The organism is Acanthopleuribacter pedis, assembly GCF_017377855.1.
Classification (GTDB): Bacteria; Acidobacteriota; Holophagae; order Acanthopleuribacterales; family Acanthopleuribacteraceae; genus Acanthopleuribacter; species Acanthopleuribacter pedis.
On the sequence record NZ_JAFREP010000034.1, the window covers coordinates 57,672 to 105,247 of the forward strand.

General features: G+C 57.3%; 34 protein-coding genes (1 of these 34 only partly in view). 21 read left to right on the forward strand and 13 right to left on the reverse strand.

Annotated features, from left to right (window positions below):
- From J3U88_RS27935 to J3U88_RS27950, 4 genes are all read right to left on the reverse strand, one after another.
- Positions 1 to 98, reverse strand: partial view of a phospholipase effector Tle1 domain-containing protein gene (locus J3U88_RS27935; RefSeq protein ID WP_207862306.1) — the start only. 13,048 nt of this gene lie to the left of the window's left edge; the window shows 98 of its 13,146 coding nt (coding positions 1-98); it begins with the start codon at positions 96 to 98; its stop codon lies off the left edge, out of view.
- A 420-nt stretch (positions 99 to 518) separates the two neighbouring features.
- Positions 519 to 4,889 (reverse strand): two-component regulator propeller domain-containing protein, encoded by a 4,371-nt coding sequence (locus J3U88_RS27940; protein ID WP_207862307.1) that lies wholly within the window; start codon positions 4,887 to 4,889, stop codon positions 519 to 521.
- 164 nt (positions 4,890 to 5,053) lie between these two features.
- The gene (locus J3U88_RS27945) at positions 5,054 to 6,304 is read right to left on the reverse strand and encodes a hypothetical protein (protein WP_207862308.1); all 1,251 of its coding nucleotides are present in this window, start codon (positions 6,302 to 6,304) and stop codon (positions 5,054 to 5,056) included.
- A gap of 233 nt (positions 6,305 to 6,537) precedes the next feature.
- The gene (locus J3U88_RS27950) at positions 6,538 to 9,594 is read right to left on the reverse strand and encodes an HzsA-related protein (protein WP_207862309.1); all 3,057 of its coding nucleotides are present in this window, start codon (positions 9,592 to 9,594) and stop codon (positions 6,538 to 6,540) included.
- 448 nt (positions 9,595 to 10,042) lie between these two features.
- On the opposite strand from J3U88_RS27950, the gene J3U88_RS27955 reads away from it, so the two are divergent.
- The 3 genes from J3U88_RS27955 to J3U88_RS27965 all read left to right on the forward strand — a co-directional run bounded on the left by J3U88_RS27955 (position 10,043) and on the right by J3U88_RS27965 (position 13,859).
- Entirely contained in the window at positions 10,043 to 10,414 is a 372-nt protein-coding gene (locus J3U88_RS27955; RefSeq protein WP_207862310.1) for a DM13 domain-containing protein, read from the forward strand.
- A gap of 386 nt (positions 10,415 to 10,800) precedes the next feature.
- Entirely contained in the window at positions 10,801 to 12,633 is a 1,833-nt protein-coding gene (locus tag J3U88_RS27960) for a cytochrome-c peroxidase (RefSeq protein WP_207862311.1), read from the forward strand.
- A gap of 368 nt (positions 12,634 to 13,001) precedes the next feature.
- Positions 13,002 to 13,859, forward strand: coding sequence for an alpha/beta hydrolase family protein (locus J3U88_RS27965; RefSeq protein ID WP_207862312.1), 858 nt, complete (start codon positions 13,002 to 13,004; stop codon positions 13,857 to 13,859).
- A 160-nt stretch (positions 13,860 to 14,019) separates the two neighbouring features.
- Here J3U88_RS27965 and J3U88_RS27970 read toward each other — a convergent pair whose 3' ends face one another.
- Both J3U88_RS27970 and J3U88_RS27975 read right to left on the reverse strand, forming a co-directional pair.
- A complete protein-coding gene (locus tag J3U88_RS27970; protein WP_207862313.1) occupies positions 14,020 to 14,346 on the reverse strand; it encodes a hypothetical protein in 327 nt (108 codons plus the stop codon).
- A gap of 83 nt (positions 14,347 to 14,429) precedes the next feature.
- Positions 14,430 to 14,810 (reverse strand): hypothetical protein, encoded by a 381-nt coding sequence (locus tag J3U88_RS27975; protein WP_207862314.1) that lies wholly within the window; start codon positions 14,808 to 14,810, stop codon positions 14,430 to 14,432.
- 82 nt (positions 14,811 to 14,892) lie between these two features.
- Between J3U88_RS27975 and J3U88_RS27980 the strand changes: the two genes are divergently transcribed.
- The 6 genes from J3U88_RS27980 to J3U88_RS28005 all read left to right on the forward strand — a co-directional run bounded on the left by J3U88_RS27980 (position 14,893) and on the right by J3U88_RS28005 (position 23,365).
- On the forward strand, positions 14,893 to 15,657 hold the full coding sequence (locus J3U88_RS27980; protein ID WP_207862315.1) for a ParA family protein: 765 nt from the start codon (positions 14,893 to 14,895) through the stop codon (positions 15,655 to 15,657).
- A 190-nt stretch (positions 15,658 to 15,847) separates the two neighbouring features.
- Entirely contained in the window at positions 15,848 to 17,143 is a 1,296-nt protein-coding gene (locus J3U88_RS27985) for a glycosyltransferase family 4 protein (RefSeq protein WP_207862316.1), read from the forward strand.
- A 122-nt stretch (positions 17,144 to 17,265) separates the two neighbouring features.
- Positions 17,266 to 18,507 carry an aspartate aminotransferase type Ic gene (locus J3U88_RS27990; protein ID WP_207862317.1) on the forward strand — a complete coding sequence of 414 codons (1,242 nt, stop codon included), beginning with the start codon at positions 17,266 to 17,268 and terminating at the stop codon, positions 18,505 to 18,507.
- A 333-nt stretch (positions 18,508 to 18,840) separates the two neighbouring features.
- Positions 18,841 to 19,755, forward strand: a complete 915-nt coding sequence (locus J3U88_RS27995; RefSeq protein WP_207862318.1) for an SPFH domain-containing protein — start codon at positions 18,841 to 18,843, stop codon at positions 19,753 to 19,755.
- Positions 19,756 to 20,097: 342 nt separating this feature from the next.
- Positions 20,098 to 21,111 (forward strand): NADPH-dependent aldehyde reductase Ahr, encoded by a 1,014-nt coding sequence (gene ahr, locus J3U88_RS35100; protein ID WP_207862319.1) that lies wholly within the window; start codon positions 20,098 to 20,100, stop codon positions 21,109 to 21,111.
- A gap of 769 nt (positions 21,112 to 21,880) precedes the next feature.
- Positions 21,881 to 23,365, forward strand: a complete 1,485-nt coding sequence (locus tag J3U88_RS28005; RefSeq protein ID WP_207862320.1) for an alpha-amylase C-terminal beta-sheet domain-containing protein — start codon at positions 21,881 to 21,883, stop codon at positions 23,363 to 23,365.
- 65 nt (positions 23,366 to 23,430) lie between these two features.
- Here the strand turns inward: J3U88_RS28005 and J3U88_RS28010 are convergent, their stop codons facing one another.
- Together J3U88_RS28010 and J3U88_RS28015 are read right to left on the reverse strand one after the other, a co-directional pair.
- Complete coding sequence (locus J3U88_RS28010) at positions 23,431 to 24,177, reverse strand: biotin--[acetyl-CoA-carboxylase] ligase (protein WP_207862321.1); 747 nt, start codon at positions 24,175 to 24,177, stop codon at positions 23,431 to 23,433.
- 1 nt (position 24,178) lies between these two features.
- The gene (locus tag J3U88_RS28015; protein ID WP_207862322.1) at positions 24,179 to 24,439 is read right to left on the reverse strand and encodes a hypothetical protein; all 261 of its coding nucleotides are present in this window, start codon (positions 24,437 to 24,439) and stop codon (positions 24,179 to 24,181) included.
- A gap of 378 nt (positions 24,440 to 24,817) precedes the next feature.
- Here J3U88_RS28015 and dnaB point away from each other — a divergent pair, with 378 nt between their 5' ends.
- Entirely contained in the window at positions 24,818 to 26,236 is a 1,419-nt protein-coding gene (gene dnaB, locus J3U88_RS28020; protein WP_207862323.1) for a replicative DNA helicase, read from the forward strand.
- A 274-nt stretch (positions 26,237 to 26,510) separates the two neighbouring features.
- Here the strand turns inward: dnaB and J3U88_RS28025 are convergent, their stop codons facing one another.
- Both J3U88_RS28025 and J3U88_RS28030 read right to left on the reverse strand, forming a co-directional pair.
- The gene (locus tag J3U88_RS28025) at positions 26,511 to 26,930 is read right to left on the reverse strand and encodes a secondary thiamine-phosphate synthase enzyme YjbQ (protein WP_207862324.1); all 420 of its coding nucleotides are present in this window, start codon (positions 26,928 to 26,930) and stop codon (positions 26,511 to 26,513) included.
- Positions 26,931 to 27,036: 106 nt separating this feature from the next.
- A complete protein-coding gene (locus J3U88_RS28030; protein WP_207862325.1) occupies positions 27,037 to 27,648 on the reverse strand; it encodes a hypothetical protein in 612 nt (203 codons plus the stop codon).
- A 1,013-nt stretch (positions 27,649 to 28,661) separates the two neighbouring features.
- Between J3U88_RS28030 and J3U88_RS28035 the strand changes: the two genes are divergently transcribed.
- The gene (locus J3U88_RS28035; protein ID WP_207862326.1) at positions 28,662 to 29,678 is read left to right on the forward strand and encodes a hypothetical protein; all 1,017 of its coding nucleotides are present in this window, start codon (positions 28,662 to 28,664) and stop codon (positions 29,676 to 29,678) included.
- 265 nt (positions 29,679 to 29,943) lie between these two features.
- Here the strand turns inward: J3U88_RS28035 and J3U88_RS28040 are convergent, their stop codons facing one another.
- A complete protein-coding gene (locus tag J3U88_RS28040; RefSeq protein WP_207862327.1) occupies positions 29,944 to 31,323 on the reverse strand; it encodes a hypothetical protein in 1,380 nt (459 codons plus the stop codon).
- Positions 31,324 to 31,583: 260 nt separating this feature from the next.
- On the opposite strand from J3U88_RS28040, the gene J3U88_RS28045 reads away from it, so the two are divergent.
- The 9 genes from J3U88_RS28045 (at position 31,584) to J3U88_RS28085 (ending at position 43,228) form a co-directional block, all read left to right on the forward strand.
- The gene (locus tag J3U88_RS28045; RefSeq protein WP_207862328.1) at positions 31,584 to 32,540 is read left to right on the forward strand and encodes an SAM-dependent methyltransferase; all 957 of its coding nucleotides are present in this window, start codon (positions 31,584 to 31,586) and stop codon (positions 32,538 to 32,540) included.
- Positions 32,541 to 32,768: 228 nt separating this feature from the next.
- On the forward strand, positions 32,769 to 33,338 hold the full coding sequence (locus J3U88_RS28050) for a glutathione S-transferase family protein (protein WP_207862329.1): 570 nt from the start codon (positions 32,769 to 32,771) through the stop codon (positions 33,336 to 33,338).
- A gap of 491 nt (positions 33,339 to 33,829) precedes the next feature.
- Positions 33,830 to 34,012, forward strand: a complete 183-nt coding sequence (locus J3U88_RS28055) for a hypothetical protein (RefSeq protein WP_207862330.1) — start codon at positions 33,830 to 33,832, stop codon at positions 34,010 to 34,012.
- Between the two features lie 24 nt (positions 34,013 to 34,036).
- A complete protein-coding gene (locus J3U88_RS28060) occupies positions 34,037 to 34,477 on the forward strand; it encodes an SPOR domain-containing protein (RefSeq protein WP_207862331.1) in 441 nt (146 codons plus the stop codon).
- A 129-nt stretch (positions 34,478 to 34,606) separates the two neighbouring features.
- On the forward strand, positions 34,607 to 37,375 hold the full coding sequence (locus J3U88_RS28065; RefSeq protein ID WP_207862332.1) for a GNAT family N-acetyltransferase: 2,769 nt from the start codon (positions 34,607 to 34,609) through the stop codon (positions 37,373 to 37,375).
- A gap of 165 nt (positions 37,376 to 37,540) precedes the next feature.
- Positions 37,541 to 37,777, forward strand: coding sequence for a phosphopantetheine-binding protein (locus J3U88_RS28070; protein WP_207862333.1), 237 nt, complete (start codon positions 37,541 to 37,543; stop codon positions 37,775 to 37,777).
- Between the two features lie 3 nt (positions 37,778 to 37,780).
- Entirely contained in the window at positions 37,781 to 38,719 is a 939-nt protein-coding gene (locus tag J3U88_RS28075; RefSeq protein ID WP_207862334.1) for a phytanoyl-CoA dioxygenase family protein, read from the forward strand.
- Positions 38,720 to 38,865: 146 nt separating this feature from the next.
- Positions 38,866 to 40,485, forward strand: coding sequence for a class I adenylate-forming enzyme family protein (locus J3U88_RS28080; RefSeq protein ID WP_207862335.1), 1,620 nt, complete (start codon positions 38,866 to 38,868; stop codon positions 40,483 to 40,485).
- 388 nt (positions 40,486 to 40,873) lie between these two features.
- Positions 40,874 to 43,228, forward strand: coding sequence for a hypothetical protein (locus J3U88_RS28085; protein ID WP_207862336.1), 2,355 nt, complete (start codon positions 40,874 to 40,876; stop codon positions 43,226 to 43,228).
- Between the two features lie 100 nt (positions 43,229 to 43,328).
- Here the strand turns inward: J3U88_RS28085 and J3U88_RS28090 are convergent, their stop codons facing one another.
- Both J3U88_RS28090 and J3U88_RS28095 read right to left on the reverse strand, forming a co-directional pair.
- Positions 43,329 to 45,233 carry a two-component system response regulator gene (locus tag J3U88_RS28090; RefSeq protein WP_207862337.1) on the reverse strand — a complete coding sequence of 635 codons (1,905 nt, stop codon included), beginning with the start codon at positions 45,231 to 45,233 and terminating at the stop codon, positions 43,329 to 43,331.
- Positions 45,234 to 45,795: 562 nt separating this feature from the next.
- The gene (locus tag J3U88_RS28095; RefSeq protein ID WP_207862338.1) at positions 45,796 to 46,179 is read right to left on the reverse strand and encodes a DUF423 domain-containing protein; all 384 of its coding nucleotides are present in this window, start codon (positions 46,177 to 46,179) and stop codon (positions 45,796 to 45,798) included.
- Positions 46,180 to 46,394: 215 nt separating this feature from the next.
- On the opposite strand from J3U88_RS28095, the gene hemF reads away from it, so the two are divergent.
- Complete coding sequence (gene hemF / locus J3U88_RS28100; RefSeq protein ID WP_207862339.1) at positions 46,395 to 47,321, forward strand: oxygen-dependent coproporphyrinogen oxidase; 927 nt, start codon at positions 46,395 to 46,397, stop codon at positions 47,319 to 47,321.
- Positions 47,322 to 47,576: the final 255 nt, after the last annotated feature.

Below are 47,576 nucleotides of genomic sequence, written 5' to 3' on the forward strand. Positions count from 1 at the left end.
GTCATTTCGGGCAAGGGGTCAATCGTGAGCGCGGGCGGGGTCTGTGCGAACAGGGGAATCAGACACCACAAGGACAGTGCATACAAAATCCGAATCATAGGAATCACCTTTTCAAAACTGCATAAAAAAGAAAAACAACAGGGGTCGGCGAGGTTCTCGAAATCTAGCCCACATTTCTCACCCGAAGTTCTGCTCCGGCGTTGAAATAGCTGCGATTACTTAGGTTACTTGGTTGCACCGTTGTTTCACAACGGTGGGACAGCCTCGACGTAGCGCTGCTACGCCGAATGGCCGGCCCCGCTGCGTTTGCCCTCGGTTGTAACCTGTGTACTCACAGCGATTTCAAAGCCTCGCGACGAATCCTCGTGCGAAATGCGGGTCGGTTTCTCCGGCTGTGCTAATAGAAACGACAGAATACGACAGCAACATGGCTTCCGGCGGATGGAAAACCTTCCTATTCCGACCCTCACTTATTCACGCGCAATTTGTGCCTAAAAGTAGGGAAATTTTATGGCCGGTTAGGTGGGGGGAACCCGGATTTCAATGCGTGTTCCCTGTTCTCCGCTTTGGATGGAACAGGTCCCGCCAAGCCGTTCCGCGCGCATGTGCATGTTGCGCAAGCCGTGTCCCGCGCGCTGGGTTGTCGCATCGAAGCCGCTTCCGTTATCCGCGATGCACAGGACAAACCGACCCTCGGAGGCACCCAGAGCGATGGTGACCTGATCGGCGTCGGCGTATTTGACCAAATTGTTCAGCGCTTCCTTGAAAATCAAGTAAAGGTTGCGGCGGACCTCCGGTGAAACACCCGTGTTGTGCCAGGCATCGTCGACCGTCATCTCGAAGGGGATGTCCGGGAGCAGTTGGGCCGCCGTTTCACGGAGTTTGACCACCAGGTGGCGACTGGAATCATTGCGGGCGTCGATGGACCACACCAAATCACTGAAACTCTGCACCACGGAACGCGACAGTTCGGCAATGCGCCCGGCTTTTTTGTGGACCTTGGTCCCCAGTCCGGGCACTTGGCCGATCCATTCGGCGGCCATGGTAAGCCGGGTCAGGATGGCGCCGATGTCGTCGTGCAGGTCGCTGGCGATTTGGGTGCGCAGCCGTTGCACCGCCGCGTGGTTGCCCGCCAGTTTGAGGTGGAGCAGTGCCCGTGCCAGCAGTTCCTCGCGCGAAAAGGGTTTGCCCAGGTAATCGTTTGCGCCGAGCCGGAACCCGATGACCATGTCTTCTACCTGGTTTTTGGCGGTCAGGAAAATGATGGGCAGGCGCGCCGCCGAGTAGGATTCGCGGATGCGGCGACAGACGTCGAACCCGGAAAGACCGGGCATCATGACGTCGAGCAAGACCAAATCGACGGATTTCTCTTCCAAAAGACGCAGGGCGGCCTTGCCGTGGTCGGCCGTAACCACCTCGCAGGTGAACGGGGCGAGGTAGTTGATGACCACCTGTTGGTTAACCGGCTCGTCGTCAACCACCAATACCGTGAAGGGTCGGGTTTCTTCGAAAGCGGGTGGGGTCGTTAGCGGTTCCGCCGCCGGTGCCGCCGCGATTTGGTCGGGCAGGCGTTGGGCGCCAAGCCCGGCCGTGGGGATCGGTGGTGGCTGATGCCGTTCGACGGTCGCCGCTTCTTCCGGCACGGTGCGCGGCAAGGTGAACCAAAAAGTACTGCCCTGGCCGAGGGCTGAATCGACGCCGAGTTCGCCGCCGTGGGACGCCACCAGCCGCCGCGTAATCGCCAGACCCAACCCGGTGCCGCCGTACAAACGCGTGATGGAACCGTCCGCTTGTTGGAAGGACTCGAAAATCTGTTGTTGTTTGTTCGGCGCGATGCCGATGCCGGTGTCGGTAACCATGACGCGCCAACCATCGGGTTGTTCTTGCGCGTGGACCCGTACTGAACCCTGTTCGGTGAACTTGACCGCGTTGCCGATGAGGTTCGTCAAAATCTGTTGTAAGCGGTTTTCATCGGCCGGGATCGGCGCCGAATCGGGATCGATTTCGTTGAGGAGCTCGAGCTGTTTTCCTCCGGCCAAGGGTTTGGTTAGGGTGAACACTACATCGACCAAGGCATGCAAATGGACCTGTTGGTAGTGGAGTTGAAGGCCGACGTGTTCCATGCGTGAAAAATCCAGCAGGTCGTTAACCAAGGTGAGCAGGCGTTTGCCGCCCGCGCGAATCATCCGCAGGTTGTGGTCGACCTCGGCGGGCAACTCGCCGAGGCGCCCGTCCAACAGTGAATCGGCCAGTCCGGTGATGCCGTGCAGCGGGGTACGCAGTTCATGGGAGGTGTTGGCGAGGAATTCGTCCTTGAGCCGATCCAGTCGACGCAGCCGGAGCACCGCTTCTTTTTCCAAGGCTAGGCGATGCTGCGTCCAGCGCACGTAACCCCATAACGCCAGTATTACCAACAGGATGTAGAGGGTGTAAGCCCAAGTACTTTTCCAGGGGGGGGCGGCGATGTGCAGCGTGAGCACCTGTTCGCGCTCATGCCACAGGCCGTCGTTGTTGGCGGCTTTGACGTGGAGTCGGTAACTGCCGGGGTCGAGGTTGGTGTAGGTGATATCGCTTTTTCGGCCCAGGTCGCGCCACGATTTGTCGAACCCGTCCATTTTGACGGCAAAGCGGTTGTGGGTCGGGTTGGTATACTCCAGCGCAGCGAACTCGAAGCTGAACACCGGCTCGCGGTAGGTGAGTCGCAGTTGGTCGGTGAGGTTGATGTGTTGGTCGAGGCCGAAGCCCGCGCCGATGACCTGGGTTGTGTTGAAAATTTTGAAGTCGGTTAGCGCCACCTCGGCCGGGTAAGGGTTGGCACGGATATGTTTGGGGAAAAAACGGTTAATGCCGTTGGTACCGCCGAAGTAAAGCCGTCCCTTGGGATCGACCAACCCGGTGGAAACGGCGCGATTGAGCAAGCCGTCGCCGACGTCGAAGTTGAGGAAGCGGTGTTGCCGTGGGTCGAACCGGGCCAAACCCCCGTTGGTACCCAGCCACAGGTAACCTTGCCGGTCTTCCTCAATGGCGTACACTTCTTGTCCCGGCAACCCGTGTTTCGGCGTGAAGTGGCGAAAGTCGTTGCTTTCCGGCTGGTAAAGGCTGAGCCCGTCGGCGGTTCCGAGCCAGACCCGGCCGTCGCTGCAGACCTTAATCCGGTGGATGATGTCGTGGCGCAAACTCCGCGGCCGCTGGGGATCGCGTTGAAAGAAGGAACGGTTTCCGGTTTGGCCGTGCAAGCGCAGCACGCCCTCTTGCATGAACGCCAGCCATAGATAGCCGTCGGGGTCCTCGGCCATGGCGCGCACCGAACCGCGCCCTGTCGAAAACGGTTGGTCGGGGGTGTCCTGAATACGGAAAAAACGGTTGCTGTCGCGGTCGTAATAACTGACCCCGGCGCCGTTGGTTCCGCACCAAATAAAACCGCGCGAATCGACCAACAGTTCCATGATGGCGAAGGCGCGCGGGAGCGGATCGTCCGGGCCGTAGTTTTTGTGACGGGTAAAACGGTCGGTTTCGGAATCCCAGGTCATTAAGCCGGCGAAGGTGGTCCCGAACCAGGGGCGACCCTCGGCATCCACGGTTATGGAAAAGACCTCGGGGGTGGGGAAACCGTCGGCCGCTTCCGGTGTGTAGAGGTAGCTGTGCCATTGGTTGCTGGGTTCGTGGAAGCGTTGCAAGCCGGTGAACGCCAAACTGATCCACAGGTTGTCGGCATTGTCCCAGGCCATGGGGCCGACATTGTTTTGGTGCAGGGCGTTGCGCGAGCCCGGCCGCGCGCGAATGGCGCCGAAACGGGCGGTGGCCGGATTGATTTTGGCCACGTTGTCGCGGGTTCCTACCCACAGAATTTGGGAGCGGTCGACGAACAACGAGCGGATCCTGCCCGCCGGCAGGCTGTTGGCGTCGGTGGCGGTGTGTTGGAAGGCGGTGAACTGATGGTCGACCGCGTTGTAGTGAACCAGCCCACTGCTGCCGGTCCCGACCCAGTAGCGGCGATCACCGGCCTCGGCGATGTAGGTGATTTCGGCCTCGGGCAGACCGGGATTGTTGCCGATCCGCCGCGGGACGACCTGAAAACGCGCGCTGTCGGGATCGTAGCGGTGCAACCCACCCAGGGTTGTGACCCAGACCTGCTTGTGGCGATCAACCAAGATCGCGTTAATGTCGAGATGACGCAGGCCGCCTTGCTCCGGCAGGGCCGCGAAGTTCCGCCACCTACCGTCAGGAGCGCGGTGGAAGATGCCGCGGTTGCTCAGGCCGACCCAGAGACCGCCGTCCTGGTCCTGTTGCACCGCTTTGATGCGTTGGCGAATTTGGGGAGCGAGCGGGAGTTTGACCGGGGTGAAGGCGCGGGTTTGCGGGGCGAAGTGGAACAGGCCCGCGTCGCTTCCCACCCACAAACCGCCATGTGCCGCCTCCGCCAGACTAAAGATACGGTTGATGCGTTTGGTGTGGGTCGCGCGCGGGTCACCCGCTTGGATGAGCCGTTCAAAGTGGTCGAAAGCCGGCAGGTACTGGTGTAAGCCGCCTTTACTGCCCACCCATAGGCGGCCTTGCGCGTCCAGGAGCAGGCAGGAAATTTCGTTGAGGACCAGCGAACCGGGGTCGTCGCCGTCGTGGCGATAGTGTTTGTAACGCAAGCCGTCATAGCGGCTTAAGCCGCCCATGTGGCCGAACCATAAAAAACCGGTTCGGTCTTGAATGATGGCCGCAATGTCGGGTAGTGGTTCCGGGTAAACCAACCGTTGGACCAGGGGTTTGCGGTCGGGGGAAACCTTAGCCGCCGTGGGCTGCGCCACCGCGGCAAGCGTCCACGCGAAGGCACACCAGAGCACAAACAGCACGTGGTGGATGGGGAGGTGGGAGTGCGGTGGAGCGGGTTGATTCATGCGTATTGAACCATTGGACGGTGGGAAGAAAAAGAAAGACGCGGGACCGGCCGCGCACCGGCCCAGTATGCCGCCCGTGTGGGATGGCTGCAAGCAAAGAGTGGTGCGTCAGGGGCGGCGCGCTTTCGTAGCGATGTGCGGCGGAGCCTGGTTTGGGAAGCCTTTTAGAAGCGGGTGGTGTAGATCTCGGAAATGACCTCGAACCCCTCGTCGCTCAGTTCTTCGATGCTTGAGTCGCGCTCACTCCAGCCCGCGCGGATTTTTAAGCGGTAGAAGCGTTGGAACGGCAGCTCCAGCTCGAGCGAAAACTTTTGCAGGTCGTCATCCCTTCTGAACCCGTCTTGGGAACGCGGATTGTCATAGGTGTTTTTACCCACTTCCAGCACCGGCCCCAGTTGAATTTTGTTGCGGAAGATGTAGCCGCCGCCCGCGTAGATGCGGCGGTTCACAAAGTAGTTGAACTGGTCGAAGATCGAAAAAATGGGGTTTTGTTGGCCGCCGCCGCGCACGTACCACTGACGCGTGAGCTTTTGTTCCATGTAGGCCGCGTAGATGAACACCTCGTCGTTCACCTGGGAGGATTTGGGGAAATCCAGTTCTTCCATGCCGAGGGAGACGTTGTAGTGGAAGCGGCGTTTAAACTCGTTGCGCAACCCGGCGTTGATTCGGGTGAAGGTACTGTCTTCCAGCGGGGATTGGTCGTTGTCAAAATCGAAGGTTTTGTGGGCGATGGTCAGGTTGGGCCAGAAATTGGGGTTGGGTTTGTAGAAGTAGGCCACCTCGTGGCGCATTTCCGAGCGAATCAAATCGTCCAAACCCTCGATGTCGGCGTCTTTGATATCGAGATCGTGCCAGCGCGTTTGGTAGCGGATGGTGTGGCGTGGCTTGAGCTCGTGGTTAATCAGGATTTGGGCTTCGTTGTTTTCGATGAAGGGGCGTTGGTCTGTTTCGGTGTTGAGGCGCGAGTTTTCGCGGTTGTACTGAGCGCCCAGCTCGAGGTAGGTGCGGCGAAACAGGCCGTACATGGTGCTTTTAAAGTTGTACTCCGAGCCGCGCAGGTTGTCGATGTCGGTGTAGTACTGGTATTTGTAGGCCACGCGGTTGGCCCACACCCAACGCGGCGAAAGGCGTAGGTAACTCTGCAGGCCGACCTCGGGTGTAATCGAAAAATCCGATTCTTCCCGGGTTTCGTCGGTGGAAAATACGTTTGAATCGTAGCCCACTTTGTTGAGCCCGATAATCGGGGTCAGTGAGAAATCACCGAACTTCCAGCGGGTGTTTTTGATGCGGTCTTTGACGATCTCGCTCCGGTTAAAGGCTTCCGATTCAAACCGACGCCGGTCGGTTTCTTGGGCCTGCAGGGTCGCCCAACTCAAACAAACGGCGACCGCGGCCGTCAGAAGAAAACGAAACATGGTCATCTCTCCGTTTCGGATGAAGCGCCCTTTTTCGGGCGGCGGTTTCCCACGCGATTCGCGCGGGTTGCCCACGTCATCCATGCGTAACGCGCTGTATGTGTTTTATATGGGCATCTTAGCCGAAAGCGGCATAACTTGAAACCTAAGAGGCGCGATAAATCCCGCCCGCGCCTCGGCGGGGGGATTCATCGCGCCTCGGCGCGGGCGCGAAAATGCGATGGGAATGCGGGTTAGCGCCTTTGGTCGTTGCCGAACGCAACCAGGTCCAGTACCTCAATCGCGCCGTTGTTGTTTTGGTCGTAACGGTTGTCGGTGAGGGGATCGCGGCGCCACAGTTCCAACGGGAACAGGTTCACCCAACTCGAGGTTACCTGGAAGCGTCGTTTCACGGTGGTGATGTTGCCGGCTTGGTCCCTGGCCGTTACGGTCAGGTTTCCGCTGGCTAGTTCCAGCAGGGGTTGCTGTAACCGGAGCGTCCAGATATGGTCGCCGCTTTGAACGAACTGATCCGCCAGATCCGTGCCCGCCGGGATGCCGTTCACCGCAAAGTCCGCCGTTACCGTGAAGCCGCCGTCCGCCAAGCCGGAATAGTAGTCAAAGGCGCCGAACCGAATTTGGGTGAGTGGCTCGAATTGGGCGCCCGCGCGCGGTTGGCTCACGGTTAAGGTGGGGCGCAGGTCGTCGAGGAACCAGCCGAGGTTGGTGCGGTTGCCCTCGGTGCCCGGCGGTGCATTGGCGGGACAACCCAGGTCGATCCAGGTGGCGAACATCATTTTTTCGTCCTCGCTGAGGGCCGGGATTGGTTCGTTGGTGATCGGGTGACGCGCGTTGGGCGGCGGCATGATGGTGCCGGTAAAATCCAAGTCGGCGTGGTTGGGATGGGCGCCCTCGGGCAAGGTTGCCGCGTTGCCCGGGACGCTTTCGGTGGGGTGATCCTCGTTGGTCCAGCCGTCGAGGCGTTCACCGAAAATCTTCCATACCAACAGGCTACGACGACTTTGGAACTTGCGGATGTAACGCGAGGCGTTGGTTTGTCGCCAGGTCCCGTTGGTGATCACCGGCGGAATGCCGTAGGTCGCGCCGCTGTCGCGGGCCAGGCGGTTGTAGGTGTTCTCCTGACGGTCGACGATGGTTTCGTCGTCGAGTACCAATGAGGCCGGCGCGCCGTCGCCGGTGTGGCAGGGAGCGCAGGAGCGCATCAAGATGGGTTTGATGTCGCGGTAGTACTCCACATCGACCGCCCCGGTTTGATGGGTGGTCAGCGCGGGCTCGCCCGCTGCCGTTTTGGTCAGAACCGGGGTTTGTTGGACCAAATCGATCACATTGTAGGTGGGTTGGGCCGCGGCCGTTAGGTTGAAGTCGGTGGGTTGTTCCGCGTGGGCGTGGCAACCACCGCAATCAACACGGGCCTCGCCTGGCCGCGACTGGTGCCAGGTTTGGCTCATGTTGAGCACCATGCGGTTGCGGTCCAAGGTTTGGAAGGTGTAGGGGACGTCCGCCGGGATTTTGGCCAAAAAGCTGGTGTCCGGGTTGCCGTCACCATCCAGCAGGGGATTGCCTTGGCCGTCTTCCTTGCGCAGCGGGATTTCGCCGAGGATGCGCAGCCGTTCGTTGGCGTGGTTGGTGAAGTTGTACTGGCCGCCGCAGCAACCGCCGTCGGGTCCGTAGCTGCGGTGGCTGGTGGGTTCCATCGAAAGGATGCGCACCGCCCAGATGTCGGCGTTGGTGTACAGCCCGGCGTCCGCGCCTTGCGAGGTCCAGTTGGGGCTGGCGCCGTTTTGGCTGGTATTGAAGGGATCCAGGCCGTTGAAGCGTGCGTCACCGCGACCGGGCGTGGTGTTGCGGTTGTAGAAGCCGGCGGTACCGACGATGCCGAAGGGCGTGCCCGCCGGCAGTTCTTCGTATTCACCGCCCTCGTTGGGCAGCCAGGGTTTGCGTGCTGGTTTGTCGATGCCGTAAATCGCGCGGTAGGGAACCACCGGTTTGGGCCACATTTCGTTGTAGTTAGGATCGTTTTTGATTTGCACCAAGTCCAGGTGGCTGTCGGCGGTTTCGTTGTTGGGCAAAAGGTAAAGGCCGCCGTCGTAGTAGGGCACGCGGGTGGGGCGGTTGAGGTCGTTGGCCGGGCCCGGTGTCCAGACCAGCAGCACGCCGTCCGGCGCCGCCGAGGGATGGGTCACCTTGCCGACCCGCATGCTGTCGGGGTTTTCCAGGTCTTCCAGGCCCGCCGCTGAATCGCGGCTATGGGTAAAAGGCGTCAGTGTTTCCAGGCCCGCCGGTGAGAAGGGGTAGCGTTTGATGTAGGGGTTGCCGTTGCCGTGTCGACCGGAGAGAATCGGCGGATTGCTGGGGTCGCTTGCATCGGGGGAACCAAAGGCGGGTACCACGCCGGGGTTGGCGGGGAAGGCCAACAGCGTGCCGAACCCATTGTTGTTGAGGTTGTAGTAGTCAATGACCGCGATGCGACCGTCGCTAAGCTGGGTTTGGAAGTGGAACACCTGGGGCGCCGTCATCGCGCTTTTGAGCGGTTCCCAGTTGCGACCGTCGGGCCAGATTGACCACAGACCCCAAATTCGTTGGTCGCGCAGGCCTTGCGCCTCGTAGGAGGAGAACATCACGCGGCCGTCCATCAGCACCGTGGGGTGCAATGCCGAACCCAGGTTGAGGTGGCCCACCTGTTCCACGTTGTGCCCGTCGTCGTCCATCACGTACAACTGCATGCAGGTTTGCGTGTAACTTTTGTTGGGCAGGAAACCGTTGCGGTTGGTGGTGAACATGATGCGGCCGTCGGGCAGGGGACAGGGCGAGAGGTTGAGGATGCCGTAACCCAGGTAGTTGGTGCCGTCGCCGTCGCCGAGCGGGTTGGTCGCCCAGTTGCCCGCTGCCTGGTTAGGGGTCCATTCACCGAAGGTGAGGCGGGTGATTTCGCGGGTGGCCAGATCCATTTTGTACAGGTCGGCCCCTTGGCGCGGCAGGCGTTTGCGCTGGGTGTTCAGTTGATTGCTGGAAAGGTCGGGAAAAAAGGCGTAGTACACCGTTTTTGCGTCGAAGGACAAAACGTGGTCGAGCACGGCGCCGTTGCCCGCGTCAATCAGTACTTCCTCGCTGCCGTCGGCTCGGCGCAGCATCAAATCCATGCCCGCTTCCATGCGGGCCGGGTGGAAGACCTCCGGCCATACCGTGTTTTCCGCATCGCCTTTGCGTGGCGCGCGTAGGTACAAAATATCGTAATCCACCTGGGCCGCGAGTGGCGCGGTGAGCAGGAGGCAGATCGTTGCTCGGAGCAAAGTCAGGCGTGTCCGGGAAACGTTCCTGGACACAGGGGGCGTGACAAACATGGTGAACCTCTTTTCTACATATATATAAGGGAGGGGAATTTAAGTACGGGATTGATGGTCGGTGACCGACCGGGACGGGCGTGGTTTTGCGGCTGATAAGTGTCCTGGCAAAACGGGAAATTACAGTCTAATATGCCGGATTTAAGCGAAGCGCGATGTGGGGTGACTCACGTGCTTGTGAAAGGTACCGCTTTTTGGCGTCTGAAGAAGGTCATTCGAACGGCAGCTTAAGTAAGTCTGTAAAAAAAAGACGAAATCCCGCTTTTCTGGATGAAATACTGGTCGTCTTGTGTTTCTCCCTTAGACGGCGACGGCGGGTGACTGCAGGCTCCCGGCTTCAAGGCCGTTGATTCTTCCGGTATTCTTGACCGCGTGCCGCGCGGCGTTGGAGGTTCAGTTGGTACACGTTTTGATGATGAGCATGTTGCTTTTTGGTGACCCGGTTTCCGGGAGCCTGCAGACCAAAGAAAAAGCCGTAACCGGTACCTTTGAAATAAAAACCGTGGGGGATCGCCAGGTGGTCGCCTTCGGTGGTAACTTCAAAACCAAAAATGGTCCCGATTTAAAAGTGGTGCTGTCTCCTTTGCCTTTTAGCCGGGTTTCCGGCAAAACCGCCATGACCGGCGCCCTGGTACTCGGTAAGTTAAAAGCCACCAAAGGCAGTCAACAATACATGGTCCCCGCCGGCGTCGATCTAAGCAAATACCAAAGCGTGCTGATCCACTGCGAGAAGTACAGCGTGTTGTGGGGTGGGGCGCCCATCCGTTAACCCAAACGAATCAAAAAAATGTATCTAAAAAAGGAGTACCGGGAGTACTCCTTTTTTAGTTTTGGCGGGTGACCGGCGCGGATTGCTGCTCCGCGGCCAAGGTTACAAACTGTTACAAACAAGGGGTTAAGCGGGAAAGCGGTGGTTTTTGGACGGCGCCGAGACCCGCGCGGCTTGGGCAACTATTTAGTTTTGGGAACTTTGAGACGATCTTACAGGTAAAGTCTGAAAGACGACTTTTTGTGTGTTGCCTGTCACGCTGTGCTCGAAGGCGCCGGCTCTCCTTGGTGTCGCCATATTTTCACCACAATTCAACCGTAGTTTGTGTTGCAGATCACCGCCCCGGAAGCTTGCCCGGGTGCCTGTCACGTTGAGGAGACCGTCCCATGAATCATTTTTTCCGTTTCTCCATTTTTTTTGCTTGCATTACCGCGCCACTCTGGGCCCAACCCGGCGGTGGAGGCGGCGGCCCGCTTGAGCCGTTACCCGCGCCACCCGTTCCCGTTGAAAACCCCATCACCACCGCCAAGACCAATCTCGGCAAAATCCTGTTCTGGGATGAGCAATTGTCCTCAACCAATACGGTCGCTTGCGGCACCTGCCACCAACCTCGTTTCGGCGGTTCCGACCCCCGTTCGCAAAACAGCGTTGCGCTGGCCACGAATCCCGGCTTCGACGGTTTGTTCGGCACCGACGACGACGTCATCGCCTCACCCGGTGTGCCCGTTAACTTCGCCGACGGCACCTATGGGTGGTCGTCTTCCTTTGAAATGTTGGAGCAGGTGACCAGCCGTAAATCGCCACCCGCCACCGACGCCGCCTACAGTCCCGAGCTGTTTTGGGACGGCCGCGCCGGCACGACCCTGCTTGATCCCGATACCGGCAATGTGGTGATTGCCGACGGCGCCGCCTTGGAAAATCAAGCCTTGGGACCGCCGCTCAGCGACGCCGAAATGGCGCACACCACCCGCGATTGGGACGAGATCACCACCAAGCTGGCAAGCGCCCAACCCTTGGTGCTATCGCCCGGCATTCCGAGCGACCTCGCCGATTGGATCAATGGCCGCGGCTATCCCGAGTTGTTCTCCGAGGCGTTTGGTGATGACGGCATCACCGCGGTCCGTGTCGCCATGGCGATTGCCACCTACGAACGGACCACCTTTTCCGACCAAACGCCCCACGATCAGGACCTGCGTAACGAAATCAACCTGCCCCAGCAAGAACGCCAGGGCCGTCAGGTGTTTATCCAACGCGGTTGCGCGACCTGTCACGGCGGTGCTACCTTCTCCGACAACAACTACCACTACATTGGTGTGCGCCCCAACGACGAGGACAACGGCCGTTTTGATGTGACCGGCAACAACGGTGATCGCGGTCGCTTTCGCACCCCGGCCCTGCGCAACATCGCCCTGCGCGCACCTTACTTCCACGACGGCAGCGCGGCGACCTTGGCCGAGGTTGTCGAATTCTACGACCGCGGCGGTGACTTCGACGCGCCCAACAAAAACAACCGCATCGTACCGCTTAATATGAGCGACGACGAAAAAGAAGCGCTGGTGGCCTTTATGCAAAACAGCTTGACCGACGCCCGCGCCGCCAACGAAACCGCGCCTTTTGACCGTCCCACCCTGTTCATCGAATCCGACCGAAAACCCGTGATTCAAGACAGCGGCGTCGCCGGTAGCGGTGATTTCGTGCCCCGCATCCACGCCATCGAACCGCCTTTGGCCGGTAACCCCAGCTTCACCATCGGTCTGGACCAATCCTTGGGTGGCGCCGCCGCTGTGCTCGTCATCGACGACACGCCGCCCGCCTCCGGCAGCATTCCCGCCGACGCCGCGTTTCTGCGCCGGGAAGTTACCTTGCAGGGCAGTGGTTCCGGGATGGGTTTCGGTTCCGTCAGCACCGCGGTGCCCAATGACCGACTGACGGTCGGCAACACCTATTACGCGCGCTGGTACGTCACCGACGCCGGCGCGGCCAACAGTCTGGCCGAAAGCGAAATCGCGGCCTTCACCGTGTTTGGTGAAGCGGTCCACAACGGCTGCCCCGCCGATCTCAACATCGACCGCTCGATCAACGTGCTCGACATGGTTACCTTGATCAACGACATGGGTGCCTGTGAAGGCAGCTGTATCTCCGATCTGGACGGCAACGGCACGGTGGAAGAAGCCGATTTCAACATGTCCCTCGACGATTGGTTGACCTGCGATCTGTAATCTTTAACCTAAGAAACGCGATAACTCGCGGTGATTTTAGCTAAACCTCTGGGCTGCAACGGTCTGTGAAAATGCTCACCGCACCCAGTGGGTGCGCTTCCGCTTTTCCCAAACCATTTCGCTCCAGATCTTTAGCCAAAATCACCGCGAGTTATCGCGCTTCTTAGGTTTAACCCACCTATTAATCCTCGCAACGCGCGGTGTCGGAAGCTTCCGGCGCCGCGTTTTTTTGTGCGGGCCCAAGTGAAGCTGACTTGGGTGTCATTTTTTTTGCGTTTCACGGTAGGTTCGTGGAATGGCGTTCTGTTATACTGAGTCCGCATTCAATTTTTTACATAAGCCCTGAGCCGGCTTGTTGTGGAGGACCCATGTCGCTTTTTGAGCAGTGCGCCATTAAAACCGAGGACGACTTTCCCCTGGTCGCCCGTTTCTTTGAGCCGGAACAAGCCGCCGTGGGCACCATCGTCATCGCGCCCGCCATGGGGGTCGGGCAGAAGTTTTATCAAGACTTCGCCGAATGGCTTCAGGGCCAAAATTACCGCGTGGTGACCTTTGATTACCGCGGCATTGGTTTCTCGCGTTACGGTTCCCTGCGCGGCTTAAAGGCCGATATTTTTACCTGGGCCCAAAAAGATTGCGGCGCGGTTTTGGCCGAAATTAAGCGCCGCGGCTACGAGGACCCGCTGACGTGGATCGGCCACAGCCTCGGTGGTCAAATTCTCCCGCTGGTGCCCAACCACGAGATGGTGCGCAAAATGGTCACCGTGGCCACCGGCAGTGGCTACTGGCGTGAAAATTCGCCGAGTCTCAAGCGCATGGTTTGGTGGCTTTGGTACTTCTTGGTTCCGCTGTCTCTGCCCTTGTTCGGCTATTTCCCCGGCAAGCGTTTTCGCAAGGTCGGCGATTTGCCGAAAGGCGTGATGGCGCAGTGGCGCCGTTGGTGTATGAACCGCGAATATTCGGTGGGTGTTGAGGGCGACGCCGTTCGCGACCTGTATGCGTCCGTGCAGCAGCCGATCACCTCGCTTTCCTTTGAGGACGACCAATACATGTCGCTGCGCAATACCGAGTCAATTCACAGCTTTTACCGCGGTTCCGATTTATGCCTGAAACGCTTGAGCCCCAAGGATACCGACGGCCAAGCCATCGGTCATTTCGGGTTCTTTCGCGCCAAATTCAAAGAAAGCCTGTGGCGCGCGCACCTGTTACCTGAATTGCAGGTTTGACCCGTCCTTTTCCCATACAATCCTTGCCACCGGACAAATCACCCCGGGTGGAAACGGACGAAAACCGTTGTCACCCGGGCGTTTGTTCCCATCACACGGATCACACCGACGAAAAAGTCGGGGCGGTATGGCAAACCCAAAGGTGAAGCAGGGATGCGGGTTAGCCGGCCACCATTTTGACCAAACCGGAGAAGAAACCGGTTTTTTTGGCGGGTTCGGCCGTGATGTGCTTGCGGATTTCGCGAATGAGGAACTCGCGAGCACCGTTTTCGTTTTTGTTCAAATTGTACTTGGGGGCGCGCTCGCGCAAAAACTCTTCAACCGTGGCCAAGGTTTCCAGGCTGTTGGGCGAGGTGCCGATGCCTGCCAGGGCCTTGACGATCAATTTTTTGTTTTGTGGGGAATGCTCCAGTTTGACGATGGCGAGGGGCTTGTTGGCGATAAGATACTGTACTTCACGCAACGTCAGCGTTTTCTTTGAACTCATAGGGAACCAACCTCCGTGTGGCTTATGTGTTTGACATCCTTGTCAAAAAGACCTCTTGTCTTGCTAAAAACTATCGGGTCCGGTCATGAAAAAGTTGACACCGTGATGGTGAAAAAAGGTCGTCGAGGGGCAAGCCAAACCGCGAAATGCGCGGCCGGTGCCTGTTTACGGCGTTTCAAAAAAAACGAAAAATGCGACAAAGGGGCGGTCGAAAAAATGGGAACGACCCTTTGCGGCGAACCTCGATGTAAAATTTTCAGTTGTTTCTTGTTGTGTTGGTTTTCATGGAGGGCGCTATATATGGTAGTGTCATGTTCTGAAATGTCGATTTCAAAATCTACACTCAAGCGTCCTTGTCTTGGTTCACGGTGTTTTTGCCCGCCTCTTCCCGGGGCATCCACCCGATTCGCCCGGCCGGCATAGGTTTGACCCGCTTGACGAGATGCGGCATGAATTCGTAACATGCGGTAACACCGCGCGGGGTCTCGCGCGCTGAGATGCCAAGTAGGTTTGGCACGCGGACGGCTTCGGTGAGGAGACAGATACATGCGACGAGTGGTTTTTAATCAGAAAGGTGGCGTTGGCAAGTCCAGTATCACCGCGAATTTGGCCGCGATTTATGCCTACCACGGCAAACGCACGCTGGTGGTTGACCTGGATCAACAGTGCAACGCCAGCCATTACCTTTTGGGCAAGGAACGGGCGACCCGACCCGACAACGCGGCCGGTTTTTTTGAGCAGTTTTTGAGTTTTCGCCTGCTGTTGAAAAATCCCGAGGATTTTGTCGTTCAATCCGATTTCGAAAACCTGTCGGTGCTTCCCGCTTCGCCCGAGTTGGGTGACCTGCAAAGTCGCTTGGAACAGAAACACAAGATTTTTAAGTTTCGCGACGCCCTGCGCCGTCTCAATGAGCACTTCGACGTGATTTTGATCGATACCCCGCCCGCGCTTAACTTCTACACCCTGTCGGCGCTTATTGCCGCGGAGCGTTGCCTCATTCCCTTCGATTGCGATCAATTTAGCCGTGAAGCCATTTATACCTTACTCAACAGCGTGGAGGAAATTCGCGTCGATCACAACGAACGGCTTAAGGTGGAAGGCATTGTCGTGAATCAGTTCCAACCGCGCGCCAACCTTCCCAAGCGGATGATTGAGGAAATGGAGGCCGAAAAGCTGCCCGTCCTCAAAACCAAACTTTCGAGCTCGATCAAAATGCGCGAAAGCCACGAATCGGGGGTGCCCCTGATTCACATGGCGCCGAACCACAAGCTGACCCAGGAGTTTTTACAGCTTTACAAAGAGTTGGGTTGAGTTCCGCCGACGGCGCCTTCATCTTGGACGGACGCCGGTGCGCCCGCGCCCGCCCTTGAGGCGCTTTGACGGTTTTTCTCCCGGGGATCGGGAACAATGTGTTGGTAGCCGCGTACTTCCTTAAGTCGCAACGCGGTTTTTTGGGTAAACTCAGACATCAACGTCGTTGCAATGATCCAAGGGAGGAGCCATGAAGGTCGCCTATCTCGCCGCCGGTGCCGCCGGTATGTACTGCGGGAGTTGTATTCGCGATAACACGCTGGCCCGGGAATTGAAAAAACAAGGCGTTGATTTGGTGTTGGTGCCGACCTACACCCCGATGCGGACCGATGAAAAAAGCGAGGCAGAGGCGCGGGTTTTCTTTGGCGGTATCAATGTGTACCTTCAGGCCAAATCGTCCCTGTTCCGCCGCACCCCCTGGGCGCTGGACCGCCTTTTGGATCGACCGGGTTTATTGAATTGGGTGTCGCGTTTTAGTTCCTCTACGAGTGCCAAGGATTTGGGCGACCTGACCGTGTCCATGTTGGAAGGCGAGCAAGGACCCCTGTACAAAGAACTGCAAAAATTGGTGGTTTGGCTACGCGATGATTTCAAGCCGGACTTGGTTCACCTGACCAACTCCATGTTGGCCGGCATCGGCGTCGGCATCCGTAAAGCGCTGGATGTGCCCGTGATCTGCTCGCTCCAAGGCGAGGAAATTTTTCTCGACGCCCTGATTGAACCCTACCGCGCCCGCGCCATGAAAGCGTTGCGGGCCCAGGTGGCCCAGCTCGATAGGTTGGTGGCCACCTGTGACGCCTACCGCGACGAAATGAGCGCGTACCTGCAGGTGGCGCCTGCCCAAATTGCCGTGGCCCGGTTGGGGATTGGTTTGGACGATTTTGCGCCCCGTTCCTGGGACGGCTTCGACGCCTCGAAAAGCCGGACCCTCGGTTTTTTTGCGCGGCAGTGCCCGGAAAAGGGGTTGGATCAGTTGCTCCACGCCTTTCAAATCTTGGCGCCGCAATTTCCCAACCTGCGCCTGCGCGTGGCCGGTTATCTCGGCGAGGGTGACCGCGCCTACGTGGAAGAACTCAAAAAGGAAAGTGCCGACCTCGCGCACCGCATCGAATGGTTGGAGGAATTGGACCGCGCCGAAAAAATTGCCTTCCTGCAATCACTCGATGTGTTTTCCGTGCCCGCGCCTTACCGCGATCCCAAGGGGCTCACCATTCTCGAGGCCATGGCCTGCGGTGTTCCGGTCGTGCAGCCCAACCACGGCGCCTACGTGGAAATCATTGAACACACCAACGGCGGCCGCTTGTTTCCCCCCAACAAAGTCGATGCCTTGGCCGCGGTGATCGCTTCCTACCTGCGCGATCCCAAGGTCATGCGGCGCGATGGTTTGGCCGGGGCCGAGGCCGTCGTCAACCACTACAGCGACCGCGCCATGGCCGACCAAACCCACCAGATCTACCGCCGCATTTTGGGGGCGCGCCGGGACTGACGCAAACAAACCCCGGCACCGGCGAAGTTGGGGCTTGTCCGGCCCGCTGAGTGTGTTATTTTGTCGCGATATGTTCGATTCTCCACGGTGGAACGCCCCCGTTATGGATACAGGAAGGTACGATGACAACCAACAACATAAGCGACCTCCAAGCCCGGTTTGATGCACTTAAGGCCCAAAACCTCAACCTCGATATGACCCGCGGCAAGCCCGCGCCCGAGCAATTGGATCTGGCCAACGCCATGCTGACCATCGTGGATGCCGACAGCGCCCGTTCCGAGGCCGGTACCGATTGCCGTAACTACGGGGTTGTCGACGGCCTGCCCGCCGCCAAGGCGTTTTTCGGCGAATTCCTCGAGGCCCCGGCCGAGCAGGTTTTTATCGGCGGTAATGCCAGCTTGACCCTGATGCACAACACCGTCATGCGCGCCATGTTGTTTGGCGTGCCGGGAAGCCCCCGTCCCTGGTGTAAAGAACCCGTGGTGCGCTGGCTGTGCCCCGTTCCCGGCTATGATCGCCATTTCAACATCTGCCGCGAGATGGGTATGGAAATGATCAGCGTACCCATGAACGACGAGGGGCCCGACATGGATCGCGTCGCGGCCCTGGCTGCCTCCGATGAAACCATCAAAGGGATTTGGTGTGTGCCCAAGTACAGCAACCCGACCGGTATCACTTACAGCGACGCCGTCGTCGACCGTTTGGCGTCGATGAAAACCGCGGCACCGGACTTCCGCATTTTGTGGGACAACGCCTACGCGCACCACCCGCTTTACGCTGAAAACGACAGCGTCAAAAACATCCTCACCGCCTGTGACGCCGCCGGCAACCCGGATCGGGTTTACCATTTCGGTTCCACCTCCAAAATAACCTTCGCCGGTTCCGGGGTGAGCGCGGTGGCGACCAGTCCCGCCAACCATGCCGATTTGATCAAACACGTCAAAATGGAAACCATCGGCCACGACAAATTGAACCAACTGCGCCACCTTCGCTTCCTCAAGGACATGGACGGCCTAAAGCAGCACATGCAGAAACACGCCGACATCATGCGCCCCAAGTTTGAAAAGGTGGTTGCCATTCTCGAGCGCGATCTCGCCGACACGCCGGGTGTACGATGGACCACCCCGCGCGGTGGGTACTTCATCACCCTGGAAACCGCGCCGGGAACCGCAAAACGCGTGGTGGAACTGGCCGCATCACTGGGCGTGAAACTGACGCCCGCCGGGGCAACGCACCCCAACGGCCACGATCCCGAGGACCGAACCATCCGCATCGCACCGTCGCTGCCCTCGCTGCCCGCGATTGAACAGGCCACCACCGTGATGGCCCTGTGTGTGAAGTTGGCCACCGCCGAAAAGGGTTAACCCGGTTCCCAAACCCAATTGAAACAGCAAAAAAACCAGATCAAGCCCTGTGCCTGATCTGGTTTTTTCTTTTTTGGGTTGCCCCTTTTTGGGTATCGCTTGCGCATGCTTTACCAAGATTTACCGGTCGATAGCGGAACTTAGCTTCTTTGCCTCACACTTACCGAGTTAGGGGGAAAGTCCTTTAGATCCTCGTGTTTCGGCCACTAAAAAGTGCGATACTGCTGAGGAGATCCCCTTTTCATCAACAGGGTTTTGCAATCCGGGTCGGGCAAACGGCCGGGTTTCAAACCGTTCCGACCGGCATTTCGGTGTTACCCCAAGGAGAAAAAAATGAAACAGCGAGTCTGGCTGCTGTCCTGCGCCTTTTTTGTGATGCTCACCGCGATTGGATGTGGCCACCCCGTCCAGGTTCCGCCCGCCCACGTGGGCAAACTCAAAACGCCGGGCGGCCTACAGGACGACCTGATCCGTCCATCCAAGTTTCGGCTCAATTTTTTATGCGTGACCTGTGACGACTTGGTTATTGCCGAGTCCTCCGATTACGGCGCACGCGAGGGTATGAAAATTTTCATGCCTTCCGACAAGCTGAATTTGGACGTGGAAGTACGCGGTACCTTTTCCATTTCCGACGATCCCGAGAACATGAAGAAAATTTTTGACCGTGTTCCCGCGGAGGCGACCGACGATCACCGCGTCACCATGATTTCGCTGGCCAAGGTGTACCAGATCTACGCGCAGCCGATTTTGCGCGAAACCGTGCGGTCGATTATGACGCGTTACACCATCGAAGAGATTATGAGCAACCGCGAAAAAATTTCAGAAGAGCTGACCGCCGCGGTGAAGGGCAAACTCGACAACACCCCGATCACCGTGATTTATTTCGGCCTCGCCGACATCCAGCCGCCCAAGGTGATTGTTGCCGCGCAGGAAGCCGCCAAGGAGCGCGAGATCGCCATCCAAAAAGCGGAGGCCGATAAGTTGGTCAAACTCAAGGAGGCCGAGGCCGCCTTGGAAGTTGCCGTCAAGCAGCAGCAGGTTGATTTGAAAGAGGCGGAAACCCAGGTGTTGGTTAACAAAAAATTGGCCGAGGGTGTGACGCAAGCATTTGTTGCGCAGCGTTCGCTCAAGGTGCTCGACCGCATGGCCGCCAACCCGAACACCGTCTTTTTTATGCCGATGGAAGCGATGAGCAATCCCGCCATGATTTTGGGCCCGGTTCAGAAAGGGCTCAAGGATCGCAAGTAACGCTTGGGCCTTGTGCAGGTTGGCGCCAAAGGGTGCCAACCTGATAGCGGTTTCTCAAGACGGGCGGTCTAGGTTCTTTCGGCGCTGTGCCGCGGCTCGGATGTGACGGACCGTCTTTTTGAGTCCAGGGTTGCTGTCATGGTTTAAGCTGTGTTCTTGTTGGGTTTTGCGCGGTATGTGTGGTTTTTTGGTCGGCTCCGGCGCTATAATAGCGGCGGATTTCACCAAGGCGATAGTCGGCGTATTCCCGGATCACCCCAAAGGTGTTGTCTTTAAAATTTAGACCGGGTGGTCTGTGGTTTTCGAGGTCGCTTTGGATCAATTTGCATTCAGAGGTATGATGTGACGACCATTAACGCGTATGCCGTCAAAGAACAAGGCGGCAAGCTCGAGCCCTTCCAATACGAACTCGGACCGCTTGCCGGGGATCAAGTCGACATCAAGGTGACGTCTTGCGGGATTTGCCATTCCGATCTTTCCATGATGGAAAACGATTGGGGTATGACCGCTTACCCCTTTGTGCCCGGCCACGAAATCGTGGGCACCATTGAGGCTGTCGGGGGCCAGGTCAAAAACCTGGTGGTCGGTCAGACCGTGGGGTTGGGTTGGTTCAGCGGGAGCTGTATGCACTGCCGCACCTGTATGTCGGGTAACCACAACCTGTGCCCCCAAACCGAGGCGACCATTGTCGGGCGGCACGGTGGTTTTGCCGACCGGGTGCGTTGCAAAGAAGAGTGGGCCCTGCCCCTGCCGGACGGCGTGGATTCAGCCGCTGCCGGGCCGCTGTTTTGCGGCGGCATTACCGTGTTCAGCCCCATCGTGGAATTTGATGTGAAACCCACGGACCGGGTTGCCGTCATCGGCATCGGCGGCTTGGGTCACCTCGCGCTGCAGTTTTTAAACAAATGGGGCTGTGAGGTAACCGCGTTCAGTTCGAATCCCGATAAAACCGAGCAGCTTAAAGCCTTGGGCGCGCACAAGGTGGTTAACTCCCGCGATCCCGAGCAGTTGGCGGCCTTGGCCGGCACCTTTGACTTCGTCATGAATACCACCAACGTCAATCTTGAGTGGGGGGCCTACATCGAAGCTTTGGCGCCCAAGGGTCGTCTCCACACCGTCGGTGCCGTACCCGATCCGATTGAGGTTCCCGCCTTTTCGCTGATTGGCAAGCAGCGCTCCGTTTCCGGTTCGCCCTTGGGCAGCCCGGCCACACTCGCCAAAATGCTGGATTTCTGTGCCCGGCACGACATCAAAGCCATGGTGGAACATTTCCCCATGAGTCAGGCCAATGAGGCCATGGACCACCTAAAGGCCGGTAAAGCGCGCTACCGGATTGTGTTGAACAACGAGGCCTAGCCCGCATTACTCACAAGGAATTCTGCTACGGGGCAAGCCATGTGATTACGAGGGGGCGGCCTTCCGCATTACTCGGTCGAGCCGCCTTCGCCGTAGCTCTGCTACGCCGAATGGTCGGACCCCTGCGCCGTCTCTCGGTCGTAACCTTCGTCCTCACAAGGCTTTCTGCTTCTCGCGACGAATCCTTGTGAGAAATGCGGGCTAGCCGCGCCTCACTCCTGGAGATTTACCAGAACCAAGCGCCGGCACCGGGATACCTTTCCCCGGTGCCGGTTTTTGCGTTGGGGGTGTGGTTGTCGTTGCCAAAAAATGTGCTTCTCGGAACTTTGGTTGACCTTGCTCACCTTCGCATGAGTCGATTGAAAAAACGCGGAAATTTTATTGACTTGCTCAAGGCGTTCTGTTCGAATATTCGTTGATCTTGCCTCTTTCGACCGTTGCCTTTTGTTGCCGCTATTTCGGCCGAGCAACTGGTTTTCAATTCATGCATTTTGTTCAAAAAACGCAACCCGACTTGAATTGCTCTCCAAGCATCGGGATTGTGCTTTCTCGGGTTTGGAACCGGATTTGATCCCAAACTCGTTTGCCAAGCTAAGTGCCATCGCTATTGATTTCGTCAGGATCATCTTTCCACCGCACCACGCGGTGACTGCCTGAACGGTGGTTTGGCCGGGGTTCACATATAGAGCATTGCTGCCGCGGGGTTTTCCCCTGCTCCATTTGGTTGGTCCCCTCCTCGCCCGTTGCAGGCCCACTTGAGGAGAGAAAAATGATCAAAAATCTGAAATCGCTTCTATTGTCCTTCCTCCTTTCTGTTTCTGCTTTTGCCGGCTCACCCGACGTCATGCTTCAGGGTTTCCACTGGACCTCACAGGCTACCAATTGGTGGCAAACCCTGGAGGGTCTGTCCGGGCAAATTGAAGCAGACGGCTACACCATGATTTGGCTGCCACCTTCTTCCGATGCCGCTTCCAAAGAAGGCTACCTGCCCCGTGAATTAAACAACTACAACTCGTTTTACGGTTCCCAGGCCCAACTGCAAAGCTTGTTAAACGCCCTGAACGGCCGCGGCGTCGCACCCATTGCCGACATCGTGGTCAACCATCGCGTCGGTTGTACCGGCTGGGCTGATTTCTGTAATCCGGCCTGGCCGAGCTGGTACATTGCCCAAAACGATGAGTGGAACGGCGGCAAAAGCGGCAACTCGGACACCGGTGAAGCCTATTGCTGCGCCCGCGATCTCGACCACAACCTGCCCCAGCTTCAAAACGACATTGTCGCTTGGTTAAACCAATTAAAAGGCATGGGTTACAAAGGTTGGCGTTATGATTTGGTCAAAGGATTCGCCCCTTGGGCCGTCAAGCTTTACAACGACCGCACCAATCCCGAGATCTCCATCGGCGAGTTTTTCGACGGCGACACCAATGCCGTACACAACTGGGTTAACGCCGCGCAAAACAGCACTGCTTTCGATTTCCCATTGCGTTTTCAACTGATCGACGCCTTTAACAACAACAACTACGGTTCTTTGCGTTTTGCCGGCTTGATTAGCCGTGACTCGAGCAAATCCGTGACCTTCATCGAGAACCACGACACCGAGGAACAGCGCGGTGGTGCGTATGTTCAGCCCTTCCCGCGTTTCCACCTCGAAGCCGGTTACGCCTTTATCCTGACCCACCCCGGCATTCCCTGTGTTTTCTGGACGCACCAGTATCCGTTTGGTGGTTTTCCCGACCTCAGCGATAAAATCCGTGAGTTGATCCAGATCCGCAAGAATCAAGGAATTACCTCTACCAGCAGCGTCAATGTTGTCGCCGCCGACGGCAGTAAATACGCCGCTTACATCGACAACAAAGTGGCCGTCAAAGTTGGCTGGGGTGATTGGTCGCCCGGTGCCGGCTGGGATTTGGCTTCCTCTGGTCAGAACTACGCCGTTTGGGTTCAAGGCGGCGGTGACGGTGGCGACGGTGGCGACGGCGGCGATGGAACCGGTACCACTACCACCATTCGCGTGCATTACGATGTCGGTTTCGGCAACAATATCGCCATTCGCGGCGATTCCGCGCCCCTGAGCTGGGGCAGCGGTGTGGATGCGAATTGGTCGTCAGGTAACGTTTGGGTTTGGAGCACCGATGCCTTTGCCAACGGCGAAACCTTCGCGTTCAAAGCCCTGATTAACGACAGTCGCTGGCAGTCCGGCGGCAACGTGGTCGGCCAAGGCGGCCAAACCATTAACGTCTACCCGAACTTCTAAATCAAAAAAAGGAAAGCACGGTCCCAGGCGGCCGTGCTTTTTGCATCCCTATTCATTAAAGAGACTTAGAGCGGGGTCAGCGCGAAGTCGTCGCAGTTCTGGGCGATTTGATGGAGCTGATGGTAATCGTCGCGGACTTTGAGATTGCCCTCAAGATTGAGGCCCTCATAGGTGCCCGAGAGGGTGCGCCCGTTGGCCGTGAGCGTGACACGGGTGCCGAGCGGAAATCCGCAGCGCTGCTGCCAGGCCGCGGTGAGCAATGCCGGCTGGGCTAACTTTTCGAATTGGAGCGGCAGCGTGAAAAAAAGTTGCCGCACAAGCTGTTCCGCTTGGGGCGGATCCGGCAGTTCATCCAGGGCCGCGTAGCCCTTGGGGAGGTTCTCCATACCCGCGTGGCGCTTGAGGTTCACGCCGATGCCGATCACCACCGCCACCTGTTTGCCGACCCAGCGCGATTCACACAAGATGCCCGCCAACTTGCGGCCGTCCAGCAGCAAATCGTTGGGCCATTTGAGGGTCCAGCTTGCACCGGGGGCCAGATCGCACAACACCTCATGGAGCGCGACCGCCGCGAAAATGGGATAACAAAATTGATCGGGCCGTGCCGGCGCGGGCGAACAACCCATCGAAAGCGCCAAGCCATGGCCTGGTGGCGACAGCCAGGAGCGGCCGCGACTGCCGCGCCCGCCTGTTTGGTGGGTCGTCCACAGCAGGCAGGCCGGTTGGTGTTGCAGCATGGTGAAGGCGTCGTCGTTGGTGGACGTCGCTTGGTCCAGGTGGATCAGTTGTTGGGGTGACCAGTCGAAAAACATCTTATCTCTTTCGGACGATTTCGTCGATGTCCTCGAGCAGCTCTTCCAAATCGGCGCCGGTCATGTCAGAGAATTCCTCAATGCTGAAATCCATATCGTCATAGACGAAATCGGCGCGCGAGCTATAGCCGTACAGCAGATCTTCGAGATCGCGGTGCGCGCGCATCAGCTTGCCAAGGTTGTCTTTACCGGAGACGCGCCGTTTCTTTTTGCTGCCGTCGCCTTTGGTACTGCCGCCGTAAATTTTCGGTTTTCTTGCCATGGTTGCCTCCCTCGGGATGTCGCCGGCTGAGCCGCGAAAACCACCACCTGCACCCTGATTTTCAGGGACTTAGGGCGTTGAACAAGGTGTTGGGTGGTGTGATTACCCTGTCATCATACCGCTAACCGCAAGGTGCGGCAAGGTTTGCTCACGTGATGGAAAAGCCGTTTTAAATGAATTGGTTGGCGCGTTGAAAACCGACTGTTGCGGCCCGCGCGCTTCTTCTCGGTGTGGTGCACCGCCGCTACTTGAAGTCGGGCGGGGGAGAGGGTAGGATAAGGCTCCACGCGCGGCTTTCCCTCGATGTTGCCGAGCTTCCACTTTTGGGAGCAGATCGGCCGGGTTCCGTTGTGGATGACGGGATGGTGGCGAAGGCAGATGGAACAGAAAAAAGAGTGGAAAAAGAAACGCGACAAAGACAAACCGGCGATTGAACTCAAGGGCATGCCGCACCACGATGAAGCCGAGCGGGTTTTATTGGGTGCCATGCTGCTGGAAGCAGACAACATCGCGCCCGTGCTCGACGTGGTTACGCCCGAAGATTTTTACCGTCGCCACCACTTCTTGGTGTTCCAGGCTTTGGTTTTGCTGTTCGAGCGCGACGACGAGATCGACCCCGTTTTGGTGGCCGACGAACTGATTAAACGCGACGAACTGGAAGACGCCGGCGGTTACGAATACCTGGATGAACTGACCCACGGGATTCCGCGCACCACCAACATCGAGCACTACGCCAACATCGTCAAAGAAAAAGCGATGCTGCGCAAGCTGGCCCACTTCGGCCAGAAACTGACCGAAATCTCGGTGTCGGGCGAGATGGACGCCATGGCCGCCATCGGCGTCGCCGAGAACTCACTGCAAGAGTTCCGCGAGGGCAAGGTCGACCACGGCTTCCGCGATTTCGGGGCGCTGATCAACGAAACCTACGAAACCATGCGCGAACGGGCCGCCCAAGACGGCGAGCTGGTTGGTTTGCGCACCGGTTTCATGGATTGGGACCGCATGACCGCGGGTTTGCAGAAGGGCGACTTAATCATTGTGGCCGCCCGTCCGGCGATGGGTAAAACCTCGTTCGTATTGAACGTGGCACTGAACTCGGCCGTAAAAGACGGCAAAAACATCGCGCTTTTTTCACTGGAGATGCCGGGCGCCCAGTTGGTGATGCGTTTAATCGGTAGTGAAGCACGGGTGAGTATTTCCTCGTTGCGGACCGGTAAATTGATGGAAGAAGAGTGGAACCGCGTCGCCTTGGCTGTTGCCGAACTGAGCAACGCCAACATTTTCATTGAGGACTCGGGTGAATCAACCGTTGCCCAGATGCGCGCCCAGCTCAAACGGCTCAACCAAGAGCACGGCGTGGATTTGGTGGTGATTGATTACCTGCAGTTGATGTCGGGTTCGACACTGCAACAACAGCAAAGCCGTGTTCAAGAGGTTTCGGCGATTTCGCGGGGTTTGAAAATCATGGCCAAGGAAATCGACGCGCCGGTGATCGCGCTGTCCCAGCTTTCCCGCGCGGCCGAGCAGCGTTCGGATCACCGTCCCCAGCTTTCCGACTTGCGTGAATCGGGTTCGATTGAGCAGGATGCCGACATGGTATGTTTCCTGTTCCGTGAGGATTACTACAAGGAAAAAGAGCAGACCCAAGACGACAAGGACCCGGACGAGCAGGAGTTCGGCATCGCGGAACTGATCATCGCCAAGCACCGTAACGGCGCCACGGGTTCGGTCAACCTGGCCTTCTTCAAAAAATACACCCGCTTCGAAAACTACAGCGAAGACATGGAATTTGTTTAAAGGTTTGAATGGCTTGCGTATGAAGTTAATGAAGGTTGCTCATGTGTTGGGTTCGCACCGATTCAAATCGTCAATCAGCACGACCCATTTGCCCGGGCCCTTTTTGAGAATGACCAAGTGGTTCGTTGCTTATTGCTGCAGTTGGCGGATCTCTTGGGTGAGGCATTGGTAGCTGACGTGATGATTCCGGCGATCATGGTACAGGAAAACCTCGGTTCGCACTAAAGTGTCTCGAGAAATGAATAAGTGAATGAATGATTTGGGGATGTTGAGCTTACTCGCCGTTGAGCGTAATCACGCAGGTTCGGCTGCTGCCGTAGTCGCGGTGTTCGTTTAAGTAGATGCCTTGCCAGGTGCCGAGGTTGAGTTTGCCCGCCGAGATCGGGATCGACAGCGCGTTGCCGAGCAGGCTGGATTTGAGGTGGGCGGGCATGTCGTCCGGGCCTTCGTAGGTATGCTCGTAGTAGGGTGCGTTTTCCGGCGCTAACTTATTAAAATGGCGCTCCATGTCGCGGCGCACGCTGGGGTCCGCGTTTTCGTTAATTGTCAGTGAGGCCGAGGTGTGTTTGATAAAGATATGGGCCAGGCCGATGCGGAACTTGGCCAACTCCGGGACCGCCGCCGTGATCTCGTTCGTGACCAAATGGAAACCCCGTGGTTTGGCGCCTAGGGTGATCTCTTTTTGGAACCACATGGTTCGGCCTCCTCGACTCGCATGTTGGGCCCACTCTAACAAATAGAAAAGGCCCGCATCGAAAAAATCGCGCGGGCCTCACGTGGGTTGGTTCAATCGGGTGCGGTTATTGGGCGACCGCCGCCTTCAGGGCCGCGACCTGATGTTCTTCCATGGTGCTTAACTTGGTTAATTCCAACATGCTGCCTTTTTCCACGCTGGCCGTTTCCCAAATGCCGGAGCGGAAACACTTTTCCGCTTCTTTGAACGAGGTTTCCGGGGTTTTGGTCAGCAGCTTGAGGAAGGCTTGCACGCGGTCCGGTCCGTCGGCCAAATCGACCTTGGGCAGACCGTCCGCCATCTCTTGGAACCGCGTTTTCTGTTTGGGCAAAAAGGCCTGGCGCGCGGTGCCGCGACGGGTGGTCAACTCGCCGATCAGCGCTTTAATCAAATCTTGTTGCTTTTCGTCGTTTTCAACCTTGAGGTGGTAATCCAGCGCACCGCGTAAGGCGCCCAAGGTGTAAGCGCGTCGACCGCGGTCGAGTGTGGCCAGCAACGCGGCGATGGGAAGAATGGTTTCACCCGCCAACGCTTGGCGTAACTCGCGCAAATCGTTGGGCAAACCCATGTCGTCCAAGCCGCTGAACTGGACCTGGCCCTCCTTGGGCGGTTCCGCGCTTTCGCCTTCCTCCAGCATGATGTTGTCAAATGCGCTGTCCAGATCGTCGAGAAAACCCACGTGATCCCCCTGTGGTGTGATAAATGTGGTGTGGCGCCCCGTTTCGGGTCCCGGTTATCTTTACAAAACAAAAACGCGTGACACTAAGATTCAACCCAAGGCAGGTTCCCGACTTGGGTCCGGCCTGTTGCATCAACCGAACCCAAATCAACCCATCGAAACCTGGGTATCTTCGTCGGTTGTGCGCGGTTGAAACGGCGTCAACAAATGGTTAACGGTCAGTGATTCTAGGTTTCTCCGAATTGGTAAAGACCGCGCGCCTCGGGCGGGGTCTGAAACACCTGGTGACGGGGTCACCCTTCCGTTCGGAAAACCTGGTGTGGGGAAAAACCGGCGCCGATACAAGATTGAAAAAGAAACATCCGCTCAAAACCGAACCATGTTTTATCGACGAAAAAACAATAGATGGCTCTAAAGATGGATCACTGTTTTAACCAAGGTTCCGCGGGGGATTGTTGGGGCAACAGCGCGTTTTCTTTTCAATCGCGGTTTGATCGAGCACCAGGTACGTTATAGAACTTCATCTTATAGGCTGAAACTTGCTTTGCCAAACGCAAATGGCCGATTGTCGGCGCCGGCCGGGCGTGTCTTGTTCGCCTCTGCTTGAGAAAAGAAAAGCCAACGTTGTGACAATCTTGTACAAGCATTTGATAAATAAAGGGTTGGTGCTGTATTATTTTTTGTGGGGCACGGCCTTCTCGCGGGTCTGGTTCTTTCAGGTTTTTGAGCCTTTGTGATCAAGACCTCATCGTAAGAAGGCGTCCGTTTCGCTGGAATTGTTGGCTAAGCAAGCTATGACGTGGCGCGGCAAGATGGGCCCCAAGGGGTTTATCCTTTGCGCGTTGACAGAAGAATGTGGCGCGTCACTTTCCCGTCCTTTATAATGCTTTCATCCTTGTGCGGTTTCCCCGGAATGCGGATGAAATCGCAACTGTATGTCTTTAAACCCGTATTTTTGATTGTTATGGCTTTATGAACCCCGTGCTTGGGGGCGTGAGCAGTGGGAGATGCCGTTGGCTTCGCACATTTTTCTATTGATTTTCATGGTGAGTCCCTTGACCGAGGTCAAGTTGGAGAACCGTGGCCGTTACTTGGGATACTTGGGACCCAGCCGCGTGTATTTAAATCAAGACGGTACCTACATGGCCGCGACCCAGTATCACCTCTGGCATTGGGATCGTGAAGGCAAGGTCATTAACATCCTTGGCGACAAGGGCGAAGGGCCCGGCGAGTTTGTGAATTTGGGTGAAGCGCTCTGGACGGGTGAGCACTACTGGCTGGTAGACGCATCTTTGATTCGCTCCAGTGTCTTTTCCGCCACAGGTGATTACTTGGCGAAATCACCGGTTTTTTTCCGGCAGTTTGTACGGGTTAAAGATCGTTTGCTGGCGGTTGACCTGTCCCGCTTCCGCGGTCGCTCCGATACCTATCCGCCGGTTTTGGTCGAGGTCGACTACCGCATTGAACCCGGTGGCGATTTGATTGTTGAGAAATCGCCGCACGCTTGGCGCAAAGCTACCGAGGCGCAGGGCAAACTCCAGAATAATTTCAAATTACTGTGGGTTGCCCATCGCGACGGGCGTTACCTGGTGATGGATCAACTGGAACCCCGTATTCAAATTTACGATGCCCAAACGATGGAAGCTGAGCGTGAGATCCCCGACGGCAAACCCTTCGAGGCCAAGTTCATTCCCCTGTTGTTGCGCGATTTTGTACCCCATCCCGACCGATGGCCGCCTACGCGGTTGAGTTTTCGCGATATGCGCGATTGGTTTAACGCTTGGTCACGGATTACCTGGTTCGGCGAGTTGGGTGCCGATTTTGCCGTGGCCTACACGGTGCCCAATGGCGACAAACTCGAGTCGCCCCTTCAGTATGTGGTTCGTGTCGGGCCCAACGGCCGTATGATCGGTGAGCCGGTTGTTTACGATGGTTACTTCATGGGCATCCACGACGGCAAAGCCACGGTCTTTTTTGATAACGAGGAAAACCAAGAATTCGTCTATACGATTCGGACCTACGACCTCTAGCTAGGGCCCTTTGTACGGGGTTGTGCCGGTCGGGCACGGCCTGGTTTAAAAGGTCTCCAGATTTGGGGCCGGTGCGTGCGGGTTGCCTGCTGGGCGAAACCCTGCCCGCCCTTGGATAGGCGGGAATGCCTCTTTCCTCGGCGGCTTTCCCGCCTGGCGCCTGATTTCCGTCGTAATCCTGTCTGTCGCCACCTTGTTGGTGGCAAAAGCCCGCGAGAAATGCGGGCTTTGCCTGTCGCCTGGCACGGCTTGGGGGCTTCCTGGCTTAATTTCTCTCCGCGGCGTGGTCGCCCCAACCTCGGTTCCATTTCCAGCCCAAGCTAATCACCGTCTCATCCGCGTTGCGCCACCCGACCGGGAGTAAAAACTGGTTGTCACTGTATTCAAGCGTGAGCAAGAGGCCGGGGTAAAGCAGGGCGTTGAGCGCGTAATCCGTTTTCCGCCAGTCCCACCATACGCTGGGCGCCGGATAGATGCGCGCGTTGCCGGCGTAGTCGTTGGTGATCTCGGAGTACCTGAATGCCGGGCGCAGCCAGGGGAGGATGGGTTTGCCGGCGACCGCACCGAGCAAGGGGAGTTCAATGGTGTAGGCCGCTTCGATTTCGAACCCGTCACGGGGTAGGGAAGCCTGCTCTTGGTCGACGTATTGTGCAAAGGCGGTGAATTGTCCCCAATAGACCCAGAGGTTTACGCCGAACTCTTCTTTTTTGCGGCCTTCAATGGGCAAGCCGCCCGCAAAGGCCGGGCCCAGTTCCTCCGCCACCCCGTTGAGGAGGTCGAGGTCGCCGCCGTAAAAGGAGCCGGTCATATCCACCGTGTCGCGCAGGTCGCGGTTGTAGGCAAACGCCATGAGGTTGACCACGTTCCCCGCGGCGACATCGCCGAATTTGAGGCCGAGCGCGATGCCCGTTTCGGGTTCATCAAAATCGTAGTCCTCCAGGTCCGCGTCGTAAAAAATCGGGAAACCGGAACCTAACTCGGGTTGTGGGTTGGCGCCGTTGGCGGGGTTGCCCGCGTCCGTGCCGTTGTCGCCGGCGAGGGCGTTGGTATCGCGGAAAAATACCGGATTACCGACCGTGAACGAACCCTTGACATAAAAGTGGTTGCCGATTTGGGCGCCCAGCTCAATGCCCGCATCCTCAAAGCGGTTGAAGGCGGTGGAGAGCACCCCGTAACCCTCGCTACGGCGGTCGTTTTGCCGTTCGAATTTGGCCATTTTTCCGAATTTCAGGTACCAGCCCGAGGCGCTTTGGGCCTGATCCTCCGCCACAAAATCACCGTAGAGGAACCAGGCTTCGTCAATATCGATTTTGTTGTCATCCGTGGTGGGGTTGCGGTCGTATTTATCGATGGTATCCAGCTTGAACTTAGCTTGGGCACGGGCGGACCACGCCTGGTGGATGGTCAAGCTAATCCGTGAAATCTCCCCATGGCTGCCGGGATCCGGGGTGTTGAGCGAGCCACGTTCGGCGCCGGGCGGTAGAAAATCATCGGGGAACGGGAAGGCAATGGGCAACGAAAGTTCGTCGCTATCGCGATAGTTGGCGCGGGTTTCCAGGGTAAAGGTGCCGCCGGACTGGGCGAGTAGCGGGGCGAGCAACCCAAAGCAAACAAGGATCATCGAAGAAAAACGGACGAAAGCCATGACAACTCCTCGGCGAGATACGAGATGAAAGAGAGGGGATCAGTTCATTATATACAGAGCCCGCCGGCCGTGAGCCGGGAATCGCGCCGGCGAGGTTGATTCGCCCTTGGATTCTATTGAAAAACTTTGAACGCGTTCAGGAAAATCCTTGCCTTTTGGTGAATGGGAACTTAGATTACCTATGTGAGCTTTTGAACGAGTTCAATATCTTAAAAAGCCTTTAAAGCCAATGATAACGATCCCTTGTGACTGGAGGTCCTATGTCTGTATCCTGCCTTTCTCCCGCCGCCAAGCCACCGGCTCCGCCGGTGTCTTCTGACCCTTATTTCGAATCCTCGGGACCGGGGCCGATCATCCAAAGCGGTGGCTCGAAACAGCATATTCAGCAGTATTACGAAGCATCGGGTCTGGATTACCGGTATTGGAGTCCCGGTTTTAACATGCATTTCGGTTACTACGAACGCGGCGCCAATCCTTTTCAACTGGAAAACATGCTGGCAACGATGAACCGTCGTGTTTTAAAGCTTTTGGGTCTTAACAGCGGGCGTGTCTTGGACTGTGGCTGTGGTGCCGGGGCGACCGCCAACCAACTCGCCCGCGAACACCAAGCGCTGCACATTACCGGCGTTAGTTTGGTTGCCGAGCAAATCACCCGTGCGCAAATCGCGAGTCAGCGGGTGCCACAAGCCCAACGGCCCCGTTTCGTGAACGCCGATTTCACCGATTTGCCCTTTGACGACGCCTCCTTCGAGGGGGCCTGGAACCTAGAAAGCGCTTGCCACGCGCCCGGGCCCGGGAAAGAAGCCTTGGTCAAGGAGGTCTACCGGGTGCTCAAGCCCGGCGCGAGCTGGGTTGTGGTCGACGGTTTCCTCAAACGCCGGCCCAAATGGCGTCTGCCCCGATGGATCCTCGGAAAAGTCCACGATTATTGGGCCTTGGAAACTTTTGCTGAGCGTGACGCCTTTGTCGCGGCGCTCGAAGCGGCCGGATTCGAGGCTATCGAGGTGATCGATTGGTCCTGGAGGGTCGCGCCCTCGGCCCTTCACATCCCACGGGTGACGGCTCATTTTTTTGCGAGCGAATACCACAAAAATAAAGCCAAGAAACTCGGTCACCACCGTTTGGCCAATGCCTTGGCACCCATGTTTGGTTTGGCCCTGGGCCTGACCCGATCTGTTTTTGGTTACTATGCCGTTCGCGCCAAAAAGCCGAGTTAGCGGCGTGAGCGGTGCCGTGCCGCCGCGGTTCGGCGGTTCGCTGTTATTTCCCTGCTGCATGGTCGGTGCGCTGACGAAACCTTGAAAAGCAGGAAGCTCGCCTGGATAACGCCGCTGCAGCCCCAAAACCGCCCAAATCGAAAAGTCTGCTAAGCAAACCCGTCCAAGGCTTGTTAAGATCCAGTTACCATCTATCGGTTCTTAAAGTTTGCAGATCAGGAGTGTTCGATGTCGGATTGCACCTTGTACGGAAGTTATACCTCGCCCTTTGTACGCCACTGTCGCATTGTGTTGTTGGAAACCGGCCGGCCCTTTGAATTCGAAGAAACCAACTACGACCAAAGCTATGCGAATTCACCGACCAAACGCGTGCCGTTCCTGCGCGACGGTGACCTGCACTATTATGATTCGAGCGCGATCCTGCACCACCTGCGCGACAAGGCGGGTCAAAAGTTCCTGCCGACCCCGGCAGACACCGAACTCTATGCCCTGGCGAACACGGTGCTCGATACGGCCGTTAACATTTTTTTATTGGAGCGGGACGGCATCAGCGAATACCAATCTGATTACATCCAACGCCAAAAAGACCGCGTCCAATCGGGATTGAAAGCCCTTGATGGGACCGATCTTTCTTTTGATGGAACCCCGGGGGATCCCATTTTGCGAATCGCCTGTCTTTTAGCCTGGGCGGAATACCGCAAGCGCTTCACCTTCAGCCAGTTTGGGAATTTGGCCGTGATGATGGACGAGGTCGGCGCACTCGACGCCTTCCAGCAAACGGCGCCCCCGCCACAATAAAACCTAGCGTGCGTCCGGTGATTGCGTGGTTTCGGATCTTCGAACGCCGCGTCGGGTTAGCCCGTGTTTTTCAAAAGGGCTAGCCCGCTTCGATGGTGTGAATAAAGGGGTATTCGCCTACCATCTAAAAGTGGTCCTGTCGGTCAGCACAAACCCTCTTTATTGGGTCGTGCGAAAAGATCCCCTTCATGTTGGTCAAGGAACCCTGGTTCGGCAAGATGATCGTTCGGTTGTTCGGGTCGCCCGCGCGCTTGGCCTTGGTGGACTTTGCCGACGGAACCATCGTGGCCCGCGCTCCAGTACATATTTGGTGGCCCTCAAAAGCGCCCATTTTTGTGCGTGAATGGTGACCTGGCGCGCACTTCGCCACCCGGGACTAATTAGTCTTCAAGTTTTCTTTAGGCACTTCCGATTTGCTTATTACGCGTTCGGTATTAAAATAACGTTACCGAAAACGGGTCCCGCAATCTAACTTCGTGAGGCACGCCCCTATGAAATGGTTTTCTCTGTTCCGTGATGCAGATCCTGCTCCTCAAGACCGTTTTGTCGTCTACCATGTCGGCCCCAAACCCGGTTTCTGGCAGCGATTGCTTAACGGCCTAGGGATTCCCACGCCGGCACCTCAACCGGTGCTTGTGCCCGTGAAGCCGCAACGCGAGCGTCAACCCAATTAACAGAGCCTTTGTGAGGACGGTGTTATGCGTCGTTTCGTTTGCCTGCTTGTACTGATCACCCCGCTGCTTTTCGCCGGTGATCCCGCGCCAAAACCTGCCAAAACCAAGCCCGCTGAAAAAGTCGCGTCACAGAAAAAAGCCGACCAACCCAAGGCGCAAACAGGTGGTGGCGGGTACGTCGTCCAAATTGACGGCGGCGGTTTGGTCCGCAACCCCGATCTGACACCCGATGTCCAGGAAGCTTTGGCCGAAATGATCAACACCAGCAGCGAAGGTTTGGTTCAAGAAAGCCTCGCCGACGGCACCGTGGTTGTCGACCTCGAGGGTCGTTTTCAATCCGCCATGGTCGCCACCATTAACAAAGACGGCAAAGCCGTGGGCCATTGTTTTTCCAAGGATCCCAAACACAAGTGCGGCCAACACACCCAACCGAAAGCAGACAAGGACCCCGTCAAAGAAAAATAGGTCTGTTCCATCCCTCGGAACCTCCCGCCCCGGCAGATGCCGGGGTTTTTTATTTTGGGCCACCCCGTTCCGTTCCTATAATAAAGCCTGATCCCCGTTCCAGGATTTCCCCTCGTGAGGAGCGTGCCCGTGAGTACACGTCACCTACGCTATTTTTTTCGGCCCAAATCAATCGCGGTCATCGGTGCATCAGCGCGCCATGAGAACCTTGGGTCGGTCGTGCTGCGCAATTTGATCGACGCCGGTTACGAGGGCGAACTCTTTGTGGTGAACCAACGGGGGTACGCCCGCGTGCAAAACAAACCCTGTTTCGCCAAGGTACGCCACCTACCCAAGGTGCCCTCGATGGCGATTATTTGCACCCCGCCGACGACCGTTCCCCGGCTTGTGCGCCAGCTTGGACGGTTTGGCGTTAAAGCCGCGTTGATTCTCATGGGCGGCCTGTCGCGGACGCAGAGCCGCTCCGGGCGTCCGCTGAAAGATTCCGTGTATGCCGCCGCCGAACGCTACGGGGTACGCGTGCTCGGCCCCAACAGCCTCGGTATTTTGGTGCCGGGCCATCGCATGAACGCCAGCTACGCACACCTCAACGTGAAGCCGGGCAACGTGGCTTACGTCGGCCAATCGGGCATTATGGGTTCGGCCATGATTGACTGGGCCCACGGGCGCGGCATTGGTTTTTCTCACTTCCTCACCCTGGGCGATGCGGTGGATGTGGAGATTACCGACATCATCGATTACCTTGCCGGCGACCCCAATACCAAAACCATATTGCTACACTTGGAGCGCATTACCTCGGCCGCCGGTTTCATTTCCGCGGTTCGTGCCGCCTCGCGCTCCAAGTTGGTGTTGGCCGTGAAAAGTGGCCGTGTGGCGGAAGCACAAGAAACACCGGCTGTACCGCCCAGTGGCATCTTGTCGACGGATCAGGTCTACGATGCGGTGTTTCACCGTGCCGGCGTGTTGCGGGTTCACTCGACCGATGAAATGTTCGACGCGCTCGCCACCCTCTCCGCGGCCAAGAAACTGCGCGGTGAGCGACTGGCGATTATTTCCAACGGGGTGGGGCCGAGTGTGCTGGCCACGGACGGTTTGGTGTTGAACGGTGGGCGACTCGCCAAGGTGTCCGAGGAAACCATCAAACGTCTCGCCAAAATCTTGCCCGCGTTCTGGACACGTCGCAACCCGATTGACCTCAGCGCCGCCGCCAATGAGGTCCGTTATGCACGTGTCATGGAAATCGTTGCCGCCGATCCCGGGGTGGACGCCTTGCTGGTGATGTACGCGCCGACCCAGGCCGCACCGCCGATTGCCGTGGCGCGTGCCGTGGCCGAAACCGCGAAAAACATTGATCGGCCCGTATTGGTCAGTTGGATCGGTCTGACCAGCGTGCGCGAGAGTCGTGAACTCTTTGACAGCATGGGGGTTCCCCAATATTTCACCCCGGACAAAGCCGTGCGTGCCTTCATGCACATGGTTCACAACAACCGCCACCAAGCCGTTTTGTTGGAAACCCCGCCCGCGCTGACCGACAAAAGTTCCCTGGACCGCGCCAAGGTGCCTGAAATTATTGATCGCGCCAAAAAGGAGCGTCGCAACCTGCTCCACGTGCGCGAGGTGCGCGACATCCTCACCGCCTTTGACGTGCCTTTTGTGGATACCCGTTTCTCCGAAAATGTTGACGAACTCTGTGAAGCCGCCGCGGATTTAGGTTACCCCGTGGCGTTAAAGTTCCTGCATTCCGCCAATACCCGCCCTTTTTGGTACCAGGCCGCGGGGAACCGACCCTTCCGCGGGATTGTGTTGGCGATTGACAGCGAGGCGCGCTTGCGCGCCGCCGCCGGTCGTTTGGTAGAGCGTGCGCGGGAACGGTACCGCGATGGACGCGGCCTGGGTTATGCGGTTCAAACCATGCGCAGCGGCATGGGGTATATCCAGCTTAATGTCGCCGTAACCCGGGATCCCGTGTTCGGCCCGCTGCTGTTGTTCGGTGAAGGCGGCCCGCCGACCGCGGTGATGTCCGACCGTCGCATCGGCCTGCCCCCACTGAACATCGCCCTCGCCCGTGACCTTGTGCGCGGCGCTTGGGTTTATTCACTGATCCAGGCTTTTGGGGATCGATCCGACGTCTTGCTGGACGAACTGTGCAAAATCTTGGTCCACCTCTCCCAGCTTGTTGTCGACAATCCCGAAATTGAAGGTTTGGAAGTGAACCCACTCCTGATGAACCGCGACGGTCTCATCGCCTTGGACGGCATGTGTCGTTTGGGTGAACCCCGTGCTTCCTTGATTCAGGCCTACCCGGAAGAACTTCGCGAGTTGGCCGTCACCCGAAAAGGTCGCCGGGTGGAATTGCGCCCGATTCGCGGCGAAGACGAACCGGCCCACGCCGAATTCGCCCGTAGACTGTCGCGGGAATCGATTCGTTTTCGGTTTTTTCACCATCGCACCTCGATCGGCCACACCGAAATGGCGCGGCTTACCCAAATCGATTACGACCGTGAAATGGCGTTTATCGCCACGGAAGGCATTAAGGGTGTCAGCCACACCCTTGCGGTGATTCGTATTTGGATTGACGCCGATAATATCAGTTGCGAGTTTGCGATTATCGTCCGCGATGATCTGGCGGGGGAGGGGCTCGGCAGTATGTTGATGCGCAAAATGATTGACTACGCCCGTGCCCGCGGCATCTTGATCATGACCGGCACCGTGTTGCCAGAAAATGAACCCATGTTACGGCTTGCATCGCGGCACGACTTCCAGAGTCGCTACAACAGCGACGAGGGCGTGATGGAGATTTGGCTACCGCTAAACGAACCCGCCAATGAGTGGCAGCGCAGGCGGATGCGCATTCCCGGCAGCTACAACCCGGACGAGGACGACGAGGACGACGATTAGCTCGTCAGCCCCAGCCCGCGCGGCCAAACAACTTGACAGGACCCGCGTTTTCCAATAGGTTGGGCGACGGAGTCTTGCGCCGTGGATTTGCGCCACCGCATGGGCGGACACCGAAACAGAGACGCCCATTGATGCCCAGAAGAACCAATGCATGGGGAGCCGAGGATGAGTGAGTTATCGTTTGAACAATTTAAAAAAATCGTTGCCGAACAGTTGGGCATCGATAAGGCCAGGTTAGCCGAAACGAGTCATTTGACGGATGATTTGGGTGCCGATTCGATTGCGATGGTGAACATCGTTGCCGAAGTAGAGGCCTTGCTTGACGAAGAATTTGACGAGGTTCCCTTCGAGGACATCGAGACCTTGGGTCAAGCGTACAAACTGCTGACAGAACAAGGATAAAGTATGAGTAGTGTTGGGGCTTTGGGTGAAGTAACGCGTGGTGCCGAAGCGCGTGAAATACACCAAACCTACGCCGAGGAAGGGTTTATTGTCGCCCGCGGCTTAATCGACCCCGCGTTGTGCGAGAAAACACGCGCGTTGTTTGCCGAGCAAGTGCGCCCTTTTGAGGGCCGGATTTTACGGCAGACCACCTCCAAACAGGAGCGGCACAACATCAATGAACACGGCCACGTGACCAACCCGATGTTGGACGTCCACGAGACCATGCGCGACCAATTCCCCGCCTTCCACGGCTCGGTGCTTGATGTGTTGACCCATCCCGAGCTGGTAAAAACCGTGGAAACCCTGTTTGGCGAAGAAGCCATGATGGTGCAGAGCATGTACTTCGAAAGCAGTCGTGGTACCGATCCCCACATGGATACCCATTTTATTGACGCCGCCGAAAAAGGCCGCTTGGTGGGTGTGTGGATTGCGCTTGAGGACATTGACGAAAAAGCCGGTCGTTTCTGCGTGTATCCCAAAAGTCACCGCATCTACGAGGACGGTCTGTTTTCGGAAGAGGCGCAAGAAGCCGCGCGAACCTATGAGGATCACTCCTGCTCGGTCATTCGCGGTTATCAGTTGGAAGGCAAAAGTTTTTCTCTGAACAGCGTCACCAAATCGCGCCGTTTGCTGCGCAAGTACCTGCAAGTTTCCGGTTTTGAGCCCTACAGTCCGGCTTTGAAAGCGGGCGACGTGCTTTTCTTCTCCTCGCTTGCGATCCACTCCAGTAACAAGCCGACGGGCGTGGGCCAGACCCGCAACTCGTTGACCTGCCACTGGGTGCCCAAGGCATGTGGTTATGCGCGTCACGGCATTTACGAGCCGATTCCCGCTGATCTGATGCAGGTCCGCGATGTGTGGATGCAAAACCAACATCGACCCCAGGCGACACCGGCCTAACCCGCGATTGTCACAAGGATTCGTCGCAGAATTCCCCGTGAGAAATGCAGGCACACGTTTGATTTTTGGTTAACCCGTTACGAGGGCGTCGCGCGAGTTTCGCGACGCCCTCTTTTGCGTTGTTCTCCCGATTGGAGTGAAGTGTTATGTTGCCTCAGCCGATTTTACCCAAGGATCCCATGGTGGATATTCCCTCTCTGACCGCGATGCTCGCGCGTCGGGCCGAGCTGACCCCGGATCGTACCGCCGTGGTTTTCGGCGACGCCGCCCATACCTATGCGAGCCTTTGGGAGGCCGTGCGGCACTTTGCCGGTTACCTCCAGGACCGGGGTGTGATGGCGGGTGATCGCGTCCTGCTGCGTCTGCCCAACAGTGCCGATTTCTTTGCCGCCTATTACGGGGTTCAGTATCTCGGCGCCGTTGCCGTGCCTGTTTTTCACGGTTCCTCCGCGGCTCGGGTCGCCCTGCTCGCCAAATTGTGCGGCGCGCGGATGGTGGTGACCGCCAAAAACATCGCGGGCCCGGAACGCGACGCCGTTCTTTCGGACAGTGGTTTGCCGGATTTGGTGTTCGGCGATTGTGAGCAGGGCCGCGCTTTTGAGGGCGCGGCTGAACCGGCCGCGGTGACCTCGGAAGATCTGGCCATGCTGCAATACACCTCGGGTACTACCGGGGACTCCAAGGGCGTGATGCTGACCCACGGCAACTTGATCGCCAACGTGCGTCAAATGATCCCCGCCGCCGAATTCGTGGCCGAGGATGTGTTCGTGAGTTGGTTACCGGTTTACCACGACATGGGTTTGATCACCATGACCATGTGCCCCTTTTATCTGGGCGCCAAGCTGGTTTTGCTTCCCGTTTCGCCCAAACCCTTCCCCTGGTTCAAAGCCATCAAGGAACACGGTGGCACCATGACCGCCGCGCCTGATTTCGGCTACCGGTTTGCGACCAAATTCTCCAAGGGCGGCGGTGCTTACGATCTGTCCAGCCTCAAGCGGGCCCTGATCGCGGCGGAACCCGTGCGCCCCAAAACGATTGAACGCTTTGAATCCAAGTTCGATTTACCGGGTGTTCTCAAGCCGGGATACGGTCTGGCCGAGGCTTCCGTGGCCGTCACCTTTTGGGACATGCAACGGGGGGACCGCGTGGTTGACGGCGAGGGCCATGTCTCCGCCGGCAAAGCCATTCCCGGCATGGAAGCGGCCGTGGTCGTTGACGAACGTTTTGCCGCGACCGGGGAGCACGGTGAAATTGTGATGCGTAGCCCATCCTGCACCCAGGGTTACTACCGCAATCCCACCGCCACCGAGGCTTTGCATTGGCGGGACGGCTGGATTCGTACCGGTGACATTGGTTACCTAGATGAAAACGGCCTGCTGTTTATTGTCGGTCGTTCCAAACACATCATTATCAAGGCCGGTCGGAACTTGGCCCCGCGTGAGATTGAAGAAATCGCGGAGGACGTGCCCGGCATTCGTTTGTCCGCCGCGCTCGGCATAAGCGGTGAGGACATTCAGGGCGAGCAAATTCATCTGTTTATTGAAATTGAAAAACGCAGCCCGGACGCCGCACTCCTCACCGCCTTATCGCAACGCGTGACCCAGGCGGTATTTGATGTGTTGGGGTACCGTCCCGACAAGGTTCACCTGGGTAAAAACAAACTCATCCCGCGCACCCACAACGGAAAAATTCAATATGGAAAGCTCAAACAAGCCTGGCTGGACGGGTCTTTGCATCGGGACGGCTTGCTGCATGTTGTCGAATAGCGTTTTTATTGATGCCGCTGGACGCTAAAATGCGCTTTGTGAGATGAACGGCCGCGGAACCGCTCGCGGTCACCGTTTTTTCGAGCGATTGTGTTATCATGCCGCGTTAACCCGCATGGTGAACCGCGACCCGTGAACAGGCATGTTCCCTTTAAGGCCAACCTTGCCGGAACAAGGGGGTTCGCCGCGGGACCGGCAACTTTGGCGCCGTCGAGAACTGTCCCGAGAAGGCGGAACACGACCGCATCGAGCTGGGAAAAAGTTGGGAGATCGATGGCTGTCGCCCCGGTGTTTCCTCGCGGGCGTATGATGTTCATGGAACGGCAAAAATGGTAATCTAAGCTTTCTCCTAAAAGGAGCGGCCCCGGGGACCAAGAAGGGTGGATGGATGATATTTAAGGCCTTTGTTGAGCTATTTCCGAGCGAGGTTTTTTCCCTGCGCCGGATTACGCCGGCCAAAGACACACCGATTGCCGATAAAACCTATTTTGTCTTCGAGTTTTACCCCGCCCAAACCGGGCCTGGCGGCGGCGATATGCGCCGTGTTCTGCTCGCCCTTTACAGCGACGATTTAACCAATGATTGGACCTTTTTCCATTTGAGTCTCGATCCGGGTCGCCCCGATTTCGGCCCTTGCCTACACCCGGACTTTGTCAACGGGGCCAACTCGATGATTCTTTTAAAGGCCTTGCTCGACGAATTTAACGCCGATCCCCATTTTTATGCCGGGCTTCAGGAACGCTTCGGTTTGTTTCGCAGGGAACTGACCGGCAAGAAATACCGCGGCAAACCTTTTGGCTCCTTTTCCGGCGTCATGAAAGAAGGCAACCCGCTGCGTGTCCCCCCGGTTGATACCTTTGGCCCCGAACATCCCGCCTGGTGGCTTCAATCCCTGGAGGGCAAGGTCGCCGCGCTTCATGAAATGATGGAGCAAGGCGAAGACGCTTCCTTTCCCGGTGCCGGTGAACCCGTGGATCACGAAACGCGGCTCAAGGAATTGTCCGTTTTAATGGAGCCCTTGCTCCCGGAAATTCAAACCAGACGCCCCCCGCGTATCAGTCAGGTTTTGGAACGGTTCATCGATATGCACCACGATGCGGCCCTGCTGTTCCTGGAACTGTTACAGATGCATTACCCCCATAAAGAGGAAGAACCTGGCCCTGAATATCAACTGAGTTACTATCTTTTCTGTGAGGCGCTCCATAAACTCAAGTATGGTTTAGAGCGCAATTGGCGTTGGGCCGCGCCGATGTGGGAGCAGGTTCAAGAAACCATTGCCGATAAAATCCTGGTGCCGCACATGGGACAGTTTGTCCAGCAGGACGTGATGGAAGCCCTGCGCGAAAGCGGTATGGAGCCCGATTTCGTGTTAATCGAGGCCGCCCAAGAATTGGCCGAATACTACAACCGTTTTTCAGGACGTGACTCCATTGAAGAAATGGAAGCCATTCTTGAGGATATGGAACGTCAAGGCTTTGACGATCCTTTTGTGTTGGTGGAGCTGTTCCTGCCTCAACTACGCCTGATCCCACCCGAGGGCCAGCTTCAAATACTCTCGTTCCTGGCCGGGTACCGCAATCCTGTCATCCGCGAGATCGTGGGTTTGATGTGTCTGCATCACGACAGCGAGGTGCGCGTGCTGGTACCCGACATCCTCACCCAGGCTGCTCACGACGGTATGGTTTCGCCCGTTACCTTTCGGCGCTTGATCACCATGCGCAACTGGTTGCCGGAGGAACAACGTTCGCCCCTGGACGCCACCATTAAATCACTGCGCCGAGGCGGCTTAAGCCCGGAACCCAGCGAGAAAGGGCAACTGGTTTCGGTATATGCCAGTTTGATCGACGGATCCGGCTCGCAGGGCTTGTGGCTTGTCATCCAGCAAAAAGACCAGGTCATGCTCGCCAACCTTTTGCTCAAGCAAGGACTCGGTGTGCAAGACGTGTGGTGTAGTTATTTCGATAGCCAGGCCGATCTCAAACAAGAACTGGACATGGTTAAAAACCAAATCATTTATTACAAGGTCGATCCCGGCTATTTGGATCTGGTGCTTCAGGCCCACATCGCCGAGGGTTTCGAGCATGACGCGGTCCCGCCTACCGGCTTGATGTTGGTTGCCGAGACCCTGGGTCACACCGATTGGGGGGCCCAGGTTCAGGAAGCCGGTGAACTGATCGAGATGTTCCATGAACACATGCCCAAAACCTACCGCAATCCCAAGCGTTGGCCGACCCTCGCCAATCAGAACCGGGAATGGTTGATGCGGTCCGGGTTACACGAAACCTGGTTCGATGATGACGAGGCCGTCGAAAACGTGCTGTTTGCCAAAATCGGCGAACCCCAGACGTGGCTGCAAGACCTTGACGTCACCGCCGAGGTTCTGATTCAACACATCTTCGAACCGCGGCGGCGCCAGTGGATGAACCGTTTCCTATGGACGGGTATCTGGCTGTACCACGTGCGACCCAAGCCCCGTGCGCCATGGCATCTGTTTTTGATCCACGCGGCGCTGATCCGCGGCGGTTTCCCGCTCAGTGATTTGGGCGCGGTCGGCACCGTGCTGATTCAAACTATGTATTCGGCGTATTACCGTGCGCTCAACGAAAACGCCTCGCCGGCGGTGCATACGTTCGACTCCATCCCGGCCGCGGTGGATCCGGCCCCGCTGATTGAGGAGCCAAAGGAAGAGGAAGAACCGCCGCCGTCCAACCTGATCCCCTTCACCCGCGTGAGGAACAAATAAAGGTCGTGGGCCCGTGGACCCAAGCGGCCGAAGCGCGATGATCGGTTAACCGAAACCAGCGCGCGCCGACGCGCGAATCCCAAAGGTGGGGTGATCGGCATTACTTTCCGATGTCTTTTAAGCCTTCCGCGTGGGCGCGCATGCCCCAGTTGGATTCCTCAAACCACTGATTAATTTCGGCGACCGGAAGCGGGCGACCCATGAAGTAGCCTTGCGCATAATCGCAGCCGAGTTGCATGAGGATGTCCCAACCTTCGCTTTTCTCGACGCCCTCGGCGGTGACACTCAGGCCGAGGGTGTGGCCCAGGTCGATGGTCGATTTGACGATGGTGGCGTCGTCTTCGTCCGTATCCAGTTCCATCACAAAGCTTTTATCGATTTTGATTTCGTCGACCGGCAGGTTTTTGAGGTAAGCCAGTGAGGAGTAGCCGGTACCAAAATCATCAATCGCCAGCTTGATGCCCATGTCGTTGAGGCGGGCCAAGATGCTGCGCGCCTGCTGGGGATCTTCCATCATGGCGCTTTCGGTGATTTCCAGAATCAGCATTTCGGGCGGCATGTGGTGTTGGTCGAGAATTTTTGCAATTTTTTCGGGGATCTGCGAGTCAAAAAGATCGCGAACCGATAGGTTGACGGAAATCGAGAGGTCGATGCCTTGTTTGTGCCATTCTTCCCATTGGCGCGGGGCTTCTTTGAGGACCCACATGGAAAGCGGTTTGATCAAACCGGAACGTTCCGCGAGGGGCACGAACTCATCGGGAAAAATACGCCCGATCTTGGGGTGGTGCCAGCGAACCAAAGCCTCGCATCCGATGATGTAACCCGTCTCAAACGAGATTTTGGGTTGGTAGTAGAGGCAGAGGTCGTTGTTGTTGATGGCGCGGCGCAACTCGCCCAAAAGCATCAGGCGGCGCGGGCTGTAATGGTCGAATTTGGGATCGTAAAAGGTGTAACCGGGATCGGATTTTTTGGCGACCGACATCATCATATCGGCGCGGCGCATCAGGGTATCGGCGTCTTCACCGTGATCGGGAAACAAAACGATGCCGATGCTGGCACGTACCTCAAGCTGGAGGTCTTCCAGGTTGAAGTTGGGCTCGAGCACGTCGTGGATGCGGGTGGCCAAGAAGGCGGCATCCTCATTGGCGGTCACCGAATGGATGAGCACGGCGAATTCATCGCCGCCGAAACGCGCGACCAAGCCGGTTTCACCGATCACCTTGCGCAGGCGTTGTGCAATTTGTTTGAGAATCAAATCGCCGTTGTGGTAGCCGAGCGTGTCGTTGATCTCTTTAAAACGGTCCAGGTCCACGAAAAACAAAGCAAGCTTGTTGTCTTCAATTTTGGCGGATTCGAGCGACTTGACCAAGTTTTCGTAGAATTGGGTGCGGTTGGCGAGGTTGGTTAGACTGTCGTGGTGGGCCAGATAATGAAGGCGCTCCTCGCTGCGTTTGCGCTCTTTGATTTCGCTTTCTAGCTGGCGTACGTAACGCTGGGCCTGCTGGGAGAGGTTCCACTTCCGTGTCTGTGAAAGGGCCATTTGTTTGACGGCCGTTGTGTCGAAAGGTTTGCGCAGGAACAACAAGCGGTCGGTGGTGCCGAGCTGGGCGAGAATCTTTTCCCAGGAGTAGTCGGAGTAGGCGGTACAGATGACCATTTCAATATCGGGATAGCGTTCCCAAATGCGCGCGATGGTTTCGATGCCGTCCCAGCCGGGCGGCATGCGCACGTCCATGAAGATCATGGCGTAGCCGCGGCCCTCCTCGTGGGCTTTAATCACCATTTGCAGCGCTTCTTCGCCTTGGAATGCCGAATCGACGAGGTAGTTCTGGTACTCCAATAGGGAGTTTTCGTCCTCTTCTTCCGGTTGGTCTTGGAACAAACCTTTCTCGATTTGAGCGAGTTTGCGCTTTTCTTCCGCACGGGGGTTGCTCAAGACTTTTTTGAAATCTCGGTGAATGGATATATTGTCGTCGACGACCAAAATTCGGTTATTGGGTTTCATGCAGAACGGGTCATCCTTTCTAACGAGACTCATGGCGGGTGTACCGGCCAAGACCGGCAACCGAACGCTACATAGGGGCATGGAATGAAGTCCATTGTATTCTAGCGTAATCCCGACGGCTTGAGCCAAAAAAGTCACGATGTATTGATAAAAGACGGGGCCGCATTCGCGGTTTTGCCAAAATCCTCGGAACCGAGACGCAAACACCGAGGCGATGCGGTGGGTGCGCGGGTCAGCGTACGGGGTGGTTGCCGGTTAACAACCAGATCGGCAATCATCACAAAGCCTTGAGCCTTAACCCACATTTCCCGGCGGGCTTTTCCTTGCAAAAGCACCCGAAAAAACAGCTTTGCCGGGGGCATCTGTTGCGACCGGGGAGCCTGTGGTCGGGTGATGGAAAAGGTATCATTCAAAAAGAGTAGGCGTAACCTGTGCGATTGCAAAGGTTTCTGGATTATTTTTTCGGACGACCGGCGCGGGGATGGCTCAGGCTTGTCCCCGAGTGAGGGCGATTTTGCCCGGCCGGCGGCGTGGTGCCGACCGGCCTTCATGCGTTCGCGCTTTAGGTGTTTTCTTGCGACGGTTCTCCCGCGGTTTTTGCGAGCCACAGCCAGCCGAGGATGAAAGCCGTTCCGCCAATGGGCGCGACGGCGCCCATCCAGCGGAGATTAAACACGGCCAGCGTGTAGAGGCTGCCGCTGAAAAAAAAGATGCCCAGTGCAAAAAAATGGCAGGCGGCGAGTCCATGGTGACGGCGCGCTTGCGGGACCAACATGGCGAGCGTGTGGGTCAGATGGTAGGCCGCGGCGGTTTGGAAGGTCGCCGTGGTGCCGTTTTCGGCGAGTAAGGTCTTGAGCCCGTGGGCGCCGAACGCGCCGATGGCGACCGCGAGTGCACCGCTAACAGCCGCCAAGCGCAGCCAAGTGGTTGGTGTTCCCAGTTTCATGGTGGTGTTTCCCTTGATTCGGTTCCGGTGGGGGAACCGTTGGTGCCCGCATCTTAGCAAAAATGGCTGCTTCCCTCGTGGCTAACCCCTTTGTGTCGTTAAGATTGTCGCAAAAAAATGAACGCGGGGTTCGGCTCTTGCCGCCGGCCTTGGGATCGCGCTAAAGTGGGGGCGATTTGCTTATTACGCCACCTGGAGGCCCCCGCATGTCTGAGATGCCCCACCGCATTGATGTCGCCCCGATTGAAGCCTTTTTCACCGAATTGCAAGACAGCATCTGCCGTGGTTTGGAAGCCCTGGATCCCGGGCATCACTTTGTGGAGGATGCGTGGCAACGGCCGAAAGGCGGCGGGGGGCGTACCCGTACCTTGGACGGGCGCTTGTTCGAAAAAGCGGGGGTGAATTACTCGCGGGTATTCGGCGACGACATGCCGGGTTCGGCAACCGCGCATCGCCCTGAATTGGCGGGGCGTGCCTTCGACGCCATGGGTGTTAGCTTGGTGATTCACCCGACCAATCCCCACATTCCCACCACCCATATGAACGTGCGCTTTTTTACCGCTTTTCGTGAAGATGCCGAGCCGATTTGGTGGTTCGGCGGCGGCTTTGACCTTACGCCCTATTACCCCTATCGTGAGGACGTGGTTCACTGGCACCAAACCGCCAAGGCCGCCTGTGATCCTTTCGGCCCCGAGCTGTACCCCAAGTTCAAAGCATGGTGCGACACCTACTTTTACCTCAAGCACCGAGACGAAACCCGCGGCGTCGGCGGCCTGTTCTTCGACGATTACAACCAGGGTTCTTTCGACGACTGCTTCGCCTTCATGCGTTCCGTGGGTGAACATTTTTTACCTGCTTACACACCCATCGTTGAAAAACGGCGCGCTACAGCGTCAACGGAGGCAGAGCGGGAATTTCAACTCTACCGTCGCGGTCGCTACGTCGAATTCAATCTGCTCTTCGACCGCGGCACCTTGTTCGGTATTCAATCCGGCGGCCGCACCGAGTCGATCCTGATGTCGTTGCCCCCGCTCGTGCGCTGGCAATACAACTATCAACCGGAGCCGGGTTCCCGTGAGGACGACCTTTACCAAAATTACCTCAAACCGGCGGACTGGCTTTCGGGTGAAGGTTCAAAATAAGACCTAAGAAGTGCTGAAACGAGGGATTTTGGCTAAAGATCTGGAGCGAAATGGTTTGGGAAAAGCGGGCCGGGGTCGCGCACGACGCGCACCCATTGGGTGCGGTGCGCATTTTTACAGACCGTTGCAGCCCAGATAGTGTGTTGTGGGTTTGAGTGCAAGGGGAAATCTCAGGTTCCACCGTTTTTGTTAGAGCCAGGCATACCCCGGCCTAGCGGCCGATGAAGCGGCCGCGTTCAGCGGGGGCATTTTTTC

Excerpts from the sequence above, each read along its gene's own strand:
- J3U88_RS28085 (WP_207862336.1), top strand. The coding sequence starts at position 40,874 with ATGATATTTAAGGCCTTTGTTGAGCTATTTCCGAGCGAGGTTTTTTCC.
- J3U88_RS27945 (WP_207862308.1), bottom strand. The coding sequence starts at position 6,304 with ATGTTTCGTTTTCTTCTGACGGCCGCGGTCGCCGTTTGTTTGAGTTGG.
- J3U88_RS27960 (WP_207862311.1), top strand. The coding sequence starts at position 10,801 with ATGAATCATTTTTTCCGTTTCTCCATTTTTTTTGCTTGCATTACCGCG.
- J3U88_RS28045 (WP_207862328.1), top strand. The coding sequence starts at position 31,584 with ATGTCTGTATCCTGCCTTTCTCCCGCCGCCAAGCCACCGGCTCCGCCG.
- J3U88_RS28090 (WP_207862337.1), bottom strand. The coding sequence starts at position 45,233 with ATGAAACCCAATAACCGAATTTTGGTCGTCGACGACAATATATCCATT.
- J3U88_RS27975 (WP_207862314.1), bottom strand. The coding sequence starts at position 14,810 with ATGTTACGAATTCATGCCGCATCTCGTCAAGCGGGTCAAACCTATGCC.
- J3U88_RS27985 (WP_207862316.1), top strand. The coding sequence starts at position 15,848 with ATGAAGGTCGCCTATCTCGCCGCCGGTGCCGCCGGTATGTACTGCGGG.
- J3U88_RS28075 (WP_207862334.1), top strand. The coding sequence starts at position 37,781 with ATGAGTAGTGTTGGGGCTTTGGGTGAAGTAACGCGTGGTGCCGAAGCG.
- J3U88_RS28050 (WP_207862329.1), top strand. The coding sequence starts at position 32,769 with ATGTCGGATTGCACCTTGTACGGAAGTTATACCTCGCCCTTTGTACGC.
- J3U88_RS28025 (WP_207862324.1), bottom strand. The coding sequence starts at position 26,930 with ATGTGGTTCCAAAAAGAGATCACCCTAGGCGCCAAACCACGGGGTTTC.
- J3U88_RS28015 (WP_207862322.1), bottom strand. The coding sequence starts at position 24,439 with ATGGCAAGAAAACCGAAAATTTACGGCGGCAGTACCAAAGGCGACGGC.
- J3U88_RS27980 (WP_207862315.1), top strand. The coding sequence starts at position 14,893 with ATGCGACGAGTGGTTTTTAATCAGAAAGGTGGCGTTGGCAAGTCCAGT.
- J3U88_RS28040 (WP_207862327.1), bottom strand. The coding sequence starts at position 31,323 with ATGGCTTTCGTCCGTTTTTCTTCGATGATCCTTGTTTGCTTTGGGTTG.
- J3U88_RS28070 (WP_207862333.1), top strand. The coding sequence starts at position 37,541 with ATGAGTGAGTTATCGTTTGAACAATTTAAAAAAATCGTTGCCGAACAG.
- J3U88_RS27995 (WP_207862318.1), top strand. The coding sequence starts at position 18,841 with ATGAAACAGCGAGTCTGGCTGCTGTCCTGCGCCTTTTTTGTGATGCTC.
- J3U88_RS28080 (WP_207862335.1), top strand. The coding sequence starts at position 38,866 with ATGTTGCCTCAGCCGATTTTACCCAAGGATCCCATGGTGGATATTCCC.
- J3U88_RS28005 (WP_207862320.1), top strand. The coding sequence starts at position 21,881 with ATGATCAAAAATCTGAAATCGCTTCTATTGTCCTTCCTCCTTTCTGTT.
- J3U88_RS27965 (WP_207862312.1), top strand. The coding sequence starts at position 13,002 with ATGTCGCTTTTTGAGCAGTGCGCCATTAAAACCGAGGACGACTTTCCC.
- J3U88_RS27970 (WP_207862313.1), bottom strand. The coding sequence starts at position 14,346 with ATGAGTTCAAAGAAAACGCTGACGTTGCGTGAAGTACAGTATCTTATC.
- dnaB (WP_207862323.1), top strand. The coding sequence starts at position 24,818 with ATGGAACAGAAAAAAGAGTGGAAAAAGAAACGCGACAAAGACAAACCG.
- J3U88_RS28060 (WP_207862331.1), top strand. The coding sequence starts at position 34,037 with ATGCGTCGTTTCGTTTGCCTGCTTGTACTGATCACCCCGCTGCTTTTC.
- hemF (WP_207862339.1), top strand. The coding sequence starts at position 46,395 with ATGCCCCACCGCATTGATGTCGCCCCGATTGAAGCCTTTTTCACCGAA.
- J3U88_RS28055 (WP_207862330.1), top strand. The coding sequence starts at position 33,830 with ATGAAATGGTTTTCTCTGTTCCGTGATGCAGATCCTGCTCCTCAAGAC.
- J3U88_RS27940 (WP_207862307.1), bottom strand. The coding sequence starts at position 4,889 with ATGAATCAACCCGCTCCACCGCACTCCCACCTCCCCATCCACCACGTG.
- J3U88_RS28010 (WP_207862321.1), bottom strand. The coding sequence starts at position 24,177 with ATGTTTTTCGACTGGTCACCCCAACAACTGATCCACCTGGACCAAGCG.
- J3U88_RS28095 (WP_207862338.1), bottom strand. The coding sequence starts at position 46,179 with ATGAAACTGGGAACACCAACCACTTGGCTGCGCTTGGCGGCTGTTAGC.
- J3U88_RS27990 (WP_207862317.1), top strand. The coding sequence starts at position 17,266 with ATGACAACCAACAACATAAGCGACCTCCAAGCCCGGTTTGATGCACTT.